Annotated in this window: 43 protein-coding genes and 1 tRNA gene (1 of these 44 only partly in view); 27 read left to right on the plus strand and 17 right to left on the minus strand. The window is 35.2% G+C overall.

The genetic code is table 11. The features are described 5' to 3' along the window. Window positions 1-21 precede the first annotated feature (21 nt). The 4 genes from V7P73_RS04760 (at window position 22) to V7P73_RS04775 (ending at window position 3,022) form a co-directional block, all read left to right on the plus strand. On the plus strand, window positions 22-720 hold the full coding sequence (locus V7P73_RS04760) for an SAM-dependent methyltransferase (protein WP_333851799.1): 699 nt from the start codon (window positions 22-24) through the stop codon (window positions 718-720). An 80-nt stretch (window positions 721-800) separates the two neighbouring features. Further along, window positions 801-1,949 (plus strand): AI-2E family transporter, encoded by a 1,149-nt coding sequence (locus V7P73_RS04765; protein WP_333851800.1) that lies wholly within the window; start codon window positions 801-803, stop codon window positions 1,947-1,949. 17 nt (window positions 1,950-1,966) lie between these two features. Next, window positions 1,967-2,581, plus strand: a complete 615-nt coding sequence (locus V7P73_RS04770; protein ID WP_333851801.1) for a DUF1684 domain-containing protein — start codon at window positions 1,967-1,969, stop codon at window positions 2,579-2,581. A 63-nt stretch (window positions 2,582-2,644) separates the two neighbouring features. Next, the gene (locus tag V7P73_RS04775; protein ID WP_313100801.1) at window positions 2,645-3,022 is read left to right on the plus strand and encodes a hypothetical protein; all 378 of its coding nucleotides are present in this window, start codon (window positions 2,645-2,647) and stop codon (window positions 3,020-3,022) included. Between the two features lie 30 nt (window positions 3,023-3,052). On the opposite strand, the gene V7P73_RS04780 is transcribed toward V7P73_RS04775, so the two are convergent. Next, entirely contained in the window at window positions 3,053-5,194 is a 2,142-nt protein-coding gene (locus tag V7P73_RS04780; RefSeq protein WP_333851802.1) for an endonuclease MutS2, read from the minus strand. A 40-nt stretch (window positions 5,195-5,234) separates the two neighbouring features. On the opposite strand from V7P73_RS04780, the gene V7P73_RS04785 reads away from it, so the two are divergent. After that, window positions 5,235-6,590, plus strand: coding sequence for a hypothetical protein (locus V7P73_RS04785; RefSeq protein ID WP_333851803.1), 1,356 nt, complete (start codon window positions 5,235-5,237; stop codon window positions 6,588-6,590). A gap of 113 nt (window positions 6,591-6,703) precedes the next feature. Here V7P73_RS04785 and V7P73_RS04790 read toward each other — a convergent pair whose 3' ends face one another. From V7P73_RS04790 to V7P73_RS04800, 3 genes are all read right to left on the minus strand, one after another. Next, window positions 6,704-7,204: a hypothetical protein gene (locus V7P73_RS04790; protein ID WP_333851804.1), complete on the minus strand. Its 501-nt coding sequence runs from the start codon at window positions 7,202-7,204 to the stop codon at window positions 6,704-6,706. A gap of 63 nt (window positions 7,205-7,267) precedes the next feature. Continuing rightward, window positions 7,268-8,554, minus strand: coding sequence for a hypothetical protein (locus tag V7P73_RS04795; RefSeq protein WP_333851805.1), 1,287 nt, complete (start codon window positions 8,552-8,554; stop codon window positions 7,268-7,270). Window positions 8,555-8,593: 39 nt separating this feature from the next. Continuing rightward, window positions 8,594-9,130 (minus strand): YceI family protein, encoded by a 537-nt coding sequence (locus tag V7P73_RS04800; protein ID WP_333851806.1) that lies wholly within the window; start codon window positions 9,128-9,130, stop codon window positions 8,594-8,596. A 693-nt stretch (window positions 9,131-9,823) separates the two neighbouring features. Between V7P73_RS04800 and V7P73_RS04805 the strand changes: the two genes are divergently transcribed. Beyond that, window positions 9,824-10,627: an HAD family hydrolase gene (locus V7P73_RS04805; RefSeq protein WP_333851807.1), complete on the plus strand. Its 804-nt coding sequence runs from the start codon at window positions 9,824-9,826 to the stop codon at window positions 10,625-10,627. Window positions 10,628-10,950: 323 nt separating this feature from the next. On the opposite strand, the gene V7P73_RS04810 is transcribed toward V7P73_RS04805, so the two are convergent. Then, window positions 10,951-12,210 carry a DUF4960 domain-containing protein gene (locus V7P73_RS04810; protein ID WP_333851808.1) on the minus strand — a complete coding sequence of 420 codons (1,260 nt, stop codon included), beginning with the start codon at window positions 12,208-12,210 and terminating at the stop codon, window positions 10,951-10,953. A 365-nt stretch (window positions 12,211-12,575) separates the two neighbouring features. Between V7P73_RS04810 and V7P73_RS04815 the strand changes: the two genes are divergently transcribed. From V7P73_RS04815 to V7P73_RS04850, 8 genes are all read left to right on the plus strand, one after another. Continuing rightward, window positions 12,576-15,323, plus strand: a complete 2,748-nt coding sequence (locus V7P73_RS04815; protein WP_333851809.1) for a substrate-binding domain-containing protein — start codon at window positions 12,576-12,578, stop codon at window positions 15,321-15,323. A 400-nt stretch (window positions 15,324-15,723) separates the two neighbouring features. After that, window positions 15,724-17,037 (plus strand): sugar porter family MFS transporter, encoded by a 1,314-nt coding sequence (locus V7P73_RS04820; RefSeq protein ID WP_442896958.1) that lies wholly within the window; start codon window positions 15,724-15,726, stop codon window positions 17,035-17,037. Window positions 17,038-17,063: 26 nt separating this feature from the next. Further along, window positions 17,064-18,620 carry a glycoside hydrolase family 32 protein gene (locus V7P73_RS04825; protein ID WP_333851810.1) on the plus strand — a complete coding sequence of 519 codons (1,557 nt, stop codon included), beginning with the start codon at window positions 17,064-17,066 and terminating at the stop codon, window positions 18,618-18,620. 12 nt (window positions 18,621-18,632) lie between these two features. After that, complete coding sequence (locus V7P73_RS04830; protein WP_333851811.1) at window positions 18,633-21,734, plus strand: SusC/RagA family TonB-linked outer membrane protein; 3,102 nt, start codon at window positions 18,633-18,635, stop codon at window positions 21,732-21,734. Between the two features lie 18 nt (window positions 21,735-21,752). Then, on the plus strand, window positions 21,753-23,450 hold the full coding sequence (locus tag V7P73_RS04835) for a RagB/SusD family nutrient uptake outer membrane protein (RefSeq protein ID WP_333851812.1): 1,698 nt from the start codon (window positions 21,753-21,755) through the stop codon (window positions 23,448-23,450). 12 nt (window positions 23,451-23,462) lie between these two features. After that, window positions 23,463-24,857 carry a DUF4960 domain-containing protein gene (locus tag V7P73_RS04840; RefSeq protein ID WP_333851813.1) on the plus strand — a complete coding sequence of 465 codons (1,395 nt, stop codon included), beginning with the start codon at window positions 23,463-23,465 and terminating at the stop codon, window positions 24,855-24,857. Between the two features lie 17 nt (window positions 24,858-24,874). Next, window positions 24,875-26,413, plus strand: coding sequence for a glycoside hydrolase family 32 protein (locus tag V7P73_RS04845; protein WP_333851814.1), 1,539 nt, complete (start codon window positions 24,875-24,877; stop codon window positions 26,411-26,413). A gap of 4 nt (window positions 26,414-26,417) precedes the next feature. Beyond that, the gene (locus tag V7P73_RS04850) at window positions 26,418-27,332 is read left to right on the plus strand and encodes a carbohydrate kinase family protein (protein WP_333851815.1); all 915 of its coding nucleotides are present in this window, start codon (window positions 26,418-26,420) and stop codon (window positions 27,330-27,332) included. Window positions 27,333-27,670: 338 nt separating this feature from the next. On the opposite strand, the gene V7P73_RS04855 is transcribed toward V7P73_RS04850, so the two are convergent. Together V7P73_RS04855 and V7P73_RS04860 are read right to left on the minus strand one after the other, a co-directional pair. After that, window positions 27,671-27,752 (minus strand) — tRNA-Leu (locus V7P73_RS04855). Between the two features lie 117 nt (window positions 27,753-27,869). Then, on the minus strand, window positions 27,870-28,637 hold the full coding sequence (locus V7P73_RS04860; RefSeq protein WP_333851816.1) for an MBL fold metallo-hydrolase: 768 nt from the start codon (window positions 28,635-28,637) through the stop codon (window positions 27,870-27,872). Between the two features lie 54 nt (window positions 28,638-28,691). Here V7P73_RS04860 and V7P73_RS04865 point away from each other — a divergent pair, with 54 nt between their 5' ends. Both V7P73_RS04865 and V7P73_RS04870 read left to right on the plus strand, forming a co-directional pair. Then, on the plus strand, window positions 28,692-30,116 hold the full coding sequence (locus V7P73_RS04865; protein WP_333852126.1) for a TonB-dependent receptor: 1,425 nt from the start codon (window positions 28,692-28,694) through the stop codon (window positions 30,114-30,116). Between the two features lie 88 nt (window positions 30,117-30,204). Then, a complete protein-coding gene (locus V7P73_RS04870; RefSeq protein WP_333851817.1) occupies window positions 30,205-30,651 on the plus strand; it encodes a GAF domain-containing protein in 447 nt (148 codons plus the stop codon). Between the two features lie 47 nt (window positions 30,652-30,698). On the opposite strand, the gene V7P73_RS04875 is transcribed toward V7P73_RS04870, so the two are convergent. The 6 genes from V7P73_RS04875 to V7P73_RS04900 all read right to left on the minus strand — a co-directional run bounded on the left by V7P73_RS04875 (window position 30,699) and on the right by V7P73_RS04900 (window position 34,461). After that, window positions 30,699-31,427: an ABC transporter substrate-binding protein gene (locus tag V7P73_RS04875; protein ID WP_333851818.1), complete on the minus strand. Its 729-nt coding sequence runs from the start codon at window positions 31,425-31,427 to the stop codon at window positions 30,699-30,701. Between the two features lie 70 nt (window positions 31,428-31,497). Beyond that, window positions 31,498-32,082, minus strand: coding sequence for a DUF5606 family protein (locus V7P73_RS04880; RefSeq protein WP_333851819.1), 585 nt, complete (start codon window positions 32,080-32,082; stop codon window positions 31,498-31,500). 113 nt (window positions 32,083-32,195) lie between these two features. Next, the gene (gene def, locus V7P73_RS04885; protein ID WP_312420837.1) at window positions 32,196-32,768 is read right to left on the minus strand and encodes a peptide deformylase; all 573 of its coding nucleotides are present in this window, start codon (window positions 32,766-32,768) and stop codon (window positions 32,196-32,198) included. Further along, complete coding sequence (ruvX, locus tag V7P73_RS04890; protein WP_333851820.1) at window positions 32,765-33,178, minus strand: Holliday junction resolvase RuvX; 414 nt, start codon at window positions 33,176-33,178, stop codon at window positions 32,765-32,767. Before ruvX ends, def begins: the two co-directional genes overlap by 4 nt. Window positions 33,179-33,274: 96 nt before the next feature. After that, window positions 33,275-33,871 (minus strand): hypothetical protein, encoded by a 597-nt coding sequence (locus V7P73_RS04895; protein WP_333851821.1) that lies wholly within the window; start codon window positions 33,869-33,871, stop codon window positions 33,275-33,277. Window positions 33,872-33,948: 77 nt separating this feature from the next. Further along, window positions 33,949-34,461, minus strand: coding sequence for an RNA polymerase sigma factor (locus V7P73_RS04900; protein ID WP_333851822.1), 513 nt, complete (start codon window positions 34,459-34,461; stop codon window positions 33,949-33,951). Window positions 34,462-35,056: 595 nt separating this feature from the next. Here V7P73_RS04900 and V7P73_RS04905 point away from each other — a divergent pair. The 6 genes from V7P73_RS04905 to kbl all read left to right on the plus strand — a co-directional run bounded on the left by V7P73_RS04905 (window position 35,057) and on the right by kbl (window position 43,850). After that, complete coding sequence (locus V7P73_RS04905; protein ID WP_333851823.1) at window positions 35,057-35,752, plus strand: ABC transporter ATP-binding protein; 696 nt, start codon at window positions 35,057-35,059, stop codon at window positions 35,750-35,752. Window positions 35,753-35,965: 213 nt separating this feature from the next. Next, on the plus strand, window positions 35,966-36,346 hold the full coding sequence (locus V7P73_RS04910) for a hypothetical protein (RefSeq protein WP_333851824.1): 381 nt from the start codon (window positions 35,966-35,968) through the stop codon (window positions 36,344-36,346). Window positions 36,347-36,374: 28 nt separating this feature from the next. Continuing rightward, window positions 36,375-38,822 (plus strand): replication restart helicase PriA, encoded by a 2,448-nt coding sequence (gene priA, locus V7P73_RS04915; RefSeq protein WP_333851825.1) that lies wholly within the window; start codon window positions 36,375-36,377, stop codon window positions 38,820-38,822. A gap of 150 nt (window positions 38,823-38,972) precedes the next feature. Continuing rightward, entirely contained in the window at window positions 38,973-40,430 is a 1,458-nt protein-coding gene (gene dacB / locus V7P73_RS04920) for a D-alanyl-D-alanine carboxypeptidase/D-alanyl-D-alanine endopeptidase (protein ID WP_333851826.1), read from the plus strand. Between the two features lie 81 nt (window positions 40,431-40,511). After that, a complete protein-coding gene (locus V7P73_RS04925; RefSeq protein WP_333851827.1) occupies window positions 40,512-42,443 on the plus strand; it encodes a M1 family aminopeptidase in 1,932 nt (643 codons plus the stop codon). Between the two features lie 213 nt (window positions 42,444-42,656). Beyond that, window positions 42,657-43,850 carry a glycine C-acetyltransferase gene (gene kbl / locus V7P73_RS04930; protein WP_333851828.1) on the plus strand — a complete coding sequence of 398 codons (1,194 nt, stop codon included), beginning with the start codon at window positions 42,657-42,659 and terminating at the stop codon, window positions 43,848-43,850. 100 nt (window positions 43,851-43,950) lie between these two features. Here the strand turns inward: kbl and rplS are convergent, their stop codons facing one another. Both rplS and V7P73_RS04940 read right to left on the minus strand, forming a co-directional pair. After that, window positions 43,951-44,310: a 50S ribosomal protein L19 gene (gene rplS / locus V7P73_RS04935; protein ID WP_089770508.1), complete on the minus strand. Its 360-nt coding sequence runs from the start codon at window positions 44,308-44,310 to the stop codon at window positions 43,951-43,953. 129 nt (window positions 44,311-44,439) lie between these two features. Continuing rightward, on the minus strand, window positions 44,440-44,874 hold the full coding sequence (locus V7P73_RS04940; protein ID WP_089770509.1) for an FKBP-type peptidyl-prolyl cis-trans isomerase: 435 nt from the start codon (window positions 44,872-44,874) through the stop codon (window positions 44,440-44,442). Window positions 44,875-45,391: 517 nt separating this feature from the next. Between V7P73_RS04940 and V7P73_RS04945 the strand changes: the two genes are divergently transcribed. From V7P73_RS04945 to V7P73_RS04960, 4 genes are all read left to right on the plus strand, one after another. After that, window positions 45,392-47,335 carry a heavy metal translocating P-type ATPase gene (locus tag V7P73_RS04945; RefSeq protein WP_333851829.1) on the plus strand — a complete coding sequence of 648 codons (1,944 nt, stop codon included), beginning with the start codon at window positions 45,392-45,394 and terminating at the stop codon, window positions 47,333-47,335. Window positions 47,336-47,397: 62 nt separating this feature from the next. Then, a complete protein-coding gene (locus tag V7P73_RS04950) occupies window positions 47,398-49,128 on the plus strand; it encodes a cellulase family glycosylhydrolase (protein WP_333851830.1) in 1,731 nt (576 codons plus the stop codon). A 184-nt stretch (window positions 49,129-49,312) separates the two neighbouring features. After that, the gene (locus tag V7P73_RS04955; protein ID WP_333851831.1) at window positions 49,313-51,775 is read left to right on the plus strand and encodes a DUF5686 family protein; all 2,463 of its coding nucleotides are present in this window, start codon (window positions 49,313-49,315) and stop codon (window positions 51,773-51,775) included. A 2-nt stretch (window positions 51,776-51,777) separates the two neighbouring features. Further along, window positions 51,778-52,077, plus strand: a complete 300-nt coding sequence (locus V7P73_RS04960; RefSeq protein ID WP_333851832.1) for an MGMT family protein — start codon at window positions 51,778-51,780, stop codon at window positions 52,075-52,077. A 24-nt stretch (window positions 52,078-52,101) separates the two neighbouring features. On the opposite strand, the gene V7P73_RS04965 is transcribed toward V7P73_RS04960, so the two are convergent. Together V7P73_RS04965 and uvrA are read right to left on the minus strand one after the other, a co-directional pair. Continuing rightward, the gene (locus V7P73_RS04965; RefSeq protein WP_333851833.1) at window positions 52,102-53,013 is read right to left on the minus strand and encodes a CPBP family intramembrane glutamic endopeptidase; all 912 of its coding nucleotides are present in this window, start codon (window positions 53,011-53,013) and stop codon (window positions 52,102-52,104) included. Then, window positions 53,010-55,796, minus strand: coding sequence for an excinuclease ABC subunit UvrA (gene uvrA, locus V7P73_RS04970; protein ID WP_333851834.1), 2,787 nt, complete (start codon window positions 55,794-55,796; stop codon window positions 53,010-53,012). Before uvrA ends, V7P73_RS04965 begins: the two co-directional genes overlap by 4 nt. Window positions 55,797-55,980: 184 nt before the next feature. Here uvrA and V7P73_RS04975 point away from each other — a divergent pair, with 184 nt between their 5' ends. After that, window positions 55,981-57,671, plus strand: partial view of a TonB-dependent receptor plug domain-containing protein gene (locus tag V7P73_RS04975; RefSeq protein ID WP_333851835.1) — the 5' portion only. It continues 109 nt past the right edge of the window; only the first 1,691 of its 1,800 coding nucleotides appear in the window; the start codon lies at window positions 55,981-55,983; its stop codon lies beyond the right edge, outside the window.

Here is a 57,671-nt window from a genome sequence, read left to right on the forward strand (position 1 = left end):
CTATACATTAATACAACAAAAATGCTATACCTTCTCCCAGCTTATCTTTCCGAAAATTCTCCAACAGATTATTTTGCGCCGACAATCAAAGATATCATTATGAATATCGACCATTATTTTGTAGAGAACGAAAAGACAGCCAGAAAAGTCATCAAATTCTTCGCGCCAGAGAAAAAACAACCTGAACTCAAATTATATCTTCTTGACAAATATTCCGAAACAGCGGATTTGAAAGAAGCTCAAAAGCTGATGAAAGAAGGCGTAGATTTCGGATTATTATCAGAAGCCGGTTTGCCTTGTATTGGCGACCCAGGAAACATTATGGTTGGCTGGTCGCATAGGAATAATATCAAGGTGATTCCTGTCAACGGACCAAGTTCTTTCGTTCTGGCTTTGATTGCAAGCGGATTCAATGGGCAGCAGTTTTCGTTCAATGGTTATTTGGCAATTGAAAAAGACAAGAAGAAAAAGGAAATTCAGCATCTGGAAAATATGGTTGAGAAAACCGGATTCACACAGATTTTTATGGAAACACCTTACAGAAATAATCCACTATTCGAAGATTTGACCAAATTTCTGAATCCGAATACCAAACTCTGTATCGCCGCTAATATCAACGACCCAGAAACCGAATTTATCCAAACAAAAACAATTGCCGATTGGAAAAAAAACAAACCAGAATTGCACAAAATTCCAGCTGTTTTTCTAATTGGAAAATAATTTTAAAAGAAATTAGAAGTTTGATTGAAAAATCCTTCTAACTTCTGACATCTAACTTCTAACTTCTAACCTCTAATAATATGAAGCAGACTTATCCTTTTTACCTCAAGTTATCTTGCATTCTCATCAGTATTGTAGTTTTAGGTTTTCTTGCTATTATTGGTGAACAGATTTTTGTTCCGATGATTTTGGGATTGCTTGTAGCAATTCTGCTGATACCACTTTCCCGTTTTATGGAAAAACGATTGAGATTTCCGAGAAGTTTGTCATCTATTTTGGCAAGTCTTTTGGCTTTGGCAATTATTGCAGGAGTGATTTATGGAATCTCAATACAAGTGGCGAAATTGTCGAATGATTGGCCTCAGTTTCAAAAACAATTTATCAAATTAACAGATGATTTGCAAAGCTGGATTTCCAAAACATTTGGCGTCAGAAGAAAAGACCAACTTGAATATCTGAATGATACGGCTAAAAAATCAATCAGTACAGGAACAGCTATTTTGGAAAGAGCTTTGAAATCGATTGGATATATCTTGATGTTGACAGGTTTTACATTTTTGTTTTCCTTGTTTTTCCTTTTATATAGAACTCATCTTCTCAAATTCTTGGTAGCAAGTTTCACAGAGTCGCATCACAAAACGGTTTTCGAAGTGGTTCACAGCATTCAGTTTATGGTGAAAAAATATCTGGTTGGATTATTTCTGCAAATGATTATTGTGACGATTTTATCTTTGATTGCTTACACCATTATCGGAGTCAAATATAATTTTATGTTAGCAATTCTGACAGGAATTCTGAATATTCTTCCTTACATCGGAATTTTTATTGCTTTATTGATTGGTGCTTTGATTACGTTTGCAACATCGGGAATCAGTCACGTTTTGTTTATTGTGATTGCGATTGTCGTGATTCACGCGATTGACGGAAATATCATAATGCCAAGAGTTGTTGGTTCTAAAGTGAAAATCAATTCTCTGATTGTGATTATCGGTTTGGTAGTTGGCGAAATGCTTTGGGGAATTGCCGGAATGTTTTTGACGATTCCGGTTTTGGCGATTCTGAAAATTATTTTTGATAGAGTAGAAGGATTGCAATCTTGGGGTTTTCTAATGGGTGAAGATGATGACGTTCCTGTTTTCAAATCTACTTTTGACAAGTATTTTCAAATGAAAAAAGCTAAGCTAAAGTCTAATGAAGTTGATGATTCTGAGAGTGAATCTGCTGACTAAATAATTAAAATCGAATTATGAAAAAATTAAGTTTTCTATTCATTATATTGTCTCTGTTTCTAAATGGACAAACAGAAAAAGAAAATATTGCATCAATCAAAAAGTTCCAAAAAGAACTCAATACAGAATATCTGAACCCGAAAAAAACGCCTTTGCGAGGCGATAATCTAAAGAATTTCAAAAAACATCCGTTCTTTCCAATCAATCTGAAATACAGAATTACAGCAAAATTTGTAAAAACCGAAAATCCTGTTCCGTTTGAGTTGCCGACTTCTTCGGGAAAATTCAAACAATACCAGGAATATGGAAAAGCGACTTTTGATTTGGACGGAAAAGCTTTTACATTGACTTTATATCAAAGTCTAGATTTGATGAAAATGGATAAGTATAAAGATTATCTTTTCTTGCCTTTCCGAGATTTGACGAATGAAAAAGAAACTTACGGCGGTGGAAAATATATGGATTTGAAAATTCCATCAGGAAACGAAATTGTTTTGGATTTCAACCAATCATATCAGCCTTTTTGCGCTTACAATGCTTTTGATTACAATTGCCCGATTGTTCCTGAAGAAAATAGGTTGCCAGTCAGAATCGAAGCGGGCGTGATGTATGAGGATGTTTATCATCATTAATTTTAACGTCCATTAACAGCGCTTTTGCACAATCCTTGAAACTACTTTCTCAAATTTAAAATTATGAGCGATAAAAAATTAGCCGGACTATGGATTGACGGCAGAAAAGCAATAGTTGTGACGAATCACGATGGACAGGAAGTTACTGAATTTGCAATTGTTGATACGGTAAAAGCGGATGTACAACACGGAAATTCCAATGAAAATGCGGCGAACAATGTTGAGCAAACCAATAAGGTGAAGTTCTTTAAAGAAATTGAAAAGCTTATAACTAACAGTACAGATCTGTATGTAACGGGTCCAGGTACTTCGCAGGAAGAATTAAGAAATCACCTTTTGGAAACGCCGCAATACAAAAACTTGAACATCAAACTTGGAACAGATTCGCAACTAAGCGAAGACCAAGTTCTGGAAGAAGTGAAAAACCATTTTCACGCATAAAGCAAGAGCGAAGATTAATCTTCGCTTTTTTTATATTCTCTCCAATTCTCCAGAATCAATCGTGGTTTTAAAGGTTCCGTAATTAACAATCACTTTGTTTTTCGAAATTTTTTCAATGGTGCCAACACTCGTACTTCCAGCGATTCGGACGCGTTGCCCGACTTTCATCCAAACGACGCGTTCTGCTTTGCGTTTTTCTTCGAGTTTCTCGTTGGTTTCCGCAATTTTCTCAATGACTTCTTCTTTCTTAAGTTGTTGTGTAATTTTGCGTTTCACAACCTGAAGCCGTTTTGTTTCATCTTTATCAGTTCCCAGTTTTCGGAATTTTTCTTGCTCCAGAATTTTGACAAAATCTTTAACTACATCTTTTCGGGATTTACCTTTCACATAACTGTCGATAAAAGTTTCAATCTTGTTTCCGAACTGCAGTTTTCTATGTTCTTCTTCGTATAATTTTTGGAAATTGAATAACTTTTGTTGGAGTTGTTCATTCAGTTTTTGAAGATTATCACGCTTGTCTTCTACAGATTCTTTGGTTTCTGCAAGATTTGATTTCAGCTTTTCAACTTCGAATTTTTCCTGCTGAAGTTTTACGATTGTTTTGTCAAGATTTACAATGTCGTGCTCCACTTTCTTTCTTGCATTCTTGATAATGAATCTCGGAATCTTATTTTTCTCCGCCACTTCAAAAGTAAAAGAACTTCCAGCTTGCCCGATTTCCAATTTGTAAAGCGGCTCCAAAGAATGTTCGTCAAAGAGCATCGCGGCATTGGTTGCTGCAGGTAATTGTTCAACAACCAGTTTGATGTTAGTGTAATGCGTAGTTATGATTCCGAAACTTTTCTTGTCATAGAAATATTCCATAAAACTTTCTGCCAAAGCACCGCCTAATTCTGGGTCAGAACCTGTTCCAAATTCATCAATCAGAAGTAAGGTTTTATTGTCTGCTTCGCGAATCATTCCTGACATTTTTCTCAGTCGAGAAGAATAAGTCGAAAGATGATTTTCTATAGATTGATTATCGCCAATATCCGTCATTATTTTCTCAAAGAAAAACATTTCAGATTTTGGATGACAAGGAACTAAAATTCCACTTTGAATCATCAATTGTAACAACCCAACAGTTTTTAACGTAATGGATTTTCCACCGGCATTTGGTCCGGAAATACAGATGATTCGGTTATGTTCTGTTAAGGTTAAAGTCTGTGGGAAAATCTCCTTATTTTCATTTTTATTTCGAATCCAAAGCAAAGGATGAAAAGCATCTTTCAAACGCAAAGTTTGATGTCTGTTGATTTTTGGTAAAATTCCGTTGACTTTTTCGGCAAATTTTGCTTTTGCTCGAATTAAATCTAAATCGAAAATATAAGTTTGATAATCCAAAAGTTGTGGCTGGAATTCTGCAATCTCAGCGGTCAGTTGACGAAGGATTTTATCAATTTCTTTTTTCTCTTCTTCCTGATTTTCTCTCAGCTTGAAATAATGTTTAACAACACTTTCCGGCTGAATGTAAGTAATAGAGCCTGTTTTGGAAATTCCTAAAACACGTCCATTCACTCTTTTCTTGAAACCGGATTTTACTGCTAAAACTCTTTGATCTTCGACAATTGTTTCTCTGATATCTTCTAAAAAATCGGAATAAGTAACCAAAGAGCGGTTGAAGTTTTCATCAATCGCTTTTCTGGCGTGTTGGATTTCTGTTCTTAAGGTTTTCAGGATCGTTGAAGCTTCGCTTTTAACTTCTCCGAATCGGTTGAAAACTTTGTCAACTTTATCGATGATTTCTTTTCGGAATTCCAAATCTTTGATTTCTTCCAATAATGTGGGGAAAGTTTCCGAAAGCTGAGGAAAGAATTTTTGCAATTTTCCGATTTGCTCGGTAATTGTTTTGATTTTGATAAACGATTTATTCTCTAATCGATAATTTTCTATTAACATTAGTTTCAGTTCCTCTTCGATGTCTTCATATTCATCAAAAGGGATGGCGTTGGAACTTTCAAAACTTGTTAGGAATTCTGAGGTTTTCTTCAAAGAGATTTCTGCCTCGTCTATTTCCATCGGACGAAGTTCCATTATTTTGTCTGCCGTTTTCGGCGAGTAAGCGAAAGGTGCAATTTCCGAAAGGAGTTCCGGAAATTCTAATTCATTGAGGTCGGTTTGATTAATATTCACATTGCAAATTTACGAATTTGAAAATCATTAAATTTGAGTTATGAATATAAATGAAATTAATAAAATTGCTTATAGTCTAATTAAACTTTTAGAAGTCAAAAATATAGTTAAGCAAAAAGAATCTATTGAACAAAGAAAAAAATATATTGGCGAGCAAGAATCTGTCGCAGAATTTAATCTTAAAGAAGGAGATTTTTTTATAATTTATGAAAATGATATCTTGAATAATAATGTTGCTGTAAGTGCTATTATTAAAAATACTGAAGTAGGATTAAATAGAGAAAATTATCAAATATTAAATAAGTTAGTAGAAGAATTATTAATTAATAATAGTTATATTAATGACAACTGTGATTTTGAATTTGTTGAAAAGAAATTATTCAAATGGATAATTGAAATTTATTCAAAGAATAAAGCAGATTTTGATTTCTATGATTATCTAATGCTTAGCATTGAGAAAGAAAAGAATGATTATTTTTTTTATTTTAAAATTAATGATTTAATTATCGAAGAAGCTTTTAGTTTGGGCAATTGCAAATTTACATCTCTTGATAAAAATTTTTTTGAAGCAAGATTAGAAGAAATGAATCAGAATGAAGTCAATATTTCAATAGCTGAGCAAAAAGATTTTATATCATTAAATAAAATGTTTTTAAATAGGGTTTTAATAGCAGTAACTTTCTCAGCAGTTCATAGCAAAGCAACAATTAAAGCGATGAATGAAGTAGAATTGTCTGTTAATGCTTTGAAAATATTTTTAACTTTTGAATCCTTAACACAAACTAGTCTTTTTAATGTTGATTTTAAAGATATGAATAATGATTGTTTTGAATATTTTTCATATAATAAAAAAGGAAATTTTAATACAGTTATTGGTTCAAAAAAATCAACAACTCAACCAACGGAAGTAAGTTTAAGATATTTGAAAAATTTAAAATTAAAAGGATTAGAAAAAATTTCAAAGTTTTTGAAAAATAAAAAAAGTAGTGAATTATACCTTGAAATAGAAAATTTAATTAATGAATATGGAAGTATAAACTCAACTCCAGATTTACGTATAAGAATAGTGTTATTGGTATCTTATTTTGAAAGAATAATTATTCCCAAAACAAATCTTAAAGGAAAGGGACAAGCATTTTTAAAAAATAATATTTTACCAAAATTGATTGCTAACCCTGATGAAGAAATTGCTAACAAGATAAATAGAATCTATAGGATAAGAGATAAATATTTGCATAATAGAATAGAATTGCCAATTGATGTAGATTCTTTTCTAGTATTTAATGATATAGCGAGAATTTTTTTATTAAAATTAGTTGATTTAAATAATTTAAATTATGAGACATTAGATGATGTTTATGCTTATTTTAAAATACCAACATCAAAAACTGGTTAAACAAAAAAGGAACCTACAGCTGAGTCTGCAAGTTCCTGGAATCACAATGTCTTTCTAGCGCGATATTGTGACGTGGAAAAATCTAATTATATGAAAAAGTTATTGGATTAATTTTAAATTTTGGTTGCCAAGCTGAATGTCAAGTCCAAGTCGTCTTTTACGACAATCATTCCGCCCATTTTTTTCGGAGGTGTGATATTGAAATCACTGAATTTTACATTCTTGCGTCCGATTAATTTGTTGTTTTCTATTTCAAATTCTACGTTGTATCTTTTACTTTGGTTCATCATTTTGACTTCTACAACTGCGATATAATTTTTCTGACCTTTGGTAAAGTTGATGAACTTGATTATCATATTCGGATATTTTTCAGAATTTAGGATTTTCTGAAAATCTTTGGTCATTATTTTGTTTCCGCAATCGAACTCGTTGACTTTTAAAATGATGTTCGGAAGGCTTCTTTCTGTGAAAGTGTAAACGCCAGTTTCTGCTTTGAATTTGTTATTCACACACTGAAACTTGTTTACGTTGGTACTTCCGTTGATCTGCACAAAGTTCTCTTGTGCCTGTGCAAAAAGCGTTATAAAACCGAAAAGTAAATAAAGAAGTCGCATAATTTTAATTTTTTAAAACAGAGGAAACCCGAGAGTTTCCTCTGCTTCTTGTTAACTGAATATTTAGAAAGCTATTGCTGCTTCTAATACAAATCCATTGAATTTGCCACCGTAAAGGATGTTGGTTGGCGCATATCCGTCATATTTTTGGTTGACATACTCCAGTTTAGTAAGAATGTTTTTTGTCATAAACCATCCACCTCCAACATTGAATCTTGTGATATCCACTTTTTGGCCGGTAGCTAATTTCCCGTCTACGCCATTGTATCTTCCTGCGATATATAAATTCTCGTTGTTTCCAAATCTGTAAAGTAACTCTGCAGCGTATTGGTTCCAAGCTCTTCTGTCTGTCTCTGCGAAGTTTCTGCCAGATGCGTTTTCATAAGTTCCGAAGAATTCCAATCCTTTGTATTTTACAAACGGATTGACCATAAATGATGTTAGTTTGTTTTTGAAGTCAGGAACAATCTGTCCAGATCTGAAGTTTGCAGAAGAAGTTGCGGCTGTATTTTCCATTACAAAGTAATATCTTGATCCTGCTCTGTCGCCATCATAAAAATCGAGTCTCTGGGTGTGCGCTGTATTATAAACAGATCCTGTTAATCTCACTCTAAGATCTTCATTAAGCTGTTTGTCATAGCCTAATTTGGCGTAAAGAGAAGGGCTTGTACCTCCATTAGCAGTTTGGTTCAGTCTTCCATTTGTTATACCTGCCATTCCTATAAAACCGTCTCTTCTGTAATAGACCTCAGCAAAAACCATTGTTGCAAAAGCATCCATCAGATAGTTCCCTACAAAAGGGTTGTTTGTAACATAAGCATTGTCACTTCTTCTGAAATGCACATCACCATAATTGATCTCATCGTGACCGAATTTGATGGTTGCATACTTCATCACGTCTTTAAGAAAGTCTTTTTTGATGAAGTCTAATTTGTTAATTTGTAAATATCCACCTTTTACATAGGTTTCGTTGTGATGACGAGAAGATAAAAAAGTTCTCAAATGTAAGTTAACGCCGTCGTATAATGCCACGTCAAGATCAAGGTTGGCAGTGGCCAGGTTGAAGTTGTTTCCGATATCATACAATTTGTTTGTATTGACTCCAGCAGCGTTCAGTACAGGTGTTGCATTGTTCTCGTGTTGGATAGCCTGGAACTGAAGTGCGAATGCGCCTCCAACTCTCACTTTCATTTTTTCAAAAGTACTTACAGTATCTTTTGGGTTTTCAAAAGCATTGATGCTTCTATGGTCACGTGGATTAAGGTTGTCGATTGGGAATTCTTGAGCCAATCCAAAGTTTGCGGTTAGTAAAGCTGCGATGAAGCCTGCTTTCAATAGATTTCTTTTCATGATATTAAAATTATTCAGTTATTATTCAGTTAAATTTTTTTATTCTGCTACAACATTCACTTTTACAGTGACAACATCTCCAGTTTTGATTCCCATAAATCCCGGACGATCCATCCCGAATTCAGATAATTTTACAGTTTCTGTTCCGTCTATGATGTACGCATTTCCTTTTTTTACTACAGATACTGGGAAAGAAACATTTTTGGCAGTTCCTGCTATGGTTAATTTTCCAGTCACATTGCTTTTTCCGATATTGATAGAACTTGTTGTGAAGGTTACATTTGGAGCTTTGTCAGATTTTAAAGCTTCGTAAGCTTTCTTTTCCATAGTTTTACCTTTCTCTGCATTCAGTGTTTTTACTGGGACTGTCAAGCTTACATTTGTAATTGCATTTCCAGCTACTATTCCAGTGAAAGTTGATGTTGAACCTTTCATTTCCCAATCGTGCATTGGAGAAGTCCCTGAGATAATGATTGTGGTATTTTTTTGAGTTATTTTTTGAGCATTTGATAATTGTGGTAATAATAGACCAGTTAAAACTAAACCAAGACTAATTAGATTTTTCGTTGTTTTCATTTTGCTAAATATTAATTGTTATTATTATGTATCTTTCGTTATTGATAGGACAAAGGTATGAGGATGATAAATAATTTGCTATTTTTTTACAATGACAAAAATCTTATTGAACTACTCTGTTGCGATATTGATAAATAATATCAATAAGACTTATCGATTTCATCAAATAGTAATTTGTTTTATCAATAAGTTAAAGTTGTTTATGAGTAAAGATTATAGAATAATCAGAGATGACATTTGTTAGGTCGGTAATTGGTGATGAAAATCATTGCTGATATTTTTGAATATTTATAAAAAATGTTAAATTATTAAGGAATTGATGTATGAGTTCTGATTATCAAACCATCAAACCTTTAGATTCTGAAGCAATTTTGAAATGGTAAAGAAAATAGGTTGCGTTGTGACAGCTGAAGAACACAATGCGCTTTAGGCGGCAGTGTTGCGCAGCTTTTAACATTTGACACCTCGGGAATATGTTGCAACCAATGATAGTTTGGGGAAGTGGCACGCGAGCTGAGTTGATTGTAAAAAAATGGACTCAATGCAGAGTCCATTGTTGAAGCTGTTAAGAAGGTCATAACAACAAAAGTTAACTATATTTAATTCCGGATTTTTATTCGGAATTTCTTTTTTCAGAATCTTTTTTAGTTATTTGCAATAGATTCTTGCATTCATAAAATAAAAAAATGTTGTATGAAGGATATAAAATTGATTGTGACAGATATGGACGGGACTTTTTTGAATTCAAATTATGAATTGAGTCCAGAGTTTCCGGAAATCTATGAAGAACTGAAGAAAAGGAATATTTTATTTGTCCCAGCCAGCGGAAGACAAATGTCGGGAATTACCAAATATTTTACTGGTTTTGAGAACGAGATGTGTTTCATTGCAGAGAATGGTGGCTATGTTTTGTGTAAAAACAAAGAGATTTTTGCAGACCAAATGGAAAATCAGTATATCAAAGAAATCATCGAAACAATAAGAGAAATTCCTGGTGCAAGAGCTGTTGTCTCTGGAAAAAAACAGGCTTATTATGAAACTAATGATGAAGAGTTTGTAGAATTTTTCACCCAATATTATACCAATAATAAAAAAGAAAAAGATCTTACAAAGCCTTTAAATGATAGTATTTTCAAAATAGCCGTTTATCATCCGGAAGGTTCCGAAAAAAACCTTTATCCTTATCTGAAAAAGTTTCAGAAATATGAGCTAGAAACTGTAGTTTCCGGTCAATATTGGTTAGATATTATGAATAAGAATATCAACAAGGGAAAAGCTTTGTCGGAGCTTCAGATGTCATTGAACATAACACCAGATCAAACTATGGTTTTTGGTGATTATATGAATGATATAGAAATGCTTAAAAGTACACCTTATTCGTTTGCTATGGAGAATGCTCATCCATCGGTAAAAGAAATAGCGAAATTTCAGACATCTTCCAATGATAGTTTTGGTGTGATGGAGGCTATTAGAGGATATTTGGAGAATGGTAATTAAAAAATAAAAAAAATCTCAGAACTATAGGTAATGAAAAATTAATTTTTTCAAATTCTTATTTTGTCCTTATCGGTCTGTACATAAAAAATATCATTATTATATGAAATACCCCAACACTTTAGACGTGCTGGGGCATTTTTTTGTCAATTAGTTAGCTGTATAACAAAAAAAATTAATATTGGCTTCTTCTGATATATTGACATGTTCCTAATTTAGAGACAGAAAATCCTCCTTAAGGATTTAATCTAAAATTTGTAAGTTGGTGAAGACATAAATGAAAATATCAAATTCAGGGAGATATTACTGTTAAGAATTTAATGAATCTATTTTTTTATAAACTTTAACAAACTAGATGTATTTTCATTTTGAACTTTAATAAAGTAAGTCCCCGGTAATAAGTTGTGAATGTTGATGCTTTTTGAAATTGATTCAACAACTTTTCGACCATTCATATCGTAGATTTCACTTTTAATCTTTCCTTCCATTTTTATATTAAGAACGCTTGAAACTGGATTAGGATAGAGTGTAATTTCTGATGTCTTATTATAATCTTGAGCTATTAATATATTTTCTTTGTCAGCTAGATAAAGTAATGTATTTTCTGTCAGTTTTTTAACATTTTGATTACTCCCTCCTGCTGTATACCAATCATAGACTCCAGAACCATACCATATAATTGTTCCGTCGCCTGAATTTTTAGGGTTGAATTTTGCTGCCTGAATTTCTGTTCCATCACAGTTTTCCAGAAGAATCTCCGCATTGAGTGTATTTTGAAAAATTTGCCTTCTCTGAGAGATTGTTGAACTTGCACCGCCAGCATCATCATAGATTCTTCCCCAATTCAGGTTATATTGCAACGCTCTGTTTTTCTTTTCTGTTCCTGCTGTCAAAAATTCGATGCTTTGCGATGTATTGGTGCAACTCACAGCATTCGTGCTGATTCCTGTCAAAAGAATTGGAGTTTGATTTCCACTCCAGTTGGTTCCCCATGCTGCTGCTGTATTTTCGGGATTAGCTACTGTATCACCGAAGGACTGGTTTGGTTTATATTCCCAAGGATTATTGAGACCATCAAAAACTCCGAAAACTTCAAGCCCTTTTCCAGCAAAATTCCCTAACAACAATTTTTTTCCAGACTTGTAAAACTGTTTTATTTTCCACATAAAATCATCTTCAAGCTGTCCACATGGCTGATTCCATTGGAAGCCAACTTCTCGTAAAATACAATGTTTGTCACCATTTGCTTCTATGGTGCCACGTGGCCATTCGTTCAGTCTTTCTGTAAAAGTTGCACCATCGCTTTGAATCCAGATGACATCATAGCTGCTAATATCCGCTCCTTCTGCAATATCCTGAAATGAAAAATAATTTCCAGATATGTTGTTGCCAGAATGTGCCGGAACAAAGGTCTCCATAAACCATACAGCAGCAGCTTTGTCATCGTCATAAGTTAATCCATCACTAGCGGTTGGAACATTACTGTTATAAACTTCGGCTTGTCCAATGAAAGCTATTTTTTTCATTTGCGCACTTATATTAGTAGATAATAATGCAACTAATACACTTAGATAAAGTTTTCTCATAATTTTTTAGTTAAGGTTTGTATTATTTTCTTGAATGATTATAATTCTTCGAGATAATTTTTAAATGAATTTTAATCTCTTCTGTTCCAAATGTATCCGCAAAGCAGAGTTGGATATTTCACTTATTGGTCAAAATGATTTGATTTTGTTTTGAAAGATGAAATTCAATAAAGAATGCTTTATAAATCGATGTTTTGTGATTAATAATCAATTTAAAATCATTCGTAATTTTATATTGATGTTACATGACTTATAAAATCGTAACATCGATATTTTATGATTGAATGGTCTTGACAATCAATAAAGACAAATTAGTTTCACTAAAAATTGTGGGTGTAAAACATCTTTATTAATATTGTGTTAATATGTCCACAAAGAAAATTTTCAGCGCTTTTGGTTTTTTAAAGATTTCCAAAATATTATTTGTAATGCTGATGATTATTTCAGCTTGTAAGAATGATTCCGAAAAATCAGACAAAATCAATATTGGATTTTCACAAGGTTTGGGAAGTCATCCTTGGCGCCAGTCGATGAATCACGCAATGGAGATTCAGGCATCTTTGCATTCGGAGGTGCAATTGAGCATCAGCAAAGCGGAAGGTTCTGTCAAAAAGCAGATTCAGGATATTCAGAAAATGATTGACAGTAGAGTAGATATCATCATTATTTCTCCCATTGAACCTAACTCGCTCATTCCTCTTGTAGAGAAAGCTTATGAGCAAAAAATTCCGGTAATTTTAGTTGATAGGAAAATAAACTCTTCAAAATATAACACCTACATTGGTGCAGATAATATAGAAATTGGTAAAGAAGCAGGACAATATATTATTTCTGATTCCAAAATTGATAAAAAAGTCATTGAAATAAAAGGCGATGATAATTCTTCTCCAACCATTGAAAGAAGTTTAGGCTTCCAGCAAATCATTAAAAATAATCCCAATACCGAGTTGATAAAAACCTTCCGAGGTCTTCCGACAGAGGCTTTTAGGAAAACGCTGGATTCTTTGGGTAATCAAAATTTGTATGTGTTTGCCTTTAATGATGAGCTGGCTTCTCGGGCTTGGCAGGTAGCAAGAAATGCGGGTGTAGAAAATCAAATCAAATTCATCGGAGTGGATGGCCTGAACACAAAAGATGGCGGAATCCAGATGGTTTTGGATGGTAAACTAAATGCAACATTACTTTACCCAACTGGTGGAGCAGAGGCTATTGAAAATGCTATAAAGATTTATCACGGACAAAAACTTCCAAAGAGAATCAAACTCAGCACAACCATTATTGACAGACTGAATGCTGAGATTATGCGCAATCAGTTCGATAAAATTATCGAGCAGCAAGGTGTAATAGAAAATCAGGTAAAAGCTGTTAAGACCCAAACTGAATTATATTCTTCTCAAAAGGAACTTTTCAGGTGGTCTGTTGTTTTACTAATATTAATGTTTTGTCTTATTGCTTATGCGATTTATCTGATTTATGCTATTAAAATTAAAAATAAACAACTTACGCTGACCAACGAAAGGATAACAATACAACGAAATCAGATTGAGAGGATTGCTGATGAGCTAAAACAAAGCAACGAAGCAAGAGTCAACTTTTTTACAGGTTTATCCCATGAGTTTAAAACGCCTATTACGCTTATTATGAGTTCTTTGGAGTCAATGAGAGATACTTTGAAAAGTAAAGGAACAAGATCTAATTATGAAATAGAACTCATTAATAAAAATTCTAACCGATTGTTACGTTTGGTAGATAATCTTTTGGATTTTAGAAAGATAGAGAATAAAACATTTAATCTTCGAGTGTCCAAAACTAATATCTATGATTTTACTTATGGTATTTTCAGTGATTTTGAAAATGAGGCAAAAAAGAGGAATATTAAATTTGAAATTAATTCATACAACAAAAATATCGAGCTTTTTATTGACCGAAATTTGATGGACAAAGTTTATTTTAATGTTTTGTCTAATGCTTTTAAGTTTACACCAGACAACGGAAAAATTGAAATTACTATTCAAGAAAAAGAAAATCAGGTGGTTATCAACTTTAAAGATAATGGTATTGGTATTCCGGAAAAAGAAATAGGTAATGTTTTTGAACCATATTTCAAAGGTTCCAACAACCGAAAAAATAGTTCAGGAATTGGACTTCATCTCAGTCGGCAATTCGTAGAACTTCATCTTGGAAAAATCGAAGTTAATTCTTTTCAAGGAACAGAATTTACTATAAGTCTTTTTAAAGGAAACAAACATTTCAACGAAGACCAAATAATAAAAGAATCCAACGTAACAAGTGCTGCTTCTTTTTTAAACGACGAGATATTTGAAGAAGTAGACCTTGTAAATTATTCAGCAAGTCAAGAAAATGAGCAATATTCTTTACTTTTGGTTGAGGATAATTCGGATTTATCATTTTTTCTTAGTCACAAATTACAATCTGAGTATTCTGTCACTGTCTCGGATGGTATAGATGTGATAGAAAAAGCTATGACTGAGATTCCTGATATTATTGTGTGTGATGTGAATCTTCCCGATAAAAATGGTTTTGAAATTTGTGAAATTTTGAAGAATGATCATAGAACGTCTCATATCCCAATTATTTTACTCACAGCTTTGGACAACAAAGAATCGTACTTGCAGGGATTAAAATCTGGTGTAGACCTTTATCTTACAAAGCCTTTCAGTTATCCAATTCTTATTCAGTCCTTACGTGCTCTGCTCTATAACCGAGAAAAACTGCGTTACTATTATACAAATAATATTGGTAGAATTGTGGATAGTAAATCATTCGGTAGTATAGAACAGACATTTGTGAATAAACTTAATCAAATTATCAAAGACAATATTGATAATGCTGAGTTTTCTGTAGAGAATCTAGCTGACCTGCTTAATATTTCACGAATCCAACTTTATAGAAAGATAAAAGCAATGTTTGACGTTAATGTTAGCGATTATATTAGCAATATCCGTCTGGAACAGGCAAAATCTATGCTTCAAAACTACGAATTAACAATTTCAGAGGTTGCTTACAAGACAGGATTTTCTTCCCCAAGTTATTTTTCAACTGTTTTTAAAAATAAGTTTGGAGTATCACCAAATGTATTTAGGAAGAGCTAATCGAAAAGGAAAGAGTAATTAATAGTCTATAGTAAATGTCCAAGCAAAGAATGAGATAATTGAAAACAATAATATGAGAATAACCGACATATTTATTTTCCAAAATGCAAAAGTTATTATTTCTTAAATGCCAGTTGTTTTTGGTCAATCTACAACAAAGAACATTTGTTATAATTGTGATTTACGCATAAAAAAGATGTAACAATTTCATAAATCGATGTTACAATTTTGTAATGTTATTAAAAATTTCTAAAATAATTTAATTTTAAATAATTAGTTTTCAGTTATTTACACTCTGTTAACAAATAATTAACCTTGACGGTATATTTTGTTACATAATTAGAACTTCTGATTGACATCTCAAGATATATTAGCCACAAACAAATTAATAATTCTATTTATGAATAAAATTGTATTGTGGTCTATTACGGCTGCATTGGCTGGATTTCTTTTTGGATTTGATGTCGTAGTGATCTCTGGTGCTGATAAAAAATTACAAGCACTTTGGCATAGCTCAGATGCATTTCACGGGGCAGTAGTAATGGGAATGGCTTTATGGGGTACTGTAATCGGTGCTATCTTTGGGGGTATTCCAACAAACAGATTCGGACGAAAAATCACACTTTTGTCAATAGGTATTTTGTATGCGCTTTCAGCAATTGGAACTGCATTTTCTAATGATCCTTATGTGTTTGCATTTTTTAGGTTTGTAGGAGGTTTAGGGGTTGGTGCTTCTACTATTGCTGCACCAGCTTATATTTCTGAAATTGCTCCAGCAAAAGATCGTGGCAGATTGGTTTCAATGTATCAGTTCAACATTGTTTTTGGAATTTTAATTGCTTTTTTATCCAATTATTTACTTAGTGGAATAGGCGATAACGATTGGCGTTGGATGCTTGGTGTACAATCTATTCCAGCGATAATCTATACGTTATTGGTTTTAATCGTTCCGGAAAGTCCAAGATGGCTTGTTTCCAAAGGTAGAATAGCTGAAGCGCAAAAAGTAATGAAAATTGTTAGTGCAGATCAGGATTCCGAATCACTTGTCTCTCAAATGGAAAATGAACAAGCCGATTCCCCTGATGATAATATTTTTATGAAAAAATACCGTTTTCCGCTTATCCTTGCTTTCCTTGTCGCTTTTTTCAACCAAATGTCGGGAATCAACGCCTTTTTATATTATGCACCTAGAATTTTTGGTGAGGCTGGATTGGGCGAAAAAACGGCACTTCTCAGCAGTATTGGGATTGGTATTGTAAATATGGTTTTTACATTAGTGGGGGTTAATTTAATCGATAAAGTTGGGAGAAGAACTCTTATGTACATTGGTTCTATTGGTTATATTGTTTCGTTAGGCCTTGTTTCTATGGCGTTTTATTTTCAGTGGTCAGGTTTGGCTATTCCTATTTTCTTGTTTTTGTTCATTGCGTCACACGCTATTGGGCAGGGAACGGTTATTTGGGTTTTCATTTCAGAGATTTTTCCCAACCACCTTCGTGCATCAGGACAAGCATTCGGGAGTTCAACACATTGGGTTTTGGCAGCAATAATTCCCTCACTTATTCCAACATTATTCTCGACTATAGGAGCCGGAACAGTATTCTTCATCTTCACAGTTGCAATGGTGTTCCAGTTGTTGTTCGTTATCTTTATGATGCCTGAAACCAAAGGTATTTCACTCGAAAAACTCAGCAAAACATTAACTAAAGAATAGCTAAATATCTTCAAGTAATTAATACAATGAAAAAAATAATTTCAACCTTAATCACTGCTGGAGTCTTTTGTTCTGGTCTTCAAGCACAGTCAGATTTCCGACTATCGGAAGAACAGCTTTACCGTCCCAATTTCCATTTTACACCTAAAAAAGGATGGATGAACGATCCAAATGGATTATACTATAAAGACGGCGTTTACCATCTCTTTTTCCAGCATTATCCAGACAGCAACAAATGGGGACCGATGCATTGGGGACACGCAACCAGTAAAGACTTGGTGAGATGGGAAGAACAGCCGATTGCGCTTTATCCGGATGATTTGGGATACATCTTCTCGGGAAGTGCCGTAGTTGACAAAAATAATACATCCGGTTTTGGAGATTCCAAGAATAACCCTGTGGTTGCCATTTATACTTATCACAATCCCAACCGTGAAAAAGACGGCAAAATTGATGTAGAATCTCAGGGAATCGCTTTTTCTCTCGACAACAGCAAAACCTGGACAAAATACAGCTCAAACCCAGTATTAAAAAACCCCGGAATCCGTGATTTCCGTGACCCGAAAGTGTTCTGGGATGCGAAGAGAAAACAATGGGTAATGGCGCTTGCGGCGCAGGATAGAGCGCATTTCTATACTTCCAAAAATCTCAAAGACTGGACTTTTCAATCCGAATTCGGGAAAGAGCTGGGTGGTCACGGTGGTGTGTGGGAGTGTCCTGATTTATTTCCTTTAAAAGTTGAAGGTTCGAAAGAAGAAAAATGGGTGCTGATTATTAATATAAATCCGGGTGGACCCAATAATGGTTCTGCAGGACAGTATTTTGTTGGAGATTTTGATGGAAAAACCTTTAAAATAGATGAGCATTTTACGCAACAGCTTCAGCGAGAAAAAGCTGTGTGGCTGGATTGGGGCAAAGACAATTATGCCAGCGTTTCCTTTGATAATGTTCCTCAGGATAAAAGAATCATCATTGGTTGGATGAGCAATTGGGAATATGCGCAGGAAGTGCCAACCGAGCTTTGGCGAAGCAGTACGACTGTTGCAAGAGAAGTTTCGCTCAAGAAAACAAAAGATGGCTACATTCTCAAAAATGTTCCGGTTACGCAGCTGAAAAAATATCAGGGAAAGCCAATAACTAAAAAAATTAGTTTAAAATCCGAGAATCAGTTGATTACCAAATCTGACATCAATTTATCCAAAGCGGTTATTGATTTAGATTTAAAAAAGATGAATGCAGGAAAATACACTTTCTCTTTGAAAAATACTTTGGGAGAAGAAGTTCTTTTCGGGATTGATAACAAAACAAAAGAACTGTTTATAGACCGTTCAAAATCTGGTAAAACAAGTTTCGGGAAAAATTATGCAACGCCAATTACCAAAGCTCCTTTGAACGAAATTTATGTGAACACCAAAATGAAATTGGTCATCGACAAAACTTCCATAGAAATCTTCTTCAACGATGGCGAAAAAGTTCTGACGGAAATCTTCTTTCCGAACGAAAATTTCTCAGCACTGACTTTAAATACAAATACGAATGGAACTTCTCTAGAATTCAATGCTTATCAGATTAACACCAAATAAAAACTATATCATATGAAGAAATATAAAATGGCAATCGCTCTTTGTCTTCTTCCGTTTTGCTACATTTTTGCCCAGGAAATTGTGAAGGGTAAAGTGCTTTCACCAACTCAAAAACCTTTGAGCGGTGTTACGGTTACTGTTTCCGAAACAGAAACTATGACGACCACAGACAGTAATGGTGCATTTCAAATCAATGATTTGCAGAAAGGAAATACACTTGTTTTTACTTACCCGGATTATTCTACACAGGAAATTGTGGTAGATGAGAAAACGGTTCTCAATATTGTTCTCTCAGCCGATAAGATAAAGAATATAGACGAAGTTGTTGTGACGGGATATACCAAACAAAAGAAAGCAGATATTACTGGTGCGGTTTCAATTGTTGATATGAAGGATCTTAATAAACAAGCTGAACCTAATCCCATCAAATCTTTGCAAGGAAGAGTAGCAGGTGTGAACATCTCTGGAGACGGTTCACCGTCTGGTGGAAGTACCAAAGTGTTGATTCGAGGTGTTGGAACACTGAATAATACTGATCCACTTTATGTGATCGACGGCGTTCCCACAAAAGCAGGAATGCACGAGCTTAATCCGGGTGACATAGAAACGATGCAGGTTTTGAAAGACGCCTCATCGGCAAGTATTTACGGTTCAAGAGCGGCGAATGGTGTGATCATCATTACCACCAAAAAAGGAAAAAAAGGTAAGATGAGAATCGATCTAAACTATTACACCGCTTTTTCTCAATATGCAAAAAAAACATCAGTTCTAAATGCGAAACAATTTGGGCAAGTGCTATGGCAGGCGAATATAAACGATGGACTGAATCCTAATCTAAATAATCTAAGCTACAATTTCGATTGGGGCGTTCAAAATGGTGTTCCCGCTTTGTACAACAGCTACGTTCCCGAATATCTGGATGCAGCGAAAACCATAAAATCTGCCAATACCAATTGGTATGATGAGGTTTCCCAAACTGGCGTTGCCAACTCTTTGGATGTTGCGGCCTCAAGTTCATCCGACAAAGGCTCCTATTATTTCTCGATGGGTTATTATAATAATGACGGCATAGTGAAACTGACCAATTTCAAAAGATTGTCTGCGCGTGTGAATACTTCCTATAATTTTTTCGATGGTAAATTAAAAATCGGGGAAAATTTTACCTATAACAAAACCAATGAACTGATGGATCCGGGCGTGTTGGATCCTGCTTTAAGAGCGTTGCCTATTATCCCTGTTCGTACCGTAGATGGAATCGGGTGGGGAGGTCCGGTTGGCGGGATGAATGACCGTCAAAATCCAGTACGCCTTCTGGAATATAACAAAGACAACGGTTACCGCTACCAACGATTTTTTGGAAATGTTTATGCGGAATTGCAACCAGTGAAAAACCTGACACTTAAATCTAGCTTCGGGGTAGACTTTTCCAACTATTATAAAAGAATGCTTCAGAGAAGCTATGTGTCTGGTTATCTTAAAAATGACAAAAATGCTGTAAACATAGACCAGTCTGATACAGAAAAATGGACTTGGACAAACACAGCACAGTATACTGCAAAAGCTGGAAATCACCATTTCGATCTTTTGGGCGGAATGGAAATGTATAAAGATACCTACAACAATACCTGGCTTAGAAAAGAAGGATTTCTGATAGAAACGCCAGATTATATGTATCCTGATGCCGGAACAGGCGATGCTTTCAATGGCGGTGGTTCTACTTATTTCAGCTTATTATCATATTTCGGGAAGTTTTCTTATGATTATGACAATCGATATTTATTTTCTGCAACAGTGCGTTATGACGGCTCGTCAAGATTTGGAAAAAACAACCGTTTCGGAACATTCCCTGCATTTTCTGCGGGATGGAGAATTAACAAAGAAGATTTTGCGGAGAAAGTGATTCCGTTTTTCTCAGATTTAAGGTTGAGAGCCGGCTGGGGACAAACGGGAAATCAGGAAATCAGCAACTCTGCGGTGTATTCCCTTTACATTGCCAATTACGCAGGCGGAAATCCAACCTGGGCAACGTCTTACGGAACGGCTTATGATATCTCCGGTGTTGGGAGCGGTTTACTGCCTTCAGGATTCATCGCAACGCAGACTAAAAATGACGCTTTGAGATGGGAAACCACCACGCAAACGAATCTCGGTCTGGATTTCGGATTTTTCAATCAGAAGCTGACGGGAAGTGTCGATATTTATAAAAAAGATACCAAAGATATTCTCGTGTTGCCACCATATTTAGGCGTGATTGGAGAAGGTGGAGACCGCTGGATAAATGGTGCTTCAATGGAAAACAAAGGGATTGAAGTGGCTTTGGGTTATGCCGATAAAACTGCGGGTGGATTTGGCTACGAGATTTCAGGGAATTTCTCTATGAACCGAAATGCTATTACCGAGTTACCACAATCGGTTATCAACAATTATGGTGGAAATGGTACAACAGATAATATCCTCGGAAGACCTATCAACTCAATGTATGGATATGTTGCCGACGGACTTTTCAGAACGCAGGCAGAAGTTGATAATTCCGCTACGCAGCCGGGTAAAGGTTTAGGAAGAATCCGTTATGCCGATTTAAATAATGATGGAATTATTGATGACAAAGACAGAACGTGGATCGGAAATCCGAATCCGGGATTTATGTATGGCGTTAATCTTAATTTCTCTTATAAAAATTTTGATTTGTCTACCTTTTGGCAAGGCATCGGCGATGTGGATGTCATTAATTCTAAAAAATACCAGACCGATTTCTGGAGTGTGGATGATGTTGGGTCCAATAAAGGAACAAGATTGCTCAACGCATGGTCGCCACAGAATCCGAATTCTGATATTCCGGCACTCACAACAGTGGACAGCAACGCAGAATCCAGATTTTCATCTTATTATGTAGAGAACGGAAGTTATCTGAAATTAAGAGTTTTACAGTTAGGGTACAGTCTTCCGAAAAATGTGTTGGAGCAATACAAGCTTACCAATTTCAGGATTTACATCAGCGCACAGAATCTTCTGACTATTAAATCCAAAAGCTTCACGGGCATTGATCCGGAAACGCCGGCTTTCGGTTATCCGCTACCGCTGACATTTAATTTTGGAGTTAATTTATCCCTTTAAATTTTAAATATTAAAACAATGAAAAAATATATACTATTAACAGTTGCCTGTGCATTTCTGTTGGGAACAACTTCCTGCAACGATTTTTTGGATAATGAGCCAAGAGGCGTGCTTTCCGAGGCCGATGTTGTAACGCCTGAAAATGTGGAAGGTTTTGTGATTGCAGCTTATGCGGCACTTGGAAACGACCATTACGACACGCCTTTCAGCCTTTGGCCGTACGGAAATGTGCGTTCGGACGATGCTTACAAAGGCGGAAGCGGAACTAATGATATTCAGGCATTCCATTTTTTTGAAATTTCCAACAATATTCGTTCGGATTTTGGTGAATTGGACCGTCTCTGGTATCTGCATTATGTCGGAATCGGAAGATGCAACAAAGCAATTGCAGCACTTAATCAGTTAACCGATGCGCAATATCCGAACAAACAGAAAAGAATCGCTGAAATGAAATTCGTGAGAGGTCATTTTTACTTTCTGTTGAAAACCCTCTTCAAATATGTGCCTTACGTAGATGAAAATACACCAATTGACGATTATCCTAAAATCTCCAACCGAGCGAAAACCGACCAGCAATTGTGGGAGGCTATCGCTTCCGATTTTGAATATGCCGCGGCGAATCTTCCATCAACACAATCCGAAGTTGGAAGACCTAAGAAAAGTGCTGCCTTTGCATATTTAGCAAAAGTGAGATTGTATCAGGCTTATGAGCAGGATGATAATTATACAGTAACTCAAATTAATCCGGCAACGCTTCAGAAATCTATTGATGCTGCAAATCAGGTGATTGGAAATTATACGCTGGAATCAGATTTTGGGTACAATTTTCTTCCAGGAACACACGAAAACGGTCCAGAATCAGTTTTCTCTATCCAGTATTCTGATAATGACGGAACACTTTTCGGAAGATTAAATTATGGAGATGTACTTTCTTTACCACAAGGTTTGGGATGCTGCGATTTCCATAAGCCGAGTCAGAACTTAGTCAATGCTTTCAAGACAACATCTCAAGGATTACCGATGTTCGATACATACAACGACACGGATTTGAATTACAATCAGCTCAATAATTATAAAGTAGATCCAAGGCTTTACCATACCGTTGCTATGCCGGGATTGCCGTGGAAATATGAGGAGAGCAAAATTTATCAGGAAAGCTGGGTGAGAAGTCCGGGAACTTATGGTTATTATGCCTCACTAAAGGAAAATGTTCCAGTTGGATGTGGCTGTACCGTGAATATTGACCCGTTCTATGGCAATTCCAAAAACAGGATTATAATCCGTTATTCCGATGTTTTGCTGATGAAAGCCGAAGCGCTAATAGAGCTTGGACAAGTTAACGAAGCATTGCCACTCATCAATCAGGTGAGACAGCGTGCGTCGAACAGCACTGTTTTGACAGGAAGTTATACTTCAAACAATCTTATCAGCCAATATCAGCCGGGTGTGAACTGCACGTGGAATCAGGATTTTGCGAGAAAAGCGTTGCGCTGGGAACGCAGAATGGAATTTGCAATGGAAGGAAGCCGTTTCTTCGACCTTGTAAGATGGGGTGTTGCGACAACTACGATGAACAGCTATTATTCTGTAGAAAAAACGAAAAGGTCTTACTATTCTCAGGCAGGATTTGACCACGGCATTGAAGAATATTGCCCGATTCCATTGGCTCAGATTAATTTCAGCCAAGGTGTTTACAAACAGAATAATGGTTATTAAAATTCAATTGATATGAAAACAATTTTAAATAAATTTCAAACAGTCCTGATGTTGCTGATTTCTGCAATATCAATTGTGTCTTGCGAAAGTGAGATGGAAGAAGGGTTGGTGACAAATGTTTCCGTGAATGTGTCTTCTTTTAAAGTAAACGGAGTTTCAGGAGAAATAGACCACAAAAATGATAAAATTACCGTTACACTGCCATATGGAACCGCTGTGAATGCCATAACGCCAACCATTGAAATTCCATCAGGCGCAGTTATTTCTCCTGCTTCGGGTATACTTCAGGATTTTACCCAACCTATAAAATATCGAGTAAAAAATGGCAACATCTACAAAGATTATCAGGTGACAGTACAAGCTCAGGTACCAATTATAAGTTTTAAAATCAACGGATTATCGGCAACGATTAATCATTCCAACAAAAGTATTTTGCTAACAATGCCGGAAGGAACTGATCTTACTGCCTTGCAGCCTGTAATAGAAATGGCAAGCGGTGTAAGCATCAATCCGGCATCAGGAACTACGGTTAATTTCACCAATCCTGTTCAGTTCACAGTTTCTAATGCTAATCTGACTGAAATCTACACGGCAAAAGTAACGACACCTGTTTCGGGGCCAACCGTTGCATTTCTAGGAACAGCTTCTACAAGAACTGGATTGACCAATCCGGATGAAATCGCTGCTTCGGACTGGCTTTTCGGAAAATACTCAGGTGCTGTTTATATTTCGATGAACGATATTTCCAATGGTACAGCCAACTTAACCGGAATAGATGTTTTGTGGTGGCATTTTGATTCGGCAACCGCTCTACCGAATGATGCGCTAAATGCGAATGTCACTTCTAAAATCAAAACCTATCTTAATGCGGGCGGCAATATTCTATTAACGGGATTCGCAGCTCAATATGTAGATGCATTGGGAATTGTGCCTTCCGGAAAAGGTCCGAATAATGTTTTCGGAGATTTCTTACCGAGTGGTTTTGTGGATGCCAACAATGATTGGGGAATTTCCTTCAAAGGGAACGAAGCGCATCCTGTTTTTGACGGATTACAAACCTACGAATCAGGGAAAGCCAATTTTCTTCAGAAAGGAACATTCAGACTTAATCATACAGCGTGGTGGTTTTTGCCGGATTGGGGCGGTTATGTGAACGGTGCCGGATGGAGAACGCAAACCGGAGGAAATAACCTGGCTAGTGAAGCCTGGGACAATACTTTGGATGGACGTGTTGCAGTGGCCGAATTTCCGGGTGGAACTGCCAATAAAAAGTGTATCACTATCTCAATGGGTGCTTACGACTGGTACAACGAAACCTCGAACGGAACACCAAGCCAGCCGAACGGATTTTTAGATAACATCAAAAAAATCACGGAGAACAGCCTTAATTACCTTGTAACGCATTAAAATTAAAATCAGAATCAATGACAATCAAAACAATATATTTAGCCGCTGTGATGATATTGGCTACTTATTCCTGCCAGAATAATGATTCAGTCTCAGAAGTGAATCCGGATGAGATTTTCAGACAGACCAATATCTTTCCGCAACCGCCCAACCAGTGGATGGGTGAAAATAATCCTTATTACACAGCTGGTTATGTTGGTGATGTAATGCCATATTATGAAAATGGAAAATTTCATCTTTTCTTTCTGCACGATGCTAAAACCAAACCTGCAGGCGAAGGATTTCACGATATTCATAGTTTTGAGACGACCAATTTCAAGGATTTTACCTATCAGGGAAGACAAATTCCCTACGGAACAGCTTCTGAACCGGATTTTGGTGTGGGAACAGGAAGTCTGGTGAAGGTTGGAAATACCTATTACTATTATTACACAGGACATAATGAGACTGCTTCTTTTATATCGAGCAACCCAAGAGAAAGTGTTCTTCTGGCAACAAGTACAGATATGAAAAACTGGACGAAGGTCAAGAATTTTAAAATCACGGCTCCCGCCGGTTATTTCGATTATGAGTTCCGTGATCCGCACGTTTTGTATAATGCGGAAGATGGGAAATACTGGATGCTGGTCTCTGCACAGACTTCGGCAAAAAAAGCAGTGGTGCTGAAATTTACCACAACCAGTCCTGCAAGCGGAAATTGGACGGTAGAAAATCCAATTTATACCACTTCATCATCTGAAAATTATATTATGCTGGAGTGTCCCGACCTTTTCAAAATGGGCAACTATTGGTATCTTGTCTTCTCAGAAAATTGGAGCAACAACAGTGGAACGCATTACAGAATCGGTTCCTCACCAAACGGACCGTGGACAACACCAGCAAACGATAAATTGGACGGCTCTTATTTCTATGCCGCAAAAACAGTTTCAGATAATACCGACCGCTATTTGGTGGGTTGGACTGCCAGAAAAGTCCCTGAAAGCAACACAGGCGGAAAAGATTGGGCAGGAAATCTTGTCACACACAAACTCGTTCAGAATTCGGACGGAACATTAGCGGTAAAATCTATTTCAGCCTTATCATCTGTTTTCGGGCAAACTGCTTCGCTTTCTGTGGATAAAATCACGGGGAATGCTTCTCAGAACGGGAATAATTTCAATCTGTCTTCCAATTCTCAGGTCACATTTGGAAAACTTCAGAAAGCCAATCAAATCAGCTTTACACTGAACGCTTCTGCAAGTGGGAAATCTGGATTGATTTTGGCTCAGGATAATGACGGAAAGAATGGATTTAAAATTTCATTTGAACCTTCTGCTAACAGGATTGCAAGCTATGTAACAAATGACGGAAACGAAGATTATGTCGATTCTTATCCGTTATCGGGAATTTCCGGAACCAATTATAACGTGACGGTTTTCATCAGTAATGATGTTTGCGTGGTTTATGTGAATGATAAAATTGCGTTTAGCAACCGTGTTTATGATGTTGTTAACAAAAAATGGAGTATTTTTGGTTCAGATAGTTCATTCAGTAATATTAATATCAAAAATCCTTAAATTGATGTTCCTTAACAAAAAAATAAATGCAGTAAGTTACGGAGAAGTGCTCTTCGATGTGTTTGGAGAAGAAAAGAAAATTGGTGGAGCTCCACTTAATCTTGCACTTCGGACAGCCTCCTTCGGATTCCCTGTAGCGATGATAAGTGCCGTTGGCGATGATGAAGACGGAAAGATAATTTGTGATTACATCAAAGAAAATCAACTTAATAACAACGCAATCATTACAACTCCAGATTATGGTACAGGTGTTGTACAAGTAAGGTTAAACGAGCGTGGTTCTGCTACCTACGAAATTAAGTTTCCCTCTGCTTGGGACTATATTGAAACTAATGAAACTACTGAGGATATTGTAAAAAATGCCGATGTATTTTTTTATGGAAGTTTGGTTTGTAGAAATGATATTTCTAAAAATACACTTTTCAGTTTGCTGGATTCTAATCCTAAAATGTTCAAAGTTTTTGATGTGAATCTGAGAAAGCCTCATTATAATATTGAAGTTTTACAACAATTGATGAACAAAGCTGATTTTATCAAATTTAATGATGAGGAAATCTTGGAAATAGCTTCAGTATTAGGTTTTCAATCTGACAATCTGGAAGAAAATATTCAGTTTATCTCAGAAAAAACCAATACCAAATCAATCTGCGTGACTTTGGGAAAACATGGTTCATTGTTATTATGGAATGGCAAAATTTACCAACACGGTGGTTATCCTGTAAAAGTGGCAGATACCGTTGGAGCAGGAGATTCTTTTCTTGCAAGTCTTATTGCTAAACTATTATCAAATAAAAATCCAGAGGATGCGATGAGTTTTGCAAGTGCAGTAGGTGCCATTGTTGCAAGTAAAGCTGGAGCTAATCCTGATATCTCTGAATCCGAAATAGCTCAATTACATAAGAAGACTTTGTCAGATTAAATAAATTTGCTAATTGATTCCGAAAATGATAAAAAAGTCCTGCAATTTGTAGGACTTTTTTTAGATTATCCAATCACTAATGGAAATGAGGACTTCGATAAAAAACTATTAAAAAAAAGTTTTAAAGCAAAATTTTGAAAAGTTGATCAATAATCCCCAAAATGAAAAAAAGCATTCTACTGGAGATAGATCGGTTAAAACTTTGCTAAAGTCTATTTTGATGGGCATATAAACATAAAACACAAAATAATTGATTCGATATTCCCAGAAAAAGTGGAATTTTTTGAAAGTATAAAAAAACCGGAAAGAAAGTGAATTATCACCTCTTTTCGGTCTTGTACCCAGTGCCGGAATCGAACCGGCACATCTTTCGATACTAGAGTTTGAGTCTAGCGCGTCTACCAATTCCGCCAACTGGGCTGATGTTTGTTTTAAATTGGTGTGCAAATATAGGATTATTTTGTAAGCAATGAAAATGAATTTGAATTATTTTTCTCATTAATTCGTAACATTGTGTTAATCAGAAAAATATTTTTCCTAAAATTCTATTTCTAGTCCATCATAAGCCAAATGAATATGGTCTGGAAGCTCATTTTCGACTTCTTCGTGAAAGCCTAGATGATGACTGATGTGAATTAAGTAGGTTTTTTTCGGCTTAAGTTCTTCTACCAATTCCAAAACTTGAGGTAAAATAAAATGAGAATGATGAGGTTCTTTTTTTCTAAGACAATTAATAATGAAAAAATCTAAGTTTTTCAATTTCTCCTTTTCCTTATCATCAATTTTACTCGCATCTGTTATGTAAGCTAGATTTTTAAATTTAAATCCAAGAATATTGATTTCAGAATGAATAACATCAATCGGCTGAACTTCTACTTCATCAAAAAGTGTAAACCTCTCATCGATTTCAAATAAATCAAAACTTGGTGCGCCTGGATATTTGTGATCTTGGAAAGCGTAAGGAAAACGGTCTTTGATTTCTGTTGCAACACGAGAGTTACAATAAATTGGCATCGGAGCTTTATTTTTAAAAATCAAAGGTCGCAAGTCATCCAAACCAATAATATGATCATTATGTTCGTGTGTAATCAAAACTGCATCGATTTGTTCCTCTTGATTTGTCAACATTTGCTGGCGAAAATCGGGTCCACAATCAATTAATATTTTCTTTCCCGAGTCGGAAGTTACAAGTGCAGAAGTGCGTAAACGTTTATCTTTTGGGTTATTGGAAAGGCAAACAGGGTGATGGCTTCCTATAACAGGAATTCCCTGTGATGTTCCTGTACCTAAAAATTTTAAAAGCATTTTCGTAATTGCGCTGTTTTTGGTAAATTTACAAAATAAATCTAATTCTTTGTGATAAAGCCAAAACTTACCCCAAAACAGAAAGCTTTAGCTATTAATCTCGATTCTTCAATTTACGGAACTTTTGCGGAGATAGGCGCTGGGCAGGAAACTGTTCGTCATTTCTTCCGAGCAGGCGGCGCATCGCAAACTATTGCAAAGGCGATGTCTGCTTATGATAAGGATTTTTCTGATGCCATCTATGGTAAGGAAGCCAAAAACAGATACGTAACTCAAAACAGACTAAGGAAAATGTTGCGTTATGAGGTGGCTCTTATCGAGGAAAGAATCCCGAGAGAAAACAATCCCGGTAAAAAGTTCTTTTCTTACGCCAATACCGTTACAACCATCAATTTTGATAAAACAACAAAAGGTCACGGTTGGGTAGGAGTAAGGTTTCAAAATTCTGAAAATGAGGAATATAACGAAATAATTATTCACGTAAAATTCAAGGAAACGAATCCGACTTTGCAACAGGAAACTTTGGGAAGCTTGGGAGTTAATTTGATTTATGGTGCTTATTTTTATACAGATAATCCAAGAATCCTTGTAGAGTCTTTGTACGATGACCTTTCTTTGGACAGATTGGAGATTGATATGATAGATTTCAGCGGACCAGCTTTCAAATATGTTGACAATCGTTTGATGAGTCTTCAGCTGGTAAAATTGGGTATGACAGACGCAGTTATTTTCAATTCTCAAGGGAATAATATGCTTCCAGCTGATATTCTTTACAAGAAAAATATTTTTGCAGTAAGAGGAAGTTTCCGACCTGTAACTCGTGTGAATATCGATATGTTCGAGCACGGTTTGGAAATGTTCAACCAAGACAATTCTTGCGACCACGAGAATACGCAAATTCTTTTCGAAATTACAATTTCAAATCTAAGAGCTGCAGGCGATATTGATGAAAGAGATTTCTTGGATAGAGTAGATATTTTGGGAACTTTGGGTTACACGGTAATGATTTCCAATTTCTCCGAATATTACCGAATGGTTGATTATTTCTCAACATTCACCAATCAACATATTGGCGTTGCGATGGGTGTTAATAATCTTTTGGACGTGTTCGATGAGGAATATTACAAAAATCTTCCAGGTGGAATTTTGGAGGCATTTGGTAAATTCTTCAAAAAGGATATGCGCGTTTATCTTTATCCATATAAAAACCCTGAAGATGGCGAGTTACTGACTTCCGAAAATCTGAAAGTTCACGATAATCTAAAAGAGTTATATAAGTATTTCAAACTCAACAAGAGAATTGTGGACATTCATAATTACAATCCGAAATTCTTGGAAATCTATTCCAGAGAAATTCTTAAAAAAATCGTCACACACGAATTGGGTTGGGAAGAAGAGTTGCCAAAAAGCGTAGCAGAAATGATAAAAGAACGCGGAATGTTCGGTTACAAAGAATTAACTTTTGAAGGATTAAATTAAATCTTATTATAAGCAAAGCGCCTTTTTGCCCCTTAAGCAGATTAGTTGTTAAAAAAAATCTTTGTGTTAAAAATATAATGATTACAAAATGATAGAACTTAAAAAAAGACTTTCAATCATCTTAGAAAGTCCACAAGATACAAATACAAAACTTTTGAAAATCTGTCAGCTTTTGGATAAGGAAATCTCTTATTACAATTGGACTGGTTTCTATTTCAAAAACGGAGACAAAGACGAGTTAGCTTTAGGACCTTATGTTGGAGCAGTTACGGACCACGTGATTATTCCTTTCGGAAAGGGAATTTGCGGTCAAGTGGCGGTTTCTGGCGAGACTTTCGTAGTGCCTGATGTTCATTCTCAGGATAATTATTTGTCTTGCTCTATTGATACAAAAGCAGAAATTGTAGTTCCAATCTTCAAAAATGGAGAAAACATCGGACAAATCGATATCGATTCTCATACCATTGATCCATTCACAAAAGAAGATGAAGAATTGCTGAATTGGCTTTGTGAAGAAGTTGCGAAGATTTTGTAATTTAAATTTCTATAAAATATTAAAGTCGCAATCTACTGCGACTTTTTTTATTGATTGATTTCTGTCAAAAGTTCTCTATAATAATTCCCACACTTCGCAAGATGTGTTCCATACCAGGAAAAAGCTTCGCCGTCAACAATTCTAATTTTCTGATTTTGACAAACTTCTTGGATTTCATCAATATGTTTTTCTTTGAAAGGAAATGGCTCTGACGAAAGGAAAATCAAATCGGCGCCTTTCAAATCTTCCAATTGAACTTCGGGATAACGTTTTTGGTTTTTAAATAAATTCTCAAATCCTAATTCTTCCAAAATCCTCGAAATAAAAGTATCGCCACCAATGGTCATATAAGGATTTTTCCAAATCAGATAAGCGACGTTCAAACGTTTTTCAGATTTCTGAATATCAAAAGCTTCATAAGTTTTCAGATTGAAAAATTGAGCTTTTTCCTCTTTCCCAAATAGATGCCCGAGTTGTTTCAATAGATAATAATTGTCTTCCAGAGTTTCAATATTCGTTACCAAAACTTTGAAATCTTTCATCAATTCCTCAACTTGATCTTTGACGTTTTCCTCCTTGTTGGCGATGATTAGGTCTGGTTTTAGAGATTTAATTTTATCCAGGTTAAGATTTTTAGTTCCACCAATTATTTCAATTTTATCAACATAATCTTTTGGATGGATACAGAATTTCGTTCGACCAACAATTTCGTCAGTTGTCAAACCCAAATCAAACAAAGCTTCCGTAATCGAAGGAACTAATGAAACAATTCTCATAAATAAAAAACTCTCTCAAAAATAGACATTTCTGAGAGAGCATTTATAATTTATAATTATCAATTAATAATTATTCTTTGTCTTCTTTTTTAGTCGCTTTTTTAGCAGCAGGTTTTTTAGCTGGCGCTTTTTCTTCTTTAGCTTCTTCTGTTTTTTCAGCAGCTTTTTTTGCAGGAGCTTTTTTAGCCGCTGGTTTTTTCTCTGCTTTTTCTTCGACTACTTTAGCTTCTTCTACGGTTTCTTCAGCAAGAGCTTCTGGCTTTACAAAACTTTCAGGCGTGATGTAACCTGCTTTTTGAAGCAAGTTGTACCATTGAGCCAATTTTTTGATATCAGACTCATAAACTCTTTCCAAATCGTAATTAGGAAGAGATTCTGCCATAAAAGCTCTTAGTTCATCACTAGAAGATTTGTGGTTGATTGTTGGCTTGTAGTCGTATTTTTTTGCAATATTTTCAAAAACTTCGAACAAAGGAACTTCTTTATCAAATGTGAACATTGCGATGTTGTCCAAAAGACTTACTTGGCTTGAGTTTGAGATGCTCGCTTTTTTCTTAGTCGTGATGTCCTCAACGATAAAACCGTTTTTAAGTTGAGAAACCAATTTGAAAAGTCCTGGTTTTCCAGAGATTGAAATAATTTTTTCTAACTGCATTTTACATTAATTTTTGTCGGCGGTCGGAAGTCCGATGTCCGAAGTTTTAATTATATTTTTTATTTTTCTTTTTCCTAATTGCATTCTTCGGTCTTCTGACCTACAACTTCTGACTATTTTGGAAATCTCATTTTATAACTCACGCTAACGTCTCCATTAGCAATTTTCTGAAGTTTTCCTTTCACGATTTTTTTCTTCAACGCACTCAGGTGGTCTGTAAAAAGAATTCCTTCGATGTGGTCATATTCGTGTTGGATAACTCTTGCTCTGATGTCGGAAAATGTATCGGTATGTTTGACGAAATTTCTATCGTAATATTCTATTTTAATCGTTGATTTACGTTTCACATCTTCACGAACTTCGGGGATGCTCAAACAACCTTCATTGAATTTCCATTCTTCTCCAGATTCTTCAAGAATTTTTGCGTTGATGAACACTTTTTTAAAATCTTTCAATTCATCAGCGATGTCTTCATAATCTTCATCTTCCGAAAGTGGAGAAACATCTACTACAAAAAGTCTGATATCCAAACCAATTTGAGGAGCAGCCAAACCAATTCCATTTGCTCCGTACATCGTTTCGAACATATTATCGATTAGGGTCTGAAGCTCAGGATAATCTTTGTCGATATCGTGTGCTTTTTTTCTCAAAACGGAATCTCCGAATGCTCTAATTGGTAAAATCATCTCTTTTGGTCTAAAAAATTCTGCAACAAAATAGTTGCGCTTACTTTGTCAATCAATCCTTTTTCTTGTCTTTGTTTTTTGTTTTTTCCGCTTTGACTAATGAAAAAAGAAGCCATTTTGGAAGTGAAACGTTCATCCAGACGATTGATTTTTTTATCAGGAAACTCCTTTTCAAACACCGAAATAAATTTCTGAATCTCCGTTTCGATTTCGGACATATTTCCTTTCAAATCTGTGGGAAGTCCTATCACAACTTCGTCTACGCTGTTTTCAAAAAAGTACTTTTTCAGAAAATCTACAAGTTTTGGTGTTTCTACTGTCGTCAGTCCGCTTGCAATGATTTGTAAGTCGTCTGTTGCAGCAATTCCTGTTCTTGCTTTTCCGTAGTCTATGGCTAGGATTTGTCCCATAAGTCTGCAAATTTACAAAAATTTTTAGCTTATGAAAATTAAAAAAGCCGTGTAAAGATGATAGGCTTTATACGGCTTTTAATGATTAGAATGATATTAATCCATTTTCATTTCATCTACCAGTTTTTTGATTCGGTCAATATATTTACCATAGAAATATTGAAACCACCAATTGCCAAGGAAATAGAGTCCGAACAAACTAAGAATTACTGGGAAAAGCAGATAAAATGACAAGAATCCATTACTGTATGTTTTTGTGTACGGAATCGATTCTGTAATTATAATCATTTCACAAACCAAAAACGGGACGAAACTTAGATAAAATGATAAATAATATTGCTTATTCAATTCAAATTGATGAAACAAATCTTTCAGAGAATCATAAGTTCCCAAAGTAGGATTGCCGATTTCTCTATAAAGTCTAAAGAACTTACTGAAGAAGAAAACTGTAATCAAAGTCATAGAAGCCACCAAAACCTCGATGTAAAGCCTGAATCTGAAAGGAATTGGGAAAAACCAAATCACAATCAAAATGATAGGAAGCAATATAATGGTCGACCAAAACTCGTGGCGCATATTTTTTCTAATCCTTTCCAAAGGATGATGTATCTGTCTCTGTTTTTCTGGCGAAATCTCCGGCGTTTCGGAAACATCTTCTTTATTCCAAAGTGATTTAAGATTATCTAAGTCCATATCTTTGATAGTTGATAGTTGATAGTTGATAGTTGATAGTTTGTTGATTGTCAGTCTGAGCGGAGTCGAAGACTTTATTACACTAAAGCTCTCGAAGCCTCTTTATTAATCAATTCCTTTAATTTTTCTTTTGCGCGGTTTAGTTTTACACGGGCATTACCTTCCGAGATTCCCATTTGTTCTGCCATTTCTTTACCCGAAAAATCTTCCAGATAATAGAAAATCAAAGCCTTGTCAATGGGATTCAGTTTTTGGATAGATTCATACATCACTTTCAGATTTTGCTCGTCTTCGTGGTTGTATTCGTCTTCTTTTATTTTGTAGAGTGAGACATCGTGGTTTTGGATGAAGTTTCTTCTTTTCTCAGATTTCAGGAAGATGATGGCGGTGTTCAGAGCAATTCTATAAAGCCAGGTTGAGAATTCACTCTTACCTTCAAAACTCGAAAAAGACTTCCAAACCTGATAAACAATCTCCTGAAAAAGGTCATTCTGGTCATCACGATTATCCATATACATTTTAGAAATCTTGAATATGATTCCTTTATGTTTATCGATTTTCTCTAAAAATTCTTTCTCAGATGAACCCATTTTTGTTTTAACTCTGTTCGGTTAGTAATGATATCAAAAATTTGTTACAAAATAATTAAAGACAAAAGAAAAAAGGCAAAAGAATAAAACTTCATAATTATAATTTGGGCGCCTTTATCCGCCTGCAGTTTATCCTGAGCTTGTCGAAGGATTCCCGCTTTTTTCTGTCATTGCGAACGAAGTGAAGCAATCTGTTGAGCTTTCGGACAATCGCAATGTCAGAAAAAGAGCTCCACTCAAACCTAACGAAGTGGTTCATCGATTCAAAAAAATAATAATAAAATAGGAGATAAGTCGGGGCGTGCTTCGCCAAGATTGAATATTTGCATATCAATTTGTACATCAAATCAATATCTTATATATCCGCATTATTTGTCATTCCGCAGGAATCTGAACGTAGAGATTCTTTCAGAATTACAAGCAGAATGTTTTTACTTGTTTTTCTTTGCTGAACGAAGCGCCTTTGCGACTCTTAAAAATATTTTCAATAATGTATAAAAATCTTTGCGCTCTTTGCGTTTAAACAGACACGGTAATTTTTCATATTTTTGTAAATCAATTATCATTCATCACTCATCATTTATAACCCAAATCGATGTCTTTAAAAATTTCAGGACTTACCAAAAAATTCGGAGAGCAAATTGCGCTCAATGATATCAACATAACGATTGCCAACAACGAGATTATCGGATTACTCGGACCAAATGGTGCAGGAAAATCCACGTTGATGAAATCCATAACAGGCGTTCTGAAAATTGACGAAGGCGAAATTCTCTTGGACGAAAAAAATATTTCAGAAAACGAAATCGAATCCAAAAAGAAAATAGGTTTCCTTCCTGAGAACAATCCACTTTACAACGAGATGTTTGTGAAAGAATATCTTCAATTCGTCGCGAATCTTCATAACATCAAAAAAGAAAGAGTAGAACAAGTGATAGATTTGGTTGGGATTACACCAGAAAAATCAAAAAAAATCAGTCAACTTTCCAAAGGTTACAAACAACGTGTTGGATTAGCGCAAGCGATTCTTCACGAACCGCATTTATTGATTTTGGACGAACCAACGAATGGGCTTGACCCAAATCAAATTGTCGAAATCCGAAATGTCATCAAAGAAATTGGAAAAGCAAAAACCGTGATTTTGTCCACACATATTATGCAGGAGGTTGAAGCGCTTTGTTCGCGTGTGATTTTGATTCATCAAGGTAATATCATCCAAGATTCTCCAATCTCAGAATTCAAAGGAAAATTTGCAAGTTTGGAAGAAGCTTTCCAAAATTATACGGTTTAAATATTAATAATGAATAGAATTATCATTTTAATTTTTCTTTTAATATTTTCCATTGGTTTTTCTCAAAAAAGAGAATTTAAAAATCAAGGAGAGCAAGAAGACTATTGAGCAGAGCAGGTTTTTGAAAAAGAATATAAAAAAGAAAAGTACCCGAAATTTAATTCTGAAATTATACAGAATAGTAAAACTGAATTTCTTTTCGGAACTAAACTATTGAAAGTTGTTTGTTCATCAAAATATTTACCCATTTTTTTAGAAGGGTTTTTTTATCCACAATTAATTATTGGAAACAAAGAAAATAGTAAAATTCTGTCAATCGATGAACTTAATAAAATGACTTCTGAAGAGCAAGTCTTTTATAATATGTCAAAAAACGCTTTGCTTAATATTTCAAATTTAGAAGAACTTAGATTTTTAAAAACAAGTCCAAAAATTAAAAGATTTAGATTTTGGAGTTTCCGTCCAGGATTTGCAAATCCACAAGTTTACTATTTTGAATTAACCAATGAAGCTGCGAATGAAAAAACTTCTTTTGAAAATTTTATTAAAAACTCAAATTTGACTTTTATAAAATCAGGTCATATTGTAATTTAAAACATTAGAATTTTAAGTTTTTATCACATTGAACTTCGCTCAAATAATCCTTCCACTCAATCTCAAAGGAACTTTCACGTACAAAGTTCCAGCAGATTTTTTGGATAAAATTGAAGTTGGAATGCGGGTTTTGGTTCCGTTTCGTGGAAAGAAAATCTATACGGGAATTGTTGCGGAACTGTTCAATGATTTTGAAGAAACTTTTGTTCCGAAACAAATTATCAATCTTTTAGACAATCAACCGATTGTTCCGAAACAACAATTGGATTTTTGGAATTGGCTGAGTTCCTATTATCTATGCAATCTGGGCGAAATTTACCGTTTGGCATTTCCGTCTTCTCTCAAGTTGGAAAGCGAAACTTACGTCAGATTATTGTCCGAAAGAACGATTGATTGGCAAAATCTGGACGCGAACGAAACTTATCTTCTTCAAGCTTTGGAAGTTCGGCAAATGCTGAATTTGCAGGAGATTGAAGCCTTTATTCCTAAAAAAGAAATCATCAAAACCATCAATGCGTTGATTGATGAACGATACATTTCTGTTGATGAAAAAATCACTGAAAAATATAAGGCAAAGGAAATTGCTTATCTGAAAGTCAATGATGAGGCTTTGATTTCAGAGAATCTGGCAATGATTCTTTTGAAATTGGATAAAGCTAAAAAACAAAAAGACCTTTTTCTCAATATTCTTTCCAAACAAATTGATAATCCAGAAAATCCAATCCGGAAATCTTTGATTTTTGATGAAGGTAATTTTGTCAATCAACAACTTAAATCTTTGATAGAAAAAGGTTGGGTTACAGAATATTATCTGGAAAAAGACAGAATAGATTCTTACGAAGGCGAAATCGAAGAAATTGAAGAACTGACGGATAACCAGAAAAAATCGATTTCAGAAATCAATCAGGCTTTTGAAGAAAACAAAAATGTGTTGCTTCATGGCGTGACTTCATCAGGGAAAACGCATATTTATCTTGAGAAGATTGAAGATTGTGTTAATTCCGGACAAAATGTTCTGTTGCTTTTGCCAGAGATTGCTTTAACGAAACAAATTACAATCCGTCTCGAAAAAAAATACGGAAAGAAACTCGGTTTTTATCATAATAAATTGACAGATTTTGAAAGGGTAGAAGTCTGGAGAAAAATCAAGAAAAATGAATTGCAGATTCTCATCGGAACTCGTAATTCTTTGTTTCTGCCATTTGAAAATCTAGGATTGATTATTGTTGATGAAGAGCACGATTCGGCTTACAGGCCAAGAGACCAGAACTTCTTTTTCAATGCGAAAGATTCGGCAATGATGTTGGCAGAATTTTATCAAGCAAAATTGATTTTCGGTTCGGCAACGCCTTCTTTGGAAAGCTACGATTTGGCAATGAAAGATAGGCTGCGTTATGTAGTTCTTAACGAAAGATTTGGGAAAGTGGATTTGCCTAAATTTGAAATTATTGACATCAAAGAAGCACAAAATCAAAAGAAAATCGTCGGGAATTTCAGTCAAAAAATGGTTGACGAAATCAACCTTCAATTAGAACATAAAAAACAAACCATTATTCTTCATAACCGCCGTGGTTATGCCAATGTCATCGAATGTGAAACTTGTGGTCACGTCACTTATTGCAGTAATTGTGATGTGGTGATGACTTATCACAAAGCTTCCAACGAGCTCAAATGTCATTATTGTGGGCATCGTTCCGGAAAACCTACAATTTGTCCAAGTTGTAATAGCGACAATCTGAATACAAAAGGCGTTGGTGTGGAGCAAATCGAGGAAGAAACCCAGAAAATATTCTCTGATTCCGAAGTTGACAGAATGGATGTGGACTCTATGCGAAAGAAATTTGCTTACGAAAAACTCTATGAAAAACTGGAAAACGGAGAAACCGATATTTTGGTCGGAACACAGATGATTTCCAAAGGTTTAGATTTTGATAATATTGAATTAGTCGCGATTCCGAAAGCAGATTCTTTGATTCACGTTCAGGATTTTCGTGCAGAAGAAAGAGCTTATCAATTGATTACGCAAGTTGCAGGACGCGCAGGAAGAACTTCGGGAAATGGTAAGATTCTGATTCAGACTTATAATACGTCGCATTCGGTTTTTGAATTGATTAAAAATCAGAATGTTAAAGAGATTTATAATTATTTTCTTGATGAAAGGAAAAAGTTTCTCTATCCACCGTTTGTGAAATTAATAATGATTGAACTGAAACATAGGAAAGAAGACAAAATCAACAGAGCTTCTCAGTTTCTCGGTTCGATTCTTAGAAAATATATTCCTGAAGAATGTATTCTTGGTCCGGAAAAATCCCCTATAACAAGGCTTAATAACCTATATCAATATCAGATTCTTCTCAAATTTCCTAAAAACAAAAACTACAGAATCTATAAAGAACTGCTTCTTAAATCTTTTGATGAATTTGACGAAATCACAGCTTATAAATCTGTGAGAAAGGACTTATTTGTAGATTTTTAACAATTTTTAACGGCTTTTCAGATTTTTTATTACGGATAAACCGTAAATCAACGGCAATATTCTCTAACTTTACTTAGTTATGATTATAAGATTATATAATCTTAAACCTTAATTAATATAAATTCAATAAAAATTGTAATTGTTTTGAGAATGAATAAAATCAGAAATTATTTTTCAATCATCGCAATTGGTTTTTCTTCATTTGTGTTTTCGCAAGGGAGCGTCGCAGTTTCTACATATCCACAAGTTGCTGATCAGCAGAATCTTGTAAAGGATATCACCGCAGAAAAGGCGCTGTTGTCTCCGAAAGAGCAGATTGAGTTCAATATCAATAAGATGTTTACAGACCCGGTTCTGAGAAATGCGAATTGGGGATTTGTAGTTTATGACCCAAAAACAGAAAAAATTGTAACAGCTTATAACGAAACAGCTCCGCTGATTCCGGCTTCTACAACTAAATTATTAACGACAGAAACGGCGTTCTCTTTATTAGGAACGCAATACAGATGGAACACTCAGTTGGAATATTCAGGAAGTATTGATGTTGATGGCGTGTTGACTGGAAATCTTTATATCGTCGGAAGTGGCGACCCTTCGTTAGGCGGAAATAGAGGAGGAGCAGCGAGTTATACTCAGATTGTTAATCAGTATTTGGATGCAATCGAAGAAAAAGGAATTAAGAAAATTACAGGAGATATTATCATCCAGACGGCGATTTTCAAGGAAAATAAAAAACAGGAACTTCCGCAAAATATCGTTTGGTTAGAACAAGCTAATTATTTTCTGCCAGTTGGGACAACCAAAGATATTGATCCTAAAAATGAAAAGTTGTTGATTAGCCAGTCTAACAGTCCTTTCAATCAAGTTAAAAAATATTTCTATGTTTCGCCATACACCAACAAGGCTGTTTATACAGACAAATTTGAAGGTGCTTGGGTAACAACAAAAGTGGCAGAACCACCATCTTTTTTGGCTAATAAATTGAGAGAAAGTCTGGTTAAAAATAAAATCACAGTTTCCGGAAAAGTAACTCCGAAAATTGTTGATAGAGAACCTGAGCCAAGAGAGATTTTGACGATTTATAAATCACCTACTTTAGCTGAAATCGTTAATTATACCAATCAAAGAAGTGATAACAATTATGCAGAAGCTTTGTTGAAATCTAATGGTTTCCAAAAATTAGGTGATCAAACTTTGGAGTCGGGTAAATTAGCTGTAACAGAACATTTGAAATCAACAGGTTTTGATTTGGAAGGTCTTAATTATATGGACGGAAGTGGTTTATCAAAAGCGCATACTGTGACACCTATTTCTCAAGCTAAATTCTTAGCCAAAATGATGAAATCGCCTTATTATAAAGAATATTTCGAGTCTTTGCCAATTGCAGGACAATCCGGAACACTGAAACATATGTTTATGGTGAATTCCAACGGACAGATTTTTGCAAAAACCGGAACTTTGAATGGTGTAAAATGTTTGGCTGGTTACATCAAAACAAGAAATAACAAAACGCTTGCTTTTTCTTTATTGATTAACAAATTTTCAGGATCTGTTGCTCAAGTGAAAGACAGAATGGAACAGTTGCTGGATCCAACTTTAGATTTGTAATAATCAATGTTTTATAAATTAAAAACTCATCTCGCCGGGATGAGTTTTTTTTGTAGCTTTGATTTGAAAATCATCAATCCTATGAAAAAGCTTTACTCGTTATTTATCGTTTTCTTTTCAGTTAATATCATTTTTGGTCAGTCATTTAATATTGATAGAAAAGGGATTATAGAATCTGAGAAAAAGAAAAACCTAAAATCTATTTTGGATGTCAATGTCAATCCAAATACGTTGAATTATGATTTGCAATACGTCAGATTAGAATTAGATTTAGATCCAACACAACAATATATTGCAGGTACTGTGACATCCCATTTCAAAATGCTGCAGAATTCTCCTGATATTTACTTTGATTTAAAGAATAATTTAACGGTTTCCAATGTAAAATACCACGGTCAGGATTTGACTTTTCAGCAATTGAGTACAGATGAAATCAGAATTAATTTTCCTTCAACATTATCTGCCCAGACAACGGATTCTTTATCTATTACTTACAGCGGAATTCCATCAACTGTTGAACAAGCTTTTGTTGCTACGACTACACCCGCGGGAGATCCAATTTTAGCTACTTTATCAGAGCCATTTGGGGCAAAACAATGGTGGCCTACAAAACAAAGTATGAATGATAAAATTGAAAAATTAGACATCAAAATTTCAACTCCTGCTCAGTACACAGTTGGTTCCAATGGAAAATTGATGTCAGAAACAATTTTAGGAAATGGCAGAAAATTAACTTATTGGCAAACCAATTATCCGATTCCGGCTTATCTTTTTGCATTAGGAATTTCCAATTATACTAAACTAAATTCCACAATTACAACAACCAATAGCTCATTTCCTTTCCTTAACTACGTTTATCCGTCTTGGGCAACAGCAGACACTCAGTCCAATTTGAATTGGACTGCAATCAGTATGCAGACCTTCGAAGATCATTTCGGATTATATCCTTATAGAAATGAAAAATATGGTCATATGCAGTTCAACTGGGGTGGCGGAATGGAACACGCAACAATGACTTCTATGGGTTATTATGGATTGGATTTAATTGCCCACGAACTCGCACACCAATGGTTTGGAGATAAGCTGACTTGTGGTGCGTGGAATGATATCTGGCTAAATGAAGGTTTTGCTACAATGGGCGAATATGTGGTTTTTGAAAAATTGTTGATGTCACCAGCACAGTTTCAAAGCTACTTACAAAATGAGATGAACGATATCACAAGTGCGCCAGACGGTAGTGTTTATATCCCAAATAGTGACCTAAATTCTGGCAGAATTTTCAATGCAAGATTAACTTATACAAAAGGTGGTTATGTTTTGAGAATGATCAAATGGATTTTAGGCGATGACCAATTTTATGCAATGTTGAAAGCATATCAGAGTAATCCTGCTTTTGAATACAACTATGTTAAAACCAACGATTTTCGAGACTTTTTAGGTTCTTACACGGGAAGAGATTTTACAGATTTTTTTAAGGACTGGATTTATGGCGAAGGTTACCCAACTTATCAAATCAAATGGAATCAAAATCCCACAAGTAAAAAACTGACATTCCAAGTGGGACAGACCAGAAGCTCATCTGCAGTTAGCTTTTTTGAATTGCCTTTACCAATCAAAGTTTCAGGATCTGGGGGACAAACCGCTTATTTTGTTTTGGATCATACTTCCAACAATCAATATTTCACACAAGATGTCAATTTCGATGTTACAAATGTTGAATTTAATTATGCCAAACAAATCATTACAAAAGGTTCTACAGTAACAAAAGATAATAATCTGGCTGTTAATAACATTCAGCAAAAAAACATCAGTGTTTATCCCAATCCAGCCAAATCTTTCATCAAAATTTCTGGTTTACAAAAATCAATAGATTACGAGATTTTCTCAGTCGATGGAAAATTAATCAAGAAAGGAATTTCAAATCCAGATTCAGAAATCAATATTTCTGCCTTTGTCAAAGGAACTTATATTTTGAAATTCAATAATCAATCAATTAAAATTATTAAAGAATAATTTTGGCAGCTATTTCTGCTCAAGTCGGGCTACAAAAACCTTCGCTGAGTTTTACTTCTTTGCAAACCTTAAAAATGTTTTCAATAATTTTAGAAAAAATCTTAGCGGATTTTGCGTTTAAATTTTAAATTTCTTTCAAACGTTAAAACATCACAAAAAAGCACTTTATAACGGTGCTTTTTTTATTTTTGTTAAAATCGAAAATCAATAAAAATGATATCACAAAAATTCCTTGAAAACATCACAAATGAATTAACAAACATAGAAAACGACGGACTTTTCAAAAGAGAAAGAATCATCACATCGCAACAAAGTGCAGAGATAGAAGTGGCTGGGAAAAAACTGTTGAACTTTTGTGCCAACAACTATTTGGGATTATCCAACAATCCGGAAGTGATGAAAGCTTCGCAAGATGCCATAGAATCTCACGGTTATGGGATGTCTTCTGTTCGTTTTATTTGTGGAACTCAGGATATTCATAAAGATTTGGAAGCCAAGATTTCTAATTTCCTGGGAATGGAAGATACAATCCTTTACGCTGCTTGTTTTGATGCCAATGGTGGTGTTTTCGAACCTTTATTCTCAGAAGAAGATGCTATCATTTCCGATGAGTTGAATCATGCTTCTATTATCGACGGAGTGAGATTGTGTAAATCTGCAAGGTACCGTTACAAAAACAATAATATGGAAGATTTGGAAGCTCAATTGATTGCGGCTTCTGAAAAGAATCACAGATTCAAAATTATTGTAACTGACGGAGTCTTCTCAATGGACGGAATCGTAGCTGACCTAAAAGGTGTTTGTGACTTAGCAGACAAATATGATGCTTTGGTAATGGTAGATGATTCTCACGCAACCGGATTTATCGGGAAAACTGGGCGTGGAACGCACGAAGCGAATGATGTTATCGGAAGAGTCGATATCATTACTTCAACTTTAGGAAAAGCTTTGGGTGGCGCTTTAGGAGGTTTCACTTCTGGAAAAAAAGAAATTATCGATATGTTGAGACAGCGTTCTCGTCCATATTTATTCTCCAATTCATTAGCACCAGGAATTGTTGGTGCCGCTTCCAAAGTTTTGGATATGATTTCTGATGATACTTCTTTGAGAGATAAAGTAATGGAAAATGCAGAATATTTCAGAAAAGAAATGAAGGCTAAAGGTTTCGATATTCCAAATGGCGACGCAGCGATTGTTCCAGTAATGCTTTACGATGCGAAATTAGCGCAGGAAATGGCGGAGAAACTTTTAGCTGAAGATATTTATGTGATAGGATTCTTCTATCCGGTTGTTCCAAAAGGCAAAGCGAGAATCAGAGTTCAGCTCTCTGCGGCGCATACAAGAGACCATTTGGACAAAGCAATTGCGGCTTTTGAAAAAGTAGGAAAAGAATTAGGAATTATCTAAATAAAATAAGCGCTTTCAAAATTTGGAAGCGTCATTTTTAATTACAAAAAAACCAGCAAATAATTTTGCTGGTTTTATATTTTTCGAGAAAGTCTCAAGATTATTTCTTACCTCCGTAAGCTTTGTCCTTGATTCTTGCTTTTTTACCTCTAAGGTCTCTGAAGTAGTAGATTCTAGCTCTTCTAACTTTACCTTGTCTGTTAACTTCAATTTTCTGAAGTGCAGGCATGTTGATAGGGAAAACTCTTTCTACACCTACATCACCAGACATTTTTCTGATAGTGAAAGTTTTAGTAAGACCTGTTCCTCTCAATTGGATAACAGTACCTTTGAAGAACTGAGTTCTTGTTTTGTTACCTTCTTTAATTTCTGTGTACACAGTGATGGTGTCACCGGCTTTGAATTCTGGGAATTCTTTTTTCGTAATGTACTTATCTTGTACGTACTTTAATAAATCCATTTTTTATAATAAAAAAATTGTTTTGTCAAGCTAAGCAACATTCACGTCCTTCGTCAGAGGTTGATTAACAGGTTGCAAAAATATAAATAATTTTCATAACTGCAATACAATCTGAGAATTAAATTTCAATTATTTAATCTCCAACAACTCCACATCAAAAACCAAAGTACTGTTCGGTCCAATTTCTTTGCTCACTTCCTGCTGTCCATAAGCCAGATGTGGCGGAATTGTAAACCTGAATTTACTTCCAACAGACATCAGCTGTAAACCTTCTGTCCAACCTTTTATAACTCTATTAAGAGGGAAAGAAGCTGGTTTTCCGCGTTTTACAGAGCTGTCAAAAACTTTACTTGTAATTGTTGTTCCGTGATAATGGCATTTTACAGTACTTTTCGCTGTCGGTTTTGGTCCTTCAGTTTCCACAAGAATTTCGTATTGCAAGCCACTTGGCAAAGTCGTTACGCTTTCTCTTTTTCCGTTTTCAACCAAATAATCCTGACCATCTCTCAGGTTTTTTTCAGCCAGTTCTTTTTTTCTTTTCAATAATAAATCCGCTACACCCATTTTAAATTTTTTTCAAAGTTATTAATTATAAGTAAGATTAAACATTAACAAATTTATTTGGAACTTTTTGACTTCGTCGAACAGTTTCTATTGATTGTTTTTTGGAGCTGTTTTCCGCTGTCCACTATATCTTTTTTGTCATTGCGAACAAATTATAGCCATCTTTACAACATTTTCCCCGCAATGCCAAAAAAGGATGCCGTTCCCATCGGGGCTAGGACATTCACATCCAAACAATATTTGACATAAAATATAATGTTTGTCATTCCGTAGGAATCTCAACTATAGTTGATAAATACATTTAAAATATTGCATTTAAAATCTGCAAAATCCGCATAATCAGCGAGAAAAAAATAACTCATTATCTCTTAGTTGAGCAAAGCGCCTTTGCGACCTTAAAATATTTTCAATAAAGAACAAAAATCTTTGCGCACTTTGCGTTCAAAAAAACTAACAGCCATTTAATAACAAGAATTATAACTATTTCCCTTAACTTTGTTTAGAAACATTACAAATTATGGCAAATTGTAGTAGCGGATGTTGCGGAACAGACAATCATCAGGAACATTCTCATCAGCATAATCACGACGACCACGACCATTCTCACAGTAATTCCAAATTGGGATTGATTATAAGTCTCATTATATTTTTTTCAGGACTTATTTTAGATTTCTGGGTTAAAGCTGATTGGTTTACTAATAATAATTGGTTGAGATTCGGATGGTATTTCGTGTCTTATGTATTAGTTGCATTTTCGGTTTTCAAAGAAGCTTTTGAACTGGCAAAGAAATTAGATTTTTTCAATGAGTTTTCTTTGATGGGAATTGCAACAATCGGAGCTTTTGCTATTGGCGAATTTCCAGAAGGTGTGGCGGTGATGCTGTTTTATACCATTGGTGAGATGTTTCAGGAATCTGCAGTCAACAGAGCCCGGAATAATATCAAAGCATTACTAGATGTACGTCCGAAAGAAGCTACAGTTTTCCGAGATGGAAATTGGAAAACCATTGCTCCTGAAGAAGTGAAAATCGGAGAAAAAATCCAAGTAAAAGTAGGAGAGAAGATTCCGTTGGATGGGATTTTATTATCTGAAAAAGCAAGTCTCAACACCTCAGCTTTAACAGGCGAAAGTAAACCTTCATCTATCCAAAAATCAGAAGAAGTTCTTGCCGGAATGCTGAACCTTGACCAAGTTATCGAAATCGAAACAACCAAATTATTCGAAAATAGCTCTATTGTCAGAATTCTTCAAATGGTTCAGGATGCAAGTTCCAGAAAAGCCAAAACCGAATTATTTATCAGAAGATTTGCTAAAATTTATACACCAATTGTTTTCCTTTTGGCACTTTTGGTAACGCTTGTCCCTTATCTTTTTGTTGAGAATTATGTTTTCAAAGATTGGCTTTACAGAGGTTTGGTTTTTCTTGTGATTTCTTGTCCTTGTGCTTTGGTTATTTCGATTCCGTTGGGATATTTTGGTGGAATTGGCGCTGCTTCCCGAAATGGAATTTTGTTCAAAGGTTCTAATTTTCTTGACATCATTGCGAATGTTACAACGGTTGTGATGGACAAAACCGGAACGTTGACAAAAGGTGTTTTCAAAGTTCAGGATATTGTTCCGGAGAATATTTCGAAAGAAGATTTTCTATCCATTTTATCATCGGTTGAGAGTCATTCAACACATCCTATTGCCAAAGCCGTTTCAGAGTTTCATCCTTCAAATCAGATTCCCGAATCGGTGGAAGAGATTTCTGGAAAAGGAATCAAGGCGGTTATTAATCAACAAAGAGTTCTTGCAGGAAATACAAAATTGCTGAAAACCTTTAATATCAATTATCCGGAATTCTTGGAAGAAATTGTAGAAACAACAGTCGTTTTAGCCATTGATAATGAATACAAAGGTTACATTACAATTTCTGATGAGGTCAAAGAAGACTCAGAATTAGCAATTAATCAATTAAAAAATAACAACATCAAAACCGTAATGTTAAGCGGCGATAAAGATTCTCTTACTCAAAATATTGCTAAAAAATTAGGAATCGATTCAGCTTTTGGAGGTTTGCTTCCGGAAGGAAAAGTTGAGAAATTAGAAAATCTTAAAAATAATCCGAAGGAAATAGTTGCTTTCGTTGGAGACGGAATCAATGATGCGCCGGTTTTAGCTTTGAGTGATGTTGGTATGGCGATGGGCGGATTAGGCTCTGATGCTGCAATTGAAACTGCGGATGTCGTGATTCAAACAGATCAGCCTTCGAAAATTGCAACCGCTATCAAAATTGGGAAAGAAACTAAGAAAATTGTTTATCAGAATATTTTTTTAGCTTTTGGCGTGAAGCTCGTTGTATTGATTTTAGGAGCTGGAGGACTGGCGAATATGTGGGAAGCTGTTTTCGCAGATGTTGGTGTAGCTTTACTCGCAATTCTTAACGCAGTCCGAATTCAGAATATGAAATTCAATTAATCAATTTAACAAATTTCTTTTTTGCTAACAAAATAGTATTATCTTTAGTTAAAAAAGAAAATATGATAAGAACCACTATTTTTTGTGTTTTATTATTGTCTCAATTTGGGAAAGCTCAAAGCTTTTTGAAAACTCAAGGTCAAAAGATTGTCAATTCTAAAGGCGAAAATGTTTATTTGAAAGGTCTTGGATTGGGCGGTTGGATGCTTCAGGAAGGTTATATGCTGAAGACAGCTGATTTCGCCGGACCTCAATATCAAATCAAAGAAAAGATTGCAGAAGTAGCGGGCGAAGATGGTAAAAATGAATTCTACAAAGCTTATCTCAAAAATGGAATTACCAAAAAAGACATTGATTCTTTAGCAAAATGGGGATTCAATTCCATCAGACTTCCGATGCATTATAATCTTTACACTTTGCCAATCGAAAAAGAACCTGTAAAAGGACAAAATACTTGGCTGGAAGAAGGTTTCAAAATGACGGATAATCTTTTGAAATGGTGTGAGAATAACAAAATGTATTTGATTCTTGACCTTCACGCTGCACCTGGTGGACAAGGAAACGATGCCAATATTTCTGATAATGACAAATCAAAACCGAATCTTTGGGACAGCGAGGAAAATCAGAAAAAAACAATTGCGCTTTGGAAAAAACTAGCAGAACGTTATAAAGACAAAGAATGGATTGCGGGTTATGATATGATAAATGAACCTAATTATGGTTTCACGGGGAAAAATCCAAACGGAACGGACGAGATGTCTAATGCGCCACTTTGGAAACTTCAGAAAGAGATTTCTGACGCCATTAGAGAAGTAGATAAAAATCACATTATCATTCTTGAAGGTAACGGTTGGGGAAATAATTACAATGGTTTAACGAAGCTTTGGGATGATAATTTGGTGTTGAGTTTTCACAAATATTGGACAACTAATTCTCAAGATGCTATCCAGAATATTATCGATTTAAGAGAAAAGCTAAATGTTCCAGCTTGGTTAGGCGAAACTGGAGAAAATTCTAACGTTTGGTTTACAGAACTCAATCAATTATTATTGAAAAATAATATCGGTTACGCTTATTGGCCAATGAAAAAGATTGACAATATTGCTGGTGTTACGAATGTGAAAATCACTCCGGATTATCAGAAATTACTGAATTATTGGAAAAATGGTGGAACTAAACCAACGAAAGATTTTGCCAAAAAAACTTTGATGAAAATCGCGGATAATTACAAGATAGAAAATGTCCAAGTCAAAAAAGATGTCATCGACGCATTGTTCCGTCAAGTGAATGATGAAGCTACGAAACCTTATAAAAACCATAAAGCACCGGGAAGAATCTTTGCGACAGAATATGACTTAGGAAGATTTGGTAGCGCATATTCTGATAATGATTTTCAGGACCTTTGGGTAAGTATGGGAAATCATACAGAATGGAACTCGGGAAATAAAATGAGAAATGATGGCGTTGATATTTATGCTAACAAAGATAAAATCAAAAATGGATTCTATGTCGGGAAAACCGAAAAAGGAGAGTGGTTACAATATACTGTGAATAGCAATCTGGCTAAAAAATATAAATTGAACATCAGATATAATAATGATTCTGCTCAGGCTTCTGAATTGGTCATCAAAACGGAGAATGGCGATGATTTGGGTAAAATAAAATTAGTGCCAACAGGAAAAGTTTGGAAAACAGTTTCTGTTAATAACATCAACTTAACAAAAGGAGAAAATAAATTGAGATTGTACTTCGAAGCTGGAAATGCTAACCTTAATTACTTCGAACTTCAATAAAAATTAAATTTAAACCAAAACTAATAAACCGAATGTTGAAAAATGTTCGGTTTTTTCTTTGTAAGCTAGACTTTGGCTTGATATTGTATAAGGTAATTTGTTGTAATAAATTAATTTGTAAATTAGAAAGAAGAAATCTCGTAACAATTACGATAATTTTTTGACTACTTAATAAAACTAAACTATGAACAAAATCTTTTCTTTAATCTTTCTGTTTTGTTTTTCATTTATCTTTTCTCAAAGCACGCTGAGTGTTTATAGAGCGGACAATCATAAGCCTATCAAAGGCGCAAAAGTCTATTGTAATAACCAATATTTAACGGAAACTGATGAGAAAGGTGTGGCAACTTTCACAACAAAATGTTCCAAAGTAGATGTGGAGATCAACGGGTTTATTGGGGATGAAGTAGTTGTGGACAAAATAATGGAATTAGAACTCGACAGACAAAACGCCAAAACCCACGAGATAGAAGGTGTTGTACTTTCCAACGAAAGCGATCCGAGAGCCTTGGCAATCATAGATAAAGTTTTTAGGAATTTTAAAGATAACTCTCCCAATGCATTAGATTCTTATTCCTACAAGTCGTATGAAAAAATGTCTTATGATGTGGATGAGGACAGCATTAGAGAATATAGAAGATTTATAGACGCAAGAGAAGATTCATTATCGAAGCTTCCGAATCGTGAGTTTTCCCAAAAGGATAAAAAGAAAAAAGACTCTGTAGAAGGGGAACAGATGATGTCGATTATCAAAGATAGCAAAATGTTTCTTTGGGAACGTGCGATGCAGTTTTTGTATTCTAAGAAATACGGCGAGAAAGTTAATGTTTTGGATAACAGAATCTCTGGTTTGAAAAATCCGGTTTACGAGATGCTGGCTCTGAGATCCAACAGAGACAAAATCCCAAGAGAAATCCTACCAGAAAACAGAAGCCTTTACAGATATTTCTTAACCGATTCTATCGAGATTGATGGCAGAGAGAATTTTGTAATTCGTTTCCGTCAGGTTGATTATAAAGTGCCCGTTAACCGAAGAAAATACAACGGTTATCTCTACATCGACAAAGAAACTTATGCCATCAAAAAAATTGAAAGTAACAGCAAAGTAAGAACAGACGGAAGCATTACTTCGGTTTGGATTCCTATTCAAAATAAATGGTTTCTGAAGACCGAGAATCTTAAAATCAAAATGGGTTCATCAGAGTTTTCTACGGTTAAAAAGAAAGATAAAGAAACGGCTGAAGAAAAAAAAGAGCGTTTGTCCAAAACTAAAAGATTTGGGAATTATGCTTATATGAAAGCTGATTATTTCGATTTTCAGACACCTGTAGAACTCAAAGCATCGCAGTTTAGCGGTTATACAATGGGCGTTCAAAATGCTGATGGAACATTGTTGGATCAGTACAGAACAGACAGTCTTACTACAAGAGAAAAGCAGACTTATGTGAAAATTGATAGTCTTGGAAAAAAATATACATTGGACAGTAAAGTCAAAGTTTTAACGGCATTGTTGAGAGGGAAATTCACTGTGGGAATGGTTAATATTGATCCTTTACAAACCAAATATAACCGATATGAAGGTTTCAGACTTGGCGCTGGTTTTAAGATGAACGAGCGTTTCAATCGTTACATTTCGCCTGATGTTTATTTGGCTTACGGTTTCAAAGATAGAGATTGGAAGTACGGCGCAGGAATCGATTTCCGAACAACTCTAGAAAGAAATTCTTTCTTCAGAATCGAATATTTCCACGATGTTGCCGCTTCTGGAAGGTTCAACCAAAATCTTTGGAATATGAAGATGGCCATCAATAATACAGGGATGTCTATCCAGAATGATAAGTATTACAAGTATGACGGTTTCCGTGCAAGTTATGAGATAGATCTTTCTAATTCTCTAACTCTGAATGTTTCTGCAAAAAGACAGACCGAGGAAGCAGGTTTCGATTATCAATTTATGAATCAGTCGGGTCAATTTACGACATTCAGCTCTTTGGCAACGATCAAATTCTCTCCGAATAGCAAAAATATAATGACGCCTTCCGGAAAATATACTTTTGACCAGAACTTCCCAGAAGTTTATTTGAATTATGAACAAGGTTATAAGACTTTGGGTGGCGATTTCAATTACAGCAGATTAGACGTTCTATATACACATCAGTTCAGAACTATTTTAGGAAATATAGGGACGCGTGTTTATGGTGGATATTATCTTGGCAAAGCACCAATATGGCACGCTTTCGAAATGGGCGGTTTGGATTCTAATAAGAATACCGGTGTATTATCCAATTTCAATTTTACAACATATCTTGGGTTCGCTACAATGACTGCTGGGAAATACTTCAATGATAAGTTTGCAGGGTATTTTATCACGCACCGCATCCCTTGGTATTTCAAAAGTTTTGGTAAGAATACATCCAGCTTCGATTTTATTTATAAAGGTGTGATTGGTAATATGAAAAATCCAGAGTATCATCAATTTGATTTTTCGCCTTTGGATCATTTGTATCAAGAAGTCGGTTTGGAGTATAATAACTTCCTAAGTTCTCGATTTAACCTAGGTTTCTTTTACAGAGTCGGTCATTATGCCAATAACAATTTTAAAGATAATTTTGCAGTACAGCTCAAGCTTAAGCTTCTAGAATTTTAACAATGAACGATCTATTCAAGCAACAGGTTTATGAAGTCACCAGACTAATTCCCAAAGGTCGGGTTTCCACCTATGGTGCTATTGCAAAGGCAGTGGGTTATCCCAAACATTCCCGTCACGTGGGTAATGCGATGGGCAATTGTCCCAAAGATGTTCCCGCTCATCGTGTCATCAGTAGTTCCGGAAAATTATCAGTTCCATCATTCCGGGAAAGGCTAGAAAAAGAAAATGTTGTAGTACAGGAAAACTGGAAGGTCAAAGATTTTAAAACCCTTTTTTGGGATCCGTTGGAGGAGCTATGAAATTCTCAGGTTTTTTTAATATTTTTAGTTTCTAATACTATCGATTTGAATCTTATGCTTTAAAATTCTAAATAACTTCTTTCTACTAATTCCTTTTTTTGATTCAATATCAAGATTGATAACGTGTACTTCATCGGAGTGGTATTTTGGAGCGACTTCATTTAACAAATATTGAAAGTCGCTATTTGTTATTTTCATTTCGTAGATGGTGTCGTTTTCTATATCTTTATAAATATAAGGTTGTCCTTCCGTTGAGCTTAAGTATTCTAACTTAATGATTGTGTCCGTCGTTTTGAAATCTATTAGTATTGTATTGTGATATAATAAATAGCTTCCCACTAGAAAGACAAAATTCCAAATAATGTGGTAGATGTAACCCCAAATAAATCCAAACTTTAAGCGCAAATATCCCATCACTAATCCACCACTAAGTTGTGAAAGGGTGATGAAAAAAGAAACAATTAGAAAGGTTGCAGTAATCTTATTTTCATAATTTGATGCGTGTAAAAGACCAAACGTAATCACAAAAAAATAAAAAAAGAATCTGTAATTTGAATTCCAAAAATGCTCAAAAAATTTATTTTTAGTGAACAAATCAAAGAATTTGAATAGATAGTTTCGTTTGTATTTCAATGGAAGCCGAAAAAATATTTCTTCTATGAAAGGAATTATAAAGACACCAAGTAAGATAATTTCAAGGATGGAAAAATTCGCTAAATCATCGATATAGCGAATATGATAAACCTTACCAATGAGATAATTTAATGGGAAAACTAGAATGAATGTAAAAGCAACTTCTAATAAAAAGAGAGCGGTTATTGTTCTTTGTTTTTCAAAAAATGAATATTTTCTATCAAAATTTTGATGAGGATTTTTTAGAAATACTAAAAGTGATTTTATTTCTTCCCGCCATTCAGAAAAAAACTGACTTATCATAACTTCTCCGCAATATACTTCCCCGTAAAAGACTTTTTCTCTTTAATCAAATCTTCTGGCGTTCCTGTGAAAACTATTTCTCCACCATATTTTCCGGCATTGGGGCCAACGTCGATGAGATAGTCAGCACATTTGATAATGTCAGGTTGGTGTTCAATTACAACCACCGAATGTCCTAATTCTATCAAAGCCTGAAGTGAAGTCAGCAATTTCTTGATGTCGTGGAAATGCAAACCGGTTGAAGGTTCGTCGAATACAAACAAAGTTTTTTCTGTCGTTACACCTTTCACAAGAAAAGAGGCCAACTTAACTCTCTGAGCTTCTCCACCCGAAAGAGTAGAAGAGGACTGTCCTAATTGCAAGTAACCCAAACCAACGTCCTGAAGCGGTTTTAGCTTAGTTGCGATTTTTTCTTCGTGATTTTCTTTGAAGAATTCCAACGCTTCGTCAACGGTCATATGAAGAATGTCGGAAATATTTTTCTCGTCGTATTTGATTTCGAGGATTTCTTTTTTGAAACGAGTTCCGTGGCAATGTTCACATTCCAGCTCGATGTCTGCCATAAACTGCATCGAAACTGTGATAACGCCATCTCCTTTACATTCGTCACATCTTCCGCCATCTACATTGAAGGAGAAATGCTTTGGTTTCAAACCTTGAACTTTCGCTGATTTCTGTTTAGCGAAAAGGTCTCGGATATCATCATAAGCTTTCAGATAAGTTACAGGATTGGAACGTGAGGATTTTCCAATCGGATTTTGGTCAATCAATTCGATGTTTTGAATGAGTCTTGAAGGAAATTCAACGGAGTCATAATCCGCTTTTTTGCCACCCATTCCCAACTGAATCTGAATGGCATTTGTCATCACTTCTTTCATTAGCGTCGATTTTCCACTTCCGGAAACACCTGTGATCACCGTCAGACATTCCAAAGGAACATTGACATCTACATTCTTCAGGTTATTTTGACGAGCGCCTTTTATCGCTATAAATTCTTTTGTTTTTCTTCGTTTTGCAGGAACTTCGATTTCCAAATCACCATTCAGATATTTGGCAGTCAAAGTATCCGCTTTCATCATTTCCTTATAGTCGCCGCTGAAAACCAAATCTCCACCAAGATAACCCGCTTCCGGACCAATATCGATGATGTAATCTGCTTCTCGCATCACATCTTCGTCGTGTTCTACAACGATTACGGTATTTCCAAGGTCTCGAAGTTGTTTCAAAACGCCAATGAGATTTTCAGTATCCCGGGAATGCAGACCAATACTTGGTTCATCCAGAATATAAATCGAACCAACCAATGAACTTCCTAAACTCGTCGCCAGATTAATTCTCTGACTTTCTCCGCCGGAAAGCGTGTTAGAAGTTCTGTTTAAGGTCAAATAACCAAGACCAACCTTAGTCAAAAACTCTAATCTGGTTTCGATTTCGTAAGTCAGACGTTTGGCGATTTCTCTGTCGTGGTCGTTGAGTTTTAAAGATTTGATTAGTGGAAGCAATTCGTCCAAAGGTAATTCTATCAATGATTGAATGTTGTGTCCGTCAATTTTCACCCAGCTTGTTTCTTCTCGTACTCTGAGACCTTCGCAGGTTGGGCAAATAGTCTTGTCGCGATAACGTGAAAGCATCACACGATACTGGATTTTATAAAGATTTTCTTCCAGCATTTTGAAGAAGTTGTCGATACTTGGGAAACTCTTGGTTTTATCACCTCTCCAAAGCAATTGCTTCTGCTCTTTGGTTAATTGATGATAAGGCTTGTGAATCGGGAAATCTTTGGCTTTTTTCATAAATTCCTTTTTCCACTCGCTCATACTTTCTCCTTTCCAAGAAGCAACAGCGTCCTCGTGAAGCGACAAGTTTTTATTCGGAATTACCAAATCTTCATCAATTCCAATCACTTTTCCGTAACCTTCGCAAGTCGGACAAGCGCCATAAGGATTATTGAAACTGAAATAATGAACATTTGGTTCGTTGAAAACAATTCCGTCTAATTCAAATTTATTAGAAAATTCACGGATTTTTCCCGTGTCTGTATTTTTAAGTGAACAATAGCCGTGACCTTCGTAGAAAGCCATTTGGATAGAATCCGCCAATCTTTGTAAGAAATTCTCATCTTCCTCATAACTGAATCTATCAATCACAAGGTTAATCGTCATATCTTTTTCCGGCGTGAATCCGAAGCTTTCCAAATCCTCAATCCCAGCCAAATTTCCGTTAACTTCCAATCTTGTAAATCCTGAAACTTTAAGCGTTTTCAGTAATTCAGCAAAGGTTTTAACTTCAAAAGCTAAAGGCGTTAACAGTAAAAAAGTAGAATCTTTTTTAGAATTCTTGATGAAATCAATTACGTCGGTTACGCTATCTTTCTTAACTTCTTCTCCTGAAATCGGCGAAAACGTTCTTCCAACTCTGGCGTAGAATAATTTAAGATAATCATAAATCTCCGTAGAAGTTCCGACCGTAGAACGCGGATTGGACGAAATCACCTTTTGCTGAATTGCAATAGAAGGCGCCAAACCTTTGATGTCATCGATTTTCGGTTTTTCTAATTTACCCAAAAACTGACGTGCGTAGGAACTCAAACTTTCCACATACCTTCTCTGTCCTTCGGCATAAATCGTGTCAAAAGCGAGCGACGATTTACCACTTCCGGAGACCCCAGTAATCACAATCAGTTTGTTCTTTGGAATCAGAACGTCGATGTGTTTCAGGTTGTTAAGATGTGCGTTTTTAACGAAAATGTATTTTTTGATATCGATTTCAGAAGCTGTAGCCATAGTAAAAATAAGACCAACAAATTTACGAAAAATTAAATCGATTTGAGATAAGTTTCAAATTAACATTTTAAGTTTCTCAATTAATTTGATTGCAGATTAATGTTAATTTCTAAATTTGCGCCCAATTATTCAAAAGGGAAATTTAAACTGTGAGAATAATCTTTTGAACTAATAAAAATTATATATGAAAAGAACTATTACAGCTTTATCGATTTGTGTTTTGTCCATTAATGCAATGGCGCAGAATCAAGAAAAAGAAATTGATGAAGTTAAATTACAAGGTCGTTTTTTATCAACGCCTTATAACGATGTTAATGAAAATGTAGTCGTTATAACGAAACAACAAATCCAAAATAGTCCGGCAACCAGCATCGATGAATTGCTTCAGTTTTATTCTGGTTTGGATATCAAAAGGCGAGGTTCTAATGGCGTTCAAAGTGATATTACAATTCGAGGAAGTTCTTTTGAACAGGTTTTGATTTTGGTAAATGGTATTAGAGTGAATGATTCGCAGACTGGTCATAATACGTTTAATCTTCCATTTGATATTTCGGCAGTTGAGAGGATTGAAATCATCAAAGGTTCATCGGCAAAACTTTACGGACAAAATGTTTATGCGGGAGTAATTAATATTGTTACTAAAACTTCTTCTGAAGAACAAGTAACCATCAAAGCACAAGGTGGTGATTTTAAAACTTATGATTTGTCGGCTTTGGCAACCTTTGGTTCAGAAAAATTCACGAATCTTTTCTCAATCAGCAATGGCGCTTCCGACGGTTATCGATTCAATACAGATTATCAAATTAGAAACTTTTTCTATCAAAATAAATTAAAATTAAATGAAGGAAGTTTAAGTTTGCAAGCCGGCTTTTCTGAGAAGAAATTTGGCGCGAATGGTTTTTATGCATCGCCATCGGCAATCAATCAATATGAGGAAACACAGGCTTCTGTGGTGAGTTTACAGTATCAGCAGAAGTTTAATAATTTATCAATTAATTCGAGTATTTATTGGAGAAGAGGACAAGATATGTATCTCTACACGCGCTCAAATCCGGCTGGTTACAGAAATATGCACATCGGAAATAATGTTGGCGGAACGGTGAATGCTTCTTATGAATCTTCGGTTGGAACTACAAGTATTGGTGTGGATTATAGAAAAGAATTTTTGGTAAGTAGTAATCTCGGAGACAGAGAAAGAGATGTGACTCAGATATTTTTTGACCATCAATTCCGATTCTTTAATCAGAAGTTAGAAATCAATCCTGGGGCGAGTTGGGCTAATTATACCGGTGATAATTTTCTTTATCCTGGAGTGGATGTTGGTTTTATCTTTAATCCAAATAATAAGGTTTTTGGAGCGATTTCTAAAGGTTTCAGGATTCCTACTTTTACCGACCTTTATTATGTGAGTCCGACAGAAATTGGGAATGCTAATCTGGTTCCGGAAAGTGCGATTTCATCAGAATTAGGTTATCGATTCCAGAATGAAAAAATCTTAGCGAAAGCGAGTGGTTTTATTAGAAATACCAACGACGGTATTGATTGGCTGAAACCCACAGAAGAAAGTCCTTGGACAGCGGAAAATGTCGGCAAAATCCATCTCAAAGGTTTCGAAACAGAATTCAAACATCAATTATTTCCGTTTCTGAATTACCGATTGGGTTATACCTATCTTGATAATCAATATAAGAATGAGGAGCTTTCCAGATATGCATTGCAAAATTTGAGACATCAATTTGTAGCGCAATTAGATGTTAAGTTTTTGAAGTTTTTCAGCAATCAATTGATTTATAAATATTCGGAACGTGTCAATCTTGGAAGTTATAATATTCTTGATGAACAGCTTAATTTCCGAATTAAAGACCTTAATTTTTA

Origin of the sequence: Epilithonimonas sp. (genome assembly GCF_036780765.1) — a bacterium.
Taxonomy (GTDB): Bacteria; Bacteroidota; Bacteroidia; order Flavobacteriales; family Weeksellaceae; genus Epilithonimonas.

What these genes read in the sequence shown, in the direction of transcription:
- V7P73_RS04760 (WP_333851799.1), top strand. Translation starts at nt 22, where the DNA reads ATGCTATACCTTCTCCCAGCTTATCTTTCCGAAAATTCTCCAACAGAT.
- V7P73_RS04765 (WP_333851800.1), top strand. Translation starts at nt 801, where the DNA reads ATGAAGCAGACTTATCCTTTTTACCTCAAGTTATCTTGCATTCTCATC.
- V7P73_RS04770 (WP_333851801.1), top strand. Translation starts at nt 1,967, where the DNA reads ATGAAAAAATTAAGTTTTCTATTCATTATATTGTCTCTGTTTCTAAAT.
- V7P73_RS04775 (WP_313100801.1), top strand. Translation starts at nt 2,645, where the DNA reads ATGAGCGATAAAAAATTAGCCGGACTATGGATTGACGGCAGAAAAGCA.
- V7P73_RS04785 (WP_333851803.1), top strand. Translation starts at nt 5,235, where the DNA reads ATGAATATAAATGAAATTAATAAAATTGCTTATAGTCTAATTAAACTT.
- V7P73_RS04790 (WP_333851804.1), bottom strand. Translation starts at nt 7,204, where the DNA reads ATGCGACTTCTTTATTTACTTTTCGGTTTTATAACGCTTTTTGCACAG.
- V7P73_RS04795 (WP_333851805.1), bottom strand. Translation starts at nt 8,554, where the DNA reads ATGAAAAGAAATCTATTGAAAGCAGGCTTCATCGCAGCTTTACTAACC.
- V7P73_RS04800 (WP_333851806.1), bottom strand. Translation starts at nt 9,130, where the DNA reads ATGAAAACAACGAAAAATCTAATTAGTCTTGGTTTAGTTTTAACTGGT.
- V7P73_RS04805 (WP_333851807.1), top strand. Translation starts at nt 9,824, where the DNA reads ATGAAGGATATAAAATTGATTGTGACAGATATGGACGGGACTTTTTTG.
- V7P73_RS04810 (WP_333851808.1), bottom strand. Translation starts at nt 12,210, where the DNA reads ATGAGAAAACTTTATCTAAGTGTATTAGTTGCATTATTATCTACTAAT.
- V7P73_RS04815 (WP_333851809.1), top strand. Translation starts at nt 12,576, where the DNA reads ATGTCCACAAAGAAAATTTTCAGCGCTTTTGGTTTTTTAAAGATTTCC.
- V7P73_RS04820 (WP_442896958.1), top strand. Translation starts at nt 15,724, where the DNA reads ATGAATAAAATTGTATTGTGGTCTATTACGGCTGCATTGGCTGGATTT.
- V7P73_RS04825 (WP_333851810.1), top strand. Translation starts at nt 17,064, where the DNA reads ATGAAAAAAATAATTTCAACCTTAATCACTGCTGGAGTCTTTTGTTCT.
- V7P73_RS04830 (WP_333851811.1), top strand. Translation starts at nt 18,633, where the DNA reads ATGAAGAAATATAAAATGGCAATCGCTCTTTGTCTTCTTCCGTTTTGC.
- V7P73_RS04835 (WP_333851812.1), top strand. Translation starts at nt 21,753, where the DNA reads ATGAAAAAATATATACTATTAACAGTTGCCTGTGCATTTCTGTTGGGA.
- V7P73_RS04840 (WP_333851813.1), top strand. Translation starts at nt 23,463, where the DNA reads ATGAAAACAATTTTAAATAAATTTCAAACAGTCCTGATGTTGCTGATT.
- V7P73_RS04845 (WP_333851814.1), top strand. Translation starts at nt 24,875, where the DNA reads ATGACAATCAAAACAATATATTTAGCCGCTGTGATGATATTGGCTACT.
- V7P73_RS04850 (WP_333851815.1), top strand. Translation starts at nt 26,418, where the DNA reads ATGTTCCTTAACAAAAAAATAAATGCAGTAAGTTACGGAGAAGTGCTC.
- V7P73_RS04860 (WP_333851816.1), bottom strand. Translation starts at nt 28,637, where the DNA reads ATGCTTTTAAAATTTTTAGGTACAGGAACATCACAGGGAATTCCTGTT.
- V7P73_RS04870 (WP_333851817.1), top strand. Translation starts at nt 30,205, where the DNA reads ATGATAGAACTTAAAAAAAGACTTTCAATCATCTTAGAAAGTCCACAA.
- V7P73_RS04875 (WP_333851818.1), bottom strand. Translation starts at nt 31,427, where the DNA reads ATGAGAATTGTTTCATTAGTTCCTTCGATTACGGAAGCTTTGTTTGAT.
- V7P73_RS04880 (WP_333851819.1), bottom strand. Translation starts at nt 32,082, where the DNA reads ATGCAGTTAGAAAAAATTATTTCAATCTCTGGAAAACCAGGACTTTTC.
- def (WP_312420837.1), bottom strand. Translation starts at nt 32,768, where the DNA reads ATGATTTTACCAATTAGAGCATTCGGAGATTCCGTTTTGAGAAAAAAA.
- ruvX (WP_333851820.1), bottom strand. Translation starts at nt 33,178, where the DNA reads ATGGGACAAATCCTAGCCATAGACTACGGAAAAGCAAGAACAGGAATT.
- V7P73_RS04895 (WP_333851821.1), bottom strand. Translation starts at nt 33,871, where the DNA reads ATGGACTTAGATAATCTTAAATCACTTTGGAATAAAGAAGATGTTTCC.
- V7P73_RS04900 (WP_333851822.1), bottom strand. Translation starts at nt 34,461, where the DNA reads ATGGGTTCATCTGAGAAAGAATTTTTAGAGAAAATCGATAAACATAAA.
- V7P73_RS04905 (WP_333851823.1), top strand. Translation starts at nt 35,057, where the DNA reads ATGTCTTTAAAAATTTCAGGACTTACCAAAAAATTCGGAGAGCAAATT.
- dacB (WP_333851826.1), top strand. Translation starts at nt 38,973, where the DNA reads ATGAATAAAATCAGAAATTATTTTTCAATCATCGCAATTGGTTTTTCT.
- V7P73_RS04925 (WP_333851827.1), top strand. Translation starts at nt 40,512, where the DNA reads ATGAAAAAGCTTTACTCGTTATTTATCGTTTTCTTTTCAGTTAATATC.
- kbl (WP_333851828.1), top strand. Translation starts at nt 42,657, where the DNA reads ATGATATCACAAAAATTCCTTGAAAACATCACAAATGAATTAACAAAC.
- rplS (WP_089770508.1), bottom strand. Translation starts at nt 44,310, where the DNA reads ATGGATTTATTAAAGTACGTACAAGATAAGTACATTACGAAAAAAGAA.
- V7P73_RS04940 (WP_089770509.1), bottom strand. Translation starts at nt 44,874, where the DNA reads ATGGGTGTAGCGGATTTATTATTGAAAAGAAAAAAAGAACTGGCTGAA.
- V7P73_RS04945 (WP_333851829.1), top strand. Translation starts at nt 45,392, where the DNA reads ATGGCAAATTGTAGTAGCGGATGTTGCGGAACAGACAATCATCAGGAA.
- V7P73_RS04950 (WP_333851830.1), top strand. Translation starts at nt 47,398, where the DNA reads ATGATAAGAACCACTATTTTTTGTGTTTTATTATTGTCTCAATTTGGG.
- V7P73_RS04955 (WP_333851831.1), top strand. Translation starts at nt 49,313, where the DNA reads ATGAACAAAATCTTTTCTTTAATCTTTCTGTTTTGTTTTTCATTTATC.
- V7P73_RS04960 (WP_333851832.1), top strand. Translation starts at nt 51,778, where the DNA reads ATGAACGATCTATTCAAGCAACAGGTTTATGAAGTCACCAGACTAATT.
- V7P73_RS04965 (WP_333851833.1), bottom strand. Translation starts at nt 53,013, where the DNA reads ATGATAAGTCAGTTTTTTTCTGAATGGCGGGAAGAAATAAAATCACTT.
- uvrA (WP_333851834.1), bottom strand. Translation starts at nt 55,796, where the DNA reads ATGGCTACAGCTTCTGAAATCGATATCAAAAAATACATTTTCGTTAAA.